The sequence below is a fragment of the Mediterraneibacter sp. 210702-DFI.3.120 genome, assembly GCF_020561005.1.
Classification (GTDB): Bacteria; Bacillota; Clostridia; order Lachnospirales; family Lachnospiraceae; genus Mediterraneibacter; species Mediterraneibacter faecis.
On the sequence record NZ_JAJCNG010000016.1, the window covers coordinates 1 to 57,671 of the forward strand.

At 41.0% G+C, this 57,671-nt stretch carries 53 protein-coding genes, 3 tRNA genes, 3 pseudogenes and 2 riboswitches (1 of these 61 running past the window's edge); of the genes and pseudogenes, 48 read left to right on the plus strand and 11 right to left on the minus strand.

What is annotated here, in order from left to right; all coding sequences use genetic code 11:
• The first annotated feature begins 234 nt into the window (after positions 1-234).
• From LI162_RS09565 to dapF, 13 genes are all read left to right on the plus strand, one after another.
• Positions 235-846 carry a 4'-phosphopantetheinyl transferase family protein gene (locus LI162_RS09565; protein WP_055167017.1) on the plus strand — a complete coding sequence of 204 codons (612 nt, stop codon included), beginning with the start codon at positions 235-237 and terminating at the stop codon, positions 844-846.
• Position 847: 1 nt separating this feature from the next.
• Positions 848-1,258 carry a peptide deformylase gene (locus tag LI162_RS09570; RefSeq protein ID WP_055146432.1) on the plus strand — a complete coding sequence of 137 codons (411 nt, stop codon included), beginning with the start codon at positions 848-850 and terminating at the stop codon, positions 1,256-1,258.
• A 31-nt stretch (positions 1,259-1,289) separates the two neighbouring features.
• Positions 1,290-1,619, plus strand: a complete 330-nt coding sequence (gene cutA, locus LI162_RS09575) for a divalent cation tolerance protein CutA (protein WP_054751841.1) — start codon at positions 1,290-1,292, stop codon at positions 1,617-1,619.
• Between the two features lie 116 nt (positions 1,620-1,735).
• Entirely contained in the window at positions 1,736-1,990 is a 255-nt protein-coding gene (locus LI162_RS09580) for a PRC-barrel domain-containing protein (protein WP_055146438.1), read from the plus strand.
• A gap of 52 nt (positions 1,991-2,042) precedes the next feature.
• On the plus strand, positions 2,043-2,492 hold the full coding sequence (nrdR, locus tag LI162_RS09585; protein WP_015529917.1) for a transcriptional regulator NrdR: 450 nt from the start codon (positions 2,043-2,045) through the stop codon (positions 2,490-2,492).
• 82 nt (positions 2,493-2,574) lie between these two features.
• Complete coding sequence (truA, locus tag LI162_RS09590) at positions 2,575-3,309, plus strand: tRNA pseudouridine(38-40) synthase TruA (protein ID WP_055146441.1); 735 nt, start codon at positions 2,575-2,577, stop codon at positions 3,307-3,309.
• Positions 3,310-3,398: 89 nt separating this feature from the next.
• A complete protein-coding gene (locus LI162_RS09595; RefSeq protein WP_054751846.1) occupies positions 3,399-4,151 on the plus strand; it encodes an exodeoxyribonuclease III in 753 nt (250 codons plus the stop codon).
• Positions 4,152-4,172: 21 nt separating this feature from the next.
• Positions 4,173-5,294: a CobW family GTP-binding protein gene (locus tag LI162_RS09600; protein ID WP_055146444.1), complete on the plus strand. Its 1,122-nt coding sequence runs from the start codon at positions 4,173-4,175 to the stop codon at positions 5,292-5,294.
• Positions 5,295-5,390: 96 nt separating this feature from the next.
• Entirely contained in the window at positions 5,391-6,338 is a 948-nt protein-coding gene (locus LI162_RS09605) for a TIGR03943 family putative permease subunit (protein WP_227156445.1), read from the plus strand.
• 36 nt (positions 6,339-6,374) lie between these two features.
• Positions 6,375-7,334, plus strand: coding sequence for a carbohydrate kinase family protein (locus LI162_RS09610; RefSeq protein WP_015529921.1), 960 nt, complete (start codon positions 6,375-6,377; stop codon positions 7,332-7,334).
• A 114-nt stretch (positions 7,335-7,448) separates the two neighbouring features.
• On the plus strand, positions 7,449-8,783 hold the full coding sequence (gene glnA / locus LI162_RS09615; protein WP_015529922.1) for a type I glutamate--ammonia ligase: 1,335 nt from the start codon (positions 7,449-7,451) through the stop codon (positions 8,781-8,783).
• 75 nt (positions 8,784-8,858) lie between these two features.
• Positions 8,859-9,407 carry an ANTAR domain-containing response regulator gene (locus LI162_RS09620; protein WP_226866225.1) on the plus strand — a complete coding sequence of 183 codons (549 nt, stop codon included), beginning with the start codon at positions 8,859-8,861 and terminating at the stop codon, positions 9,405-9,407.
• 90 nt (positions 9,408-9,497) lie between these two features.
• Positions 9,498-10,328 carry a diaminopimelate epimerase gene (gene dapF, locus LI162_RS09625; RefSeq protein WP_020436623.1) on the plus strand — a complete coding sequence of 277 codons (831 nt, stop codon included), beginning with the start codon at positions 9,498-9,500 and terminating at the stop codon, positions 10,326-10,328.
• A 144-nt stretch (positions 10,329-10,472) separates the two neighbouring features.
• On the opposite strand, the gene LI162_RS09630 is transcribed toward dapF, so the two are convergent.
• The 4 genes from LI162_RS09630 to LI162_RS09645 all read right to left on the minus strand — a co-directional run bounded on the left by LI162_RS09630 (position 10,473) and on the right by LI162_RS09645 (position 11,971).
• A tRNA-Pro gene (locus LI162_RS09630) sits at positions 10,473-10,546 on the minus strand.
• A gap of 34 nt (positions 10,547-10,580) precedes the next feature.
• Positions 10,581-10,652, minus strand: a tRNA-Gln gene (locus tag LI162_RS09635).
• A 237-nt stretch (positions 10,653-10,889) separates the two neighbouring features.
• A complete protein-coding gene (locus tag LI162_RS09640) occupies positions 10,890-11,195 on the minus strand; it encodes an AzlD domain-containing protein (protein WP_015529925.1) in 306 nt (101 codons plus the stop codon).
• 41 nt (positions 11,196-11,236) lie between these two features.
• A complete protein-coding gene (locus tag LI162_RS09645) occupies positions 11,237-11,971 on the minus strand; it encodes an AzlC family ABC transporter permease (RefSeq protein WP_117499001.1) in 735 nt (244 codons plus the stop codon).
• A 205-nt stretch (positions 11,972-12,176) separates the two neighbouring features.
• Positions 12,177-12,365, plus strand: a riboswitch (cobalamin riboswitch).
• Between the two features lie 163 nt (positions 12,366-12,528).
• Here LI162_RS09645 and LI162_RS09650 point away from each other — a divergent pair.
• The 11 genes and pseudogenes from LI162_RS09650 to LI162_RS09700 all read left to right on the plus strand — a co-directional run bounded on the left by LI162_RS09650 (position 12,529) and on the right by LI162_RS09700 (position 25,139).
• Positions 12,529-13,725 carry a sirohydrochlorin cobaltochelatase gene (locus LI162_RS09650; RefSeq protein WP_195937435.1) on the plus strand — a complete coding sequence of 399 codons (1,197 nt, stop codon included), beginning with the start codon at positions 12,529-12,531 and terminating at the stop codon, positions 13,723-13,725.
• A gap of 88 nt (positions 13,726-13,813) precedes the next feature.
• The gene (locus LI162_RS09655; protein ID WP_015529928.1) at positions 13,814-14,350 is read left to right on the plus strand and encodes a hypothetical protein; all 537 of its coding nucleotides are present in this window, start codon (positions 13,814-13,816) and stop codon (positions 14,348-14,350) included.
• A gap of 80 nt (positions 14,351-14,430) precedes the next feature.
• Positions 14,431-15,534: an ROK family transcriptional regulator gene (locus LI162_RS09660; RefSeq protein ID WP_227156381.1), complete on the plus strand. Its 1,104-nt coding sequence runs from the start codon at positions 14,431-14,433 to the stop codon at positions 15,532-15,534.
• Positions 15,535-15,758: 224 nt separating this feature from the next.
• Complete coding sequence (locus LI162_RS09665) at positions 15,759-16,787, plus strand: zinc-dependent alcohol dehydrogenase (protein WP_015529930.1); 1,029 nt, start codon at positions 15,759-15,761, stop codon at positions 16,785-16,787.
• Between the two features lie 57 nt (positions 16,788-16,844).
• Positions 16,845-18,209 carry an MFS transporter gene (locus tag LI162_RS09670; protein ID WP_227156383.1) on the plus strand — a complete coding sequence of 455 codons (1,365 nt, stop codon included), beginning with the start codon at positions 16,845-16,847 and terminating at the stop codon, positions 18,207-18,209.
• A gap of 598 nt (positions 18,210-18,807) precedes the next feature.
• Positions 18,808-20,166: a M20 family metallopeptidase gene (locus LI162_RS09675; RefSeq protein WP_181968182.1), complete on the plus strand. Its 1,359-nt coding sequence runs from the start codon at positions 18,808-18,810 to the stop codon at positions 20,164-20,166.
• Positions 20,167-20,169: 3 nt separating this feature from the next.
• On the plus strand, positions 20,170-21,351 hold the full coding sequence (locus tag LI162_RS09680) for a cation:proton antiporter (protein ID WP_055173159.1): 1,182 nt from the start codon (positions 20,170-20,172) through the stop codon (positions 21,349-21,351).
• 191 nt (positions 21,352-21,542) lie between these two features.
• A pseudogene (locus tag LI162_RS09685) lies at positions 21,543-22,610 on the plus strand (glycoside hydrolase family 3 N-terminal domain-containing protein); the annotation flags it as partial.
• Positions 22,610-23,092, plus strand: coding sequence for a GtrA family protein (locus tag LI162_RS09690; RefSeq protein ID WP_020436590.1), 483 nt, complete (start codon positions 22,610-22,612; stop codon positions 23,090-23,092). The pseudogene LI162_RS09685 and the gene LI162_RS09690, both read left to right, overlap by 1 nt.
• Before the next feature lie 158 nt (positions 23,093-23,250).
• On the plus strand, positions 23,251-24,396 hold the full coding sequence (locus tag LI162_RS09695; protein WP_020436589.1) for a YibE/F family protein: 1,146 nt from the start codon (positions 23,251-23,253) through the stop codon (positions 24,394-24,396).
• The gene (locus LI162_RS09700; RefSeq protein WP_020436588.1) at positions 24,390-25,139 is read left to right on the plus strand and encodes a YibE/F family protein; all 750 of its coding nucleotides are present in this window, start codon (positions 24,390-24,392) and stop codon (positions 25,137-25,139) included. Before LI162_RS09695 ends, LI162_RS09700 begins: the two co-directional genes overlap by 7 nt.
• Here the strand turns inward: LI162_RS09700 and LI162_RS09705 are convergent.
• Both LI162_RS09705 and LI162_RS09710 read right to left on the minus strand, forming a co-directional pair.
• Entirely contained in the window at positions 25,118-26,449 is a 1,332-nt protein-coding gene (locus tag LI162_RS09705; protein ID WP_227156385.1) for an MATE family efflux transporter, read from the minus strand. The two genes, LI162_RS09700 and LI162_RS09705, sit on opposite strands and share 22 nt — an antisense overlap.
• On the minus strand, positions 26,439-26,891 hold the full coding sequence (locus tag LI162_RS09710; protein ID WP_020436586.1) for a MarR family winged helix-turn-helix transcriptional regulator: 453 nt from the start codon (positions 26,889-26,891) through the stop codon (positions 26,439-26,441). Before LI162_RS09710 ends, LI162_RS09705 begins: the two co-directional genes overlap by 11 nt.
• Positions 26,892-27,150: 259 nt before the next feature.
• Between LI162_RS09710 and LI162_RS09715 the strand changes: the two genes are divergently transcribed.
• The 7 genes from LI162_RS09715 to LI162_RS09740 all read left to right on the plus strand — a co-directional run bounded on the left by LI162_RS09715 (position 27,151) and on the right by LI162_RS09740 (position 34,063).
• A complete protein-coding gene (locus LI162_RS09715; protein WP_227156387.1) occupies positions 27,151-28,143 on the plus strand; it encodes a Fic family protein in 993 nt (330 codons plus the stop codon).
• Between the two features lie 16 nt (positions 28,144-28,159).
• Complete coding sequence (locus LI162_RS15590; RefSeq protein ID WP_255616142.1) at positions 28,160-28,285, plus strand: hypothetical protein; 126 nt, start codon at positions 28,160-28,162, stop codon at positions 28,283-28,285.
• 71 nt (positions 28,286-28,356) lie between these two features.
• Positions 28,357-28,845 (plus strand): ureidoglycolate lyase, encoded by a 489-nt coding sequence (locus LI162_RS09720; protein WP_015529939.1) that lies wholly within the window; start codon positions 28,357-28,359, stop codon positions 28,843-28,845.
• A gap of 2 nt (positions 28,846-28,847) precedes the next feature.
• Positions 28,848-30,194, plus strand: coding sequence for an MATE family efflux transporter (locus LI162_RS09725; protein WP_227156389.1), 1,347 nt, complete (start codon positions 28,848-28,850; stop codon positions 30,192-30,194).
• A gap of 123 nt (positions 30,195-30,317) precedes the next feature.
• Positions 30,318-30,914, plus strand: a complete 597-nt coding sequence (locus LI162_RS09730) for a TetR/AcrR family transcriptional regulator (RefSeq protein WP_055173165.1) — start codon at positions 30,318-30,320, stop codon at positions 30,912-30,914.
• A 256-nt stretch (positions 30,915-31,170) separates the two neighbouring features.
• Positions 31,171-31,836, plus strand: a complete 666-nt coding sequence (locus LI162_RS09735; protein WP_227156391.1) for a hypothetical protein — start codon at positions 31,171-31,173, stop codon at positions 31,834-31,836.
• 136 nt (positions 31,837-31,972) lie between these two features.
• Entirely contained in the window at positions 31,973-34,063 is a 2,091-nt protein-coding gene (locus LI162_RS09740; protein ID WP_227156393.1) for an ATP-binding protein, read from the plus strand.
• A 66-nt stretch (positions 34,064-34,129) separates the two neighbouring features.
• On the opposite strand, the gene LI162_RS09745 is transcribed toward LI162_RS09740, so the two are convergent.
• A complete protein-coding gene (locus LI162_RS09745; protein ID WP_227156403.1) occupies positions 34,130-35,899 on the minus strand; it encodes a diguanylate cyclase domain-containing protein in 1,770 nt (589 codons plus the stop codon).
• A 258-nt stretch (positions 35,900-36,157) separates the two neighbouring features.
• Here LI162_RS09745 and LI162_RS09750 point away from each other — a divergent pair, with 258 nt between their 5' ends.
• The 4 genes and pseudogenes from LI162_RS09750 to LI162_RS09765 all read left to right on the plus strand — a co-directional run.
• Positions 36,158-36,934, plus strand: a complete 777-nt coding sequence (locus LI162_RS09750; protein WP_055146496.1) for a ZIP family metal transporter — start codon at positions 36,158-36,160, stop codon at positions 36,932-36,934.
• A gap of 199 nt (positions 36,935-37,133) precedes the next feature.
• Positions 37,134-37,460 (plus strand): annotated as a pseudogene (locus tag LI162_RS09755) (winged helix-turn-helix transcriptional regulator).
• An 80-nt stretch (positions 37,461-37,540) separates the two neighbouring features.
• A complete protein-coding gene (locus LI162_RS09760) occupies positions 37,541-38,227 on the plus strand; it encodes an MBL fold metallo-hydrolase (protein WP_055146502.1) in 687 nt (228 codons plus the stop codon).
• A pseudogene (locus LI162_RS09765) lies at positions 38,224-38,343 on the plus strand (VOC family protein); the annotation flags it as partial. The gene LI162_RS09760 and the pseudogene LI162_RS09765, both read left to right, overlap by 4 nt.
• Positions 38,344-38,474: 131 nt before the next feature.
• Here LI162_RS09765 and LI162_RS09770 read toward each other — a convergent pair.
• Positions 38,475-38,559, minus strand: a tRNA-Leu gene (locus tag LI162_RS09770).
• Between the two features lie 229 nt (positions 38,560-38,788).
• Between LI162_RS09770 and LI162_RS09775 the strand changes: the two genes are divergently transcribed.
• A complete protein-coding gene (locus LI162_RS09775; protein ID WP_227156405.1) occupies positions 38,789-39,850 on the plus strand; it encodes an FUSC family protein in 1,062 nt (353 codons plus the stop codon).
• Between the two features lie 64 nt (positions 39,851-39,914).
• Here LI162_RS09775 and LI162_RS09780 read toward each other — a convergent pair whose 3' ends face one another.
• Complete coding sequence (locus LI162_RS09780; protein ID WP_015529950.1) at positions 39,915-40,403, minus strand: DNA-deoxyinosine glycosylase; 489 nt, start codon at positions 40,401-40,403, stop codon at positions 39,915-39,917.
• 215 nt (positions 40,404-40,618) lie between these two features.
• On the opposite strand from LI162_RS09780, the gene LI162_RS09785 reads away from it, so the two are divergent.
• Positions 40,619-41,470 carry an FKBP-type peptidyl-prolyl cis-trans isomerase gene (locus LI162_RS09785; RefSeq protein ID WP_208913486.1) on the plus strand — a complete coding sequence of 284 codons (852 nt, stop codon included), beginning with the start codon at positions 40,619-40,621 and terminating at the stop codon, positions 41,468-41,470.
• Positions 41,471-41,605: 135 nt separating this feature from the next.
• On the opposite strand, the gene LI162_RS09790 is transcribed toward LI162_RS09785, so the two are convergent.
• Positions 41,606-42,292 (minus strand): ABC transporter ATP-binding protein, encoded by a 687-nt coding sequence (locus LI162_RS09790; RefSeq protein WP_227156407.1) that lies wholly within the window; start codon positions 42,290-42,292, stop codon positions 41,606-41,608.
• A 43-nt stretch (positions 42,293-42,335) separates the two neighbouring features.
• A complete protein-coding gene (locus LI162_RS09795; protein WP_227156409.1) occupies positions 42,336-43,364 on the minus strand; it encodes an N-acetylmuramoyl-L-alanine amidase family protein in 1,029 nt (342 codons plus the stop codon).
• Between the two features lie 265 nt (positions 43,365-43,629).
• Here LI162_RS09795 and LI162_RS09800 point away from each other — a divergent pair, with 265 nt between their 5' ends.
• The 11 genes from LI162_RS09800 to LI162_RS09850 form a co-directional block, all read left to right on the plus strand.
• Positions 43,630-44,238, plus strand: coding sequence for a chromate transporter (locus tag LI162_RS09800; protein WP_020437092.1), 609 nt, complete (start codon positions 43,630-43,632; stop codon positions 44,236-44,238).
• Positions 44,235-44,795 carry a chromate transporter gene (locus LI162_RS09805; protein ID WP_227156411.1) on the plus strand — a complete coding sequence of 187 codons (561 nt, stop codon included), beginning with the start codon at positions 44,235-44,237 and terminating at the stop codon, positions 44,793-44,795. The genes LI162_RS09800 and LI162_RS09805 overlap by 4 nt, the downstream gene beginning before the upstream one ends.
• 153 nt (positions 44,796-44,948) lie before the next feature.
• Positions 44,949-46,028 carry a 16S rRNA (cytosine(1402)-N(4))-methyltransferase RsmH gene (gene rsmH / locus LI162_RS09810; RefSeq protein WP_178742064.1) on the plus strand — a complete coding sequence of 360 codons (1,080 nt, stop codon included), beginning with the start codon at positions 44,949-44,951 and terminating at the stop codon, positions 46,026-46,028.
• A gap of 32 nt (positions 46,029-46,060) precedes the next feature.
• Positions 46,061-46,322, plus strand: a riboswitch (cobalamin riboswitch).
• A 148-nt stretch (positions 46,323-46,470) separates the two neighbouring features.
• A complete protein-coding gene (locus LI162_RS09815; RefSeq protein ID WP_227156419.1) occupies positions 46,471-49,323 on the plus strand; it encodes a hypothetical protein in 2,853 nt (950 codons plus the stop codon).
• 14 nt (positions 49,324-49,337) lie between these two features.
• Positions 49,338-50,552 carry an ABC transporter substrate-binding protein gene (locus LI162_RS09820; RefSeq protein ID WP_227156421.1) on the plus strand — a complete coding sequence of 405 codons (1,215 nt, stop codon included), beginning with the start codon at positions 49,338-49,340 and terminating at the stop codon, positions 50,550-50,552.
• A gap of 4 nt (positions 50,553-50,556) precedes the next feature.
• Positions 50,557-51,597 carry a FecCD family ABC transporter permease gene (locus LI162_RS09825; protein WP_015529958.1) on the plus strand — a complete coding sequence of 347 codons (1,041 nt, stop codon included), beginning with the start codon at positions 50,557-50,559 and terminating at the stop codon, positions 51,595-51,597.
• Between the two features lies 1 nt (position 51,598).
• Positions 51,599-52,690 (plus strand): ABC transporter ATP-binding protein, encoded by a 1,092-nt coding sequence (locus LI162_RS09830; protein WP_055158298.1) that lies wholly within the window; start codon positions 51,599-51,601, stop codon positions 52,688-52,690.
• Positions 52,691-52,858: 168 nt separating this feature from the next.
• On the plus strand, positions 52,859-54,235 hold the full coding sequence (locus LI162_RS09835) for a sodium-dependent transporter (RefSeq protein WP_020436749.1): 1,377 nt from the start codon (positions 52,859-52,861) through the stop codon (positions 54,233-54,235).
• Positions 54,236-54,424: 189 nt separating this feature from the next.
• Positions 54,425-56,107 carry a phospho-sugar mutase gene (locus LI162_RS09840; protein ID WP_227156447.1) on the plus strand — a complete coding sequence of 561 codons (1,683 nt, stop codon included), beginning with the start codon at positions 54,425-54,427 and terminating at the stop codon, positions 56,105-56,107.
• A 150-nt stretch (positions 56,108-56,257) separates the two neighbouring features.
• Positions 56,258-56,860: a bifunctional phosphoserine phosphatase/homoserine phosphotransferase ThrH gene (gene thrH, locus LI162_RS09845; RefSeq protein ID WP_015529962.1), complete on the plus strand. Its 603-nt coding sequence runs from the start codon at positions 56,258-56,260 to the stop codon at positions 56,858-56,860.
• A gap of 313 nt (positions 56,861-57,173) precedes the next feature.
• Positions 57,174-57,671: the 5' portion of an inositol monophosphatase family protein gene (locus LI162_RS09850; protein WP_020436750.1), read on the plus strand. The gene runs 273 nt beyond the window's last position; 498 of the gene's 771 nt are visible here — the first part of the coding sequence; it begins with the start codon at positions 57,174-57,176; its stop codon lies beyond the right edge, outside the window.

Consider the following 57,671-nt stretch of genomic DNA (forward strand, 5'->3'; position numbering starts at 1 on the left):
GATAGGTTTGGATGATGATGTTGGTTTTGACTGTATGTAGTTTTGAAGGTACATGGAATATAGACAGGAATGAGAAGCAGTGCGAAAGCGCTGTTTTTTTCTTGCAAAAAAATCAAGTTTCTTGACAAAGAAAAGATTTTGCTATATGTATATATCAGGTGAGGATTGTGTGTCTCACGGCAAAAATGCTGGTGGCATTCTCGAAAAAAGTATATAGAAAAGATGGGACAATAAATGACCAAGGGAAGAATCATAATAGCTGATATAGAAAAAATATCAAGTAATGAAGAGTGGATTCTCTCACAGATAGCACAAAGATATGTTGAAAAGTATCAGAAGCATAAGAGAGAAACGGATAAAAAACAGGAGCTGATAGCGGGATATCTTTTAAAAGAGTATTTAGGTGTAGAAAATGATGCTCAGCTTGTAATGAATAAAAATGGGAAGCCGATGCTTGTGGATGCGAGAAAACATTTTAACCTGTCACATAGCGGTAAATATGTAGTTCTAGCGATTGCTGATCAGGAAGTAGGCATTGATATTGAACGTGTGCGTCCGTATCATGAAGCTACAGCGAAGAAGATATTTTCGAATGAAATACAAAATGCAATCTCTGAACTTTGTGGGGAGGAAAAAGACCGGATATTTACTCAATTATGGACAGAACTAGAAGCGAAGCTGAAAGTAAAAGGCATTGGATTTAGCAAAGAATGGGAAAATGAAAAAGCAAAGGAATATTTTATTGAGACAAGATGTATAGATGAATATTATGTAAGCTTAGCGACAAAAGAAAAAATTTCTATAGAAACAGAATGGTTTGCAGGGAATGGAAAGGAAGTAAAATAGTATGATTAAGCCTATTATGAGAGACATATTTTTCTTAAATCAGAAATCAGAATTGGCAACAGAAGCGGATAAGCAGGTGGCAATAGATCTGCTGGATACACTGAAAGCAAATGAAGCAGGCTGTGTAGGAATGGCTGCGAATATGATCGGAGTAAAAAAGAGAATCATTGCAGTGAATATGGGGTTGTTTAATATTGCTATGTTTAATCCGAAAATCGTGAAACGCACAGGCGCTTATGAGACGGAAGAAGGTTGTCTGTCATTGGATGGAGTGCGAAGCTGCAGACGTTATCAGGAAATAGAAGTTGAATATCAGGATATGAATTTCAAAAAGAAAAGAGAAAAATACAGTGGATGGACGGCTCAGATCATTCAGCATGAAATAGATCATTGCGATGGGATTTTGATATAAATTTTGTTTGTGCATTGAGGAGGTGTGTCGCATGGATTTCAAGTATTGCAAATTAGAAATCTTTATTCCAGAAACACATATTTCGCAGCTACAGAAAGCATTGCAGTCAGTAGATGCCGGTCATATAGGAAATTATGATTCCTGTATGTCCTGCTCCAAGGTCACCAGTTACTGGAGACCATTAGATGGAACTTCTCCTTACATTGGAAATGTAGGAGAGATTAGTTGTGAGCCGGAAGTGAAAGTTGAAGTGACTGTATTTACAGAAAAAGTGGATGAAACAATTCAGGCAATTAAAGAGATACATCCATATGAGGAACCGGTAATCAATGCATTGCCGATTTATCGGACAAGCTTTTAAGGGAAAAAGAAGTCTTACGATCAGACAGAAAGGAGACTTCTTTTATTATACAACAGATTCTGATTTCATGCATAGAATAGTTAAGAGAAAATATCGGCAATCATGGAATAATGCCTATGAGATTTTGCGAATTGAAGGAAAAGGAAGTTGTGAATATCTGCAATGGCAAGTGCCTTGGAGGTGTAGTAGATCTGCAGATAAATGTATGCTCCGGTGCGATAGAAGCATTGATTGTTCCGGGACCGGCAAAGTTCTGTGGATTCTTTGGAACGGATAGCGAATATGTGATACCATTTGCATGTATAAAGAAGATTGGACCGGATATTATTCTTGTGGAAATTAAAGAAGAAAAGTTTTTGCAAAAATATTAGACATTGTGTATAATGAAGGCAATAAGATACGTGGAAAGGCGGAGTGGATTATATGAAGTGTCCATATTGTGGCAATCCAGATACAAGAGTGATTGATTCCAGACCAGCAGAGGATAATAGTTCTATCAGAAGAAGACGTTCCTGTGATGAATGTGGTAAGCGTTTTACAACTTATGAAAAGGTAGAGACAATTCCACTGATTGTAATTAAGAAAGATAATAACCGTGAACAGTATGAAAGAGCGAAGATAGAGAATGGAGTTCTGAATGCATGCTACAAGCGTCCGGTTCCGGCTGAAGAGATTCAAAAGACAATTGATGCGATTGAACTGTCAATTTTTAATCGTGAAGAGAAAGAAATCCCAAGCAGTGAGATTGGTGAAATTGTTATGGAGAATCTGAAGACATTGGATCCGGTTGCATATGTCAGATTTGCATCTGTCTACAGAGAGTTCAAAGATGCGAATACATTTATGGATGAATTGAAGAAATTTCTAAGATAATAAAAATCGGTTATACTCTGTTCGTGAGTATAACCGATTTCAATCTTTCGGAGAATGTTAGTATGTTACACGGGAGGCGAGAATGAGAACTTATAAATTAACAATTGCTTATGACGGAACTGCATATCAGGGATGGCAGAGACAGGCAAACACAGAGAACACTTTGCAGGGAACTCTGGAGCGAACAATTTCGTCAGTGGCAGGATATCCAGTGGAGATTGATGGTTCAGGACGAACAGATGCAGGTGTTCATGCGAATGGACAGACTGCAACAGTAGTTCTTTCTGGTCGGGTGGAGGATGGATTTTTTACAGAAAAGATAAATTCAAGATTACCTGAAGATATTCGGATTTTAGATGCAGAGCTTGTGAGGAATGGATTTCATGCGAGAAAAAGTGCAGTTGGAAAAAGATACATTTATCAGCTGGATTTGGCGGAGAAACCAGATGTATTCACAAGACGATATACATATCATTTTCCGCAGAGATTGGATTTAGATGCGATGAGAAAGGCAGCACAATTGTTGATTGGCACGTATGAGTTTGCCGGATATACAGATAAAAAGGATGAAAAGTCCACAAAAAGAACAATTTATGCTATAATGATTTGCGGACAAGGAAGCAAAGTCAATATTCAATATGAAGGAACAGGATTTCTTTACCATATGGTAAGGATTTTGACAGGAACTTTGCTGGAAGTTGGAACCGGAGCACGAAGCATAGAGAGTGTGAAGGAACCTTTGAAATCAAAAGATAGAAGTCAGGCTGGATTTTTAGCACCTGCAAGAGGGTTATTCCTTGATGAGGTGTATTATTGATTCGGTTATGGAAAGTTGCTGATTATTCACGGAAGAGTTGGCGAATGGACGGTGAACAGCAACACTCTTGAAAGGGAGGATGCAGCGTATTGAAATTAATATCATGGAATGTAAATGGTATTCGTGCCTGTGTACAGAAAGGATTTCTTGATTTCTTTCATGAGGCAGATGCGGATATCTTCTGTATTCAAGAGACGAAGATGCAGGAAGGACAGCTAAATCTGGAATTAGAAGGCTATTATCAGTATTGGAATTATGCTGTGAAGAAGGGATATTCCGGAACAGCTGTGTTTACAAAGAAAGAACCATTGTCGGTGAGTTATGGAATCGGTATTGAGGAGCATGACCAGGAAGGACGTGTGATTACGTGTGAATTTGAAGAGTTTTATTTCGTCACAGTATACACACCGAATTCTCAGAATGGGCTGGCAAGGTTAGATTACAGAATGAAGTGGGAGGATGACTTCCGTACTTATCTGAAGAAGTTAGAAGAGACAAAACCGGTGATTGTGACTGGAGATATGAATGTAGCGCACAAAGAGATTGATCTTAAGAATCCGAAGACCAACCGTAAGAATGCAGGTTTTACGGATGAGGAAAGACAGAAGTTTACTGAACTTCTGGATGCCGGATTTATTGATACATTCCGGTACTTTTATCCGGAGCAGACAGGAATCTATTCCTGGTGGTCTTATCGTTTCAGTGCCAGGGCGAAGAATGCAGGCTGGCGTATAGACTACTTCTGTGTCTCGGAAAGTTTAAAGGACAGACTGGACGATGCGAAGATACTTACAGATATTATGGGATCAGATCATTGCCCGGTTGAATTGGATTTGAAATAATAGAAAGAGGAGAAGAGAACAATGACAAAGATTGACATTATTTCAGGATTTCTTGGAGCAGGAAAGACAACTTTAATTAAGAAGCTTCTTTCTGACGCATACAAGGGAGAGCAGGTTGTATTGATCGAGAATGAATTTGGAGAGATCGGTATTGATGGTGGATTTTTGAAGGAAGCAGGAATTGAGATTCGTGAGATGAATTCAGGATGTATCTGTTGTTCACTGGTTGGAGATTTTGGAAAATCTCTTCATGAGGTCGTAGATACTTATCATCCGGATCGTATTCTGATTGAGCCATCAGGAGTTGGAAAGCTTTCTGATGTAATCAAGGCTGTACAGGATGTTCAGGGTGAGATTGATGCAGAGCTCAATAGCTTTACAACAGTTGTAGATGTAACAAAGTGCAAGATTTACCGTAAGAACTTTGGCGAATTTTTCAGCAATCAGATTGAATATGCAGGTGCAGTTATTTTAAGCCGTACAGATAAAGCGAAACCGGAGAAGATTCAGGAAAGCGTTGCACTGTTAAGAGAACTGAATGAAAAAGCTCCAATCATTACAACACCAATCGAGCAGCTTCCGGGTGAGAAGATTCTTGAGACAATGGAATCAAGCAAATCTCTGGAAGAGGAATTGCTTGCAGAAGTAGCTGAAGAGGCACATGAGCATGAACACGAGCATCATCACCATGACCATGAAGAGTGTGAACACGAGCATCACCACCATGATCATGAAGAACATGAACATGAGCATCACCACCACGATCATGAAGAACATGAGCATGAGCACCATCATCATGATGGAGAGTGCAGCTGCGGCTGTGGACACCATCATCACCACGATCATGAGGGTCATCATCATGCAGATGAGGTATTCACAAGCTGGGGTAAAGAGACAATTCATACTTATACAAAGGATGAGGTCAGTGCAATTCTGAAGACTCTTGAAGAGGACGGCTCTTACGGAAATGTACTTCGTGCAAAAGGAATGGTTGCAGGTGCAGATGGTGAGTGGATTTACTTTGATATGGTTCCGGAGGAACATGAAGTAAGAACAGGAGCACCGGAATACACAGGAAGAATCTGTGTGATCGGAGCAGAGCTTAACGAAGACAAGCTTGCAGAATTATTTAAGCTGAAATAAAAAGGATAAGCAAAGCAGTACCCCATAGGGGGCTACGTAACATTATGTAATAACAGATGTCTTCTGCGAAAGGGAGACGGAATGGAGATAGATATGATGAAAGAGCCAGATGTTATGGTTTATCTGATGACAGGTTTTCTTGATAGTGGAAAGACACAGTTTCTGAATTTTACATTGTCACAGGACTACTTCCAGATCGACGGCAAGACACTTCTGATTCTTTGTGAAGAGGGAGAAGAAGAGTATGATCCGAGAGAATTGCTGAAGTATGGTGTCGTTATTGAGACTGTAGAAGATAAAGAAGATCTGACAGAAGAATGGCTGGAAGAGATGAATAAGAAGCACAAGCCGGAACGTGTGGTTATCGAGTATAACGGTATGTGGCAGGTGAGTGAATTTGAGAAGATGAAGCTTCCGGCAGGATGGGCTATTGAGCAGAAGATCACAACGGTAGATGCAAGTACTTTTCAGATGTATCTGACAAACTTAAAACCACTGTTTGTAGAGATGGTAAAGGGCGCAGAGCTTGTTCTGTTCAACCGTTGCGAGGATAAGAAACCGTTGGCAGGATACCGCAGAAGTGTTAAGGTTGTAAGCCCTCAGGCAGAAGTAATCTTTGAGGATGAGAACGGTGAGGTAGACAATATCTTTGAAGACGAAGTACCATATGATCTCAAAGCACCTGTGATTGAGATTCCAAGAGAAGATTATGGTATCTGGTATATTGATATGCAGGAGCATCCGGAGCGCTATAAAGGAAAAGTTGTAGAATTTGTTGCAAAGGTTATGAAACCAAAATCATTTCCGTCTAAGGTATTCTATCCGGGGCGTATGGCAATGACTTGCTGCGCAGATGATACATCTTTCCTTGGATATGTTTGCAGAAGCGCTTATGCGCCGAAGCTGAATGCGGGAGACTGGGTAAAAATTCGTGCAAAAGTGCGTTATGCGAATCTGTCCGTATACGGCGGAGAAGGACCGGTGCTTGAGGCAGAGAATATTGAGCCAGCAGAACCAATTGAAGAGTTGGTATATTTTAATTAAGACAAGCAATAAGACAAGAAATAGGAGGAGAACTTCATGGCAAAGAAATATGATGTAATCGCATTAGGAGAACTTCTGATTGATTTTACAATGAATGGACAAAGCGAACAGGGAAACAATATGTTTGAGGCTTGCCCGGGAGGTGCACCGTGTAATGTGCTGGCACTTCTGAACAAGATGGGAAAGAAGACAGCATTTATAGGAAAAGTTGGAAAAGATCAGTTTGGAGCGTTATTAAGAGATACGATTACGGAAGCCGGAATCGATGCCTCCAATCTGATGGTTGACGAAAATGTGAATACAACACTCGCATTTGTACATACATTCCCAGATGGAGACAGAGAATTCTCATTTTACCGTAATCCGGGAGCGGATATGATGCTTACTGCAGATGAAGTGAATCCAGAAGTAGTAAAAGATACAAAAGTCTTTCATTTTGGAACACTTTCTATGACACATGAAGGTGTGCGTGAAGCGACAAAGAAAGCGGTAGAAACAGCAAAAGCAAATGGTTGCCTTGTATCCTTTGATCCAAATCTGAGACCGCCTCTGTGGAGCTCTCTTGATCTTGCAAAAGAGCAGATGGAGTATGGATTTGGAAAATGTGATATCCTGAAGATCTCTGATAATGAAATTCAGTTTGTATCCGGTAAGGAAGACTATGATGAGGGAATCGCATATCTGCAGGAGACATACAATATTCCGCTGATTCTTCTGACTATGGGAAAAGATGGAAGTAGAGCTTATTACAAAGGCATGCGCGTAGAGAGACCGGGATTTTCAGTGAAAGCAATTGAGACAACCGGTGCAGGAGATACTTTCTGTGGAAGTTCTTTGAATTATCTGGTTGATCATGATTTTGAGAATCTGACAGAGGAACAGTTAGGAGAGATGCTGACATTTGCGAATGCGGCAGCAGCACTTGTAACAACAAAGAAGGGTGCGATCAAAGCAATGCCTGTAAAAGAAGAAGTTCTTGAACTGATTCAGAAATAATTGACAAGAAAACAGTCAGTCGATATAATGTAACACAGAAACAAGGGCGTTTCCAACTTAGGTGGAGAACGCCCTTTTATCGTATCAGTTTATGATAAAGGAGGTCGAAAAATAATGCATAACTATACAAGAGATGATATTTTTCACATAGTAGAGGAAGAAGATGTCGCTTTCATCAGATTGCAGTTTACAGATATTTTTGGAACGATGAAAAATATGGCGGTAACAGTAGGACAGCTTGAAAAAGCATTGGATAACCGCTGTATGTTTGATGTTTCTTCCTTGGAAGGGGTTGCAGATGAGGAAGAATCAGATATGTATTTATATCCGGATTTGAGTACATTTGAAATCTTTCCATGGAGACCACAGCAGGGAAAAGTTGCAAGACTGATCTGTGATGTGTATAAAAAAGATGGAACACCGTATGAAGGCGATCCGCGTTATGTACTCAGAAAGGCTGTTGCGGAGGCGAAAGAGATGGGATATACGATGAATGTTGGCCCGGAATGCGAGTTCTTTCTTTTCCATACAGATGATGACGGTAGACCGACAACAGTAACTCACGAGCAGGGAGGATATTTTGATGTAGGGCCATTGGATCTTGGAGAAAATGCGAGAAGAGATATGATCTTAACATTAGAAGATATGGGGTTTGAGATTATTTCCTCACATCATGAGATTGCGCCGGCGCAACATGAAATCGACTTTCACTACGATGAGGCGATGATTACAGCAGATAATCTGATGACATTTAAGATGGTTGTCAAGACAATCGCAAAACGACACGGTCTGCACGCGACATTTATGCCAAAGCCGAAGAGTGAGACTTATGGGTCAGGAATGCACATTAATTTATCTTTATATAAAAACGATGGAACAAATGCACTTTATAACGCAGAGGATGAGAACGGACTCAGTCAGGAAGGATATTATTTTATTGGTGGCTTGATGAAACATATGAAGGCAATCACCTGTATTACAAATCCAACGATCAATTCTTATAAACGTTTTGTGCCGGGGTATGAAGCACCTGTATATATGGGATGGTCAGCTAAGACAAGAGGACCTTTGATCCGTGTGTCTATGGAGAAAGAAGACAATTCAAGACTGGAACTTCGCAGTCCGGATGCTACGGCGAATCCATATCTGGCACTTGCAGTACTTCTGAAAGCGGGACTGGATGGAATTAAGAATCAGATCATGCCTCCGAAGAATATTGATGAGAATATTCAGAAGATGACGCAGGAAAGAAGAGATGAACTTCAAGTGGAAGAACTGCCGAGAACGCTTGGGGCTGCTACAGCAGAGCTTGAGAAAGATGAACTGCTGATCAGCGTATTAGGGAAAGAGCTTGCCGAGAAGATCATAAAAGCAAATAAGAAAGAATATAAAGAATATTGTATGCAGGTGACAGACTGGGAGATCGATCATTATCTTTACAGGCTGTAGTTCAGGTATCCTGGCATTTGGCATTTAGAGAGAACGGATTGATAGAAGAGTAGTTAGCGGAAGAGGTGAGCAGATATGAGCAACATTATTGTCGTTTTCCCAAAGAGGGAAAATGCAGTAAATATCCGTAATAGTTTGGTTCGTGCGGGTATTGAAGTATCTGCGGTATGTTTGACAGGAGCTAAGGTTTTGCAGTATGCTGATAACTGGAACAATGGAATTGTCGTGTGTGGTTATCGGTTTCAAGATATGCAGTATACAGATTTACGAGAATCTCTTCCGGATACGTTTGACATGCTTTTGGTGGCTTCAGCAGATAAGTGGATGGATGGACTGCCGGATGGGGTTGTAGGACTTCCACTCCCAATCAAAGTTTATGATTTGGTAAATACCGTTGAAATGATTCAGCAGACACAGAGCAGGAAGAGAAGAAAGCGCAGAGAAACGATACGAAAGAGAGACGATTCTCAGAGAAAGATAATCGATCAGGCGAAAGCGCTTCTGATAGAACGAAATAACATGTCAGAAGAGGAAGCACATCGATATTTACAGAAGAGCAGTATGGAAAGTGGGACCAATATGCTCGAAACAGCACAGATGGTGCTGACAATTATGAATGAATAAGAGGATGCTGTTAACAGTAACGAATAAGAAGTGCTGTAAACAATAACAAATGAGAGGACTGTCAGTGATGACAGTGGAACGGAGAAGAGAATGAAATTTACAAAAATGCAGGGAATTGGAAATGATTATGTGTATGTAAACTGTTTTGAAGAGAAGGTAGAAGATCCATCAGCGTTGGCAATCCAGGTGAGTGACAGACATTTTGGAATAGGATCCGATGGATTGATCCTGATCTGTCCGTCGGAAGTGGCAGACTGTGAGATGGCCATGTATAATGCGGATGGCTCTAGAGGAGAAATGTGTGGAAATGGAGTTCGCTGTGTTGGAAAATATATGTATGATTACGGCCTGACTGACAAAACAGAGATTACAGTTGAGACTTTAGCAGGAATCAAAACACTTCAGCTTTTCGTAGAAAATGGAAAAGTTGCGAAGGTTCGAGTTGATATGGGAAGCCCAATCTTGACACCGGCAGAAATTCCGGTTGTGGCTGAGGGAGATAAAGCTGTAGATGAACCGATTCTTGTGGATGGAAAAGAATATCATATGACTTGCGTATCTATGGGAAATCCGCACGCAGTTGTTTATGTAGATGATGTTGATAATCTTCCAATTGAAGAAATCGGACCAAAATTCGAAAGCCATGAGAGATTTCCAAGACGTGTGAACACAGAGTTTGTAAAAGTACTGGATAGACATACTGTACAGATGCGTGTTTGGGAGAGAGGATCTGCGGAGACACTTGCCTGCGGAACAGGAGCATGTGCTGTAGCTGTTTCCTGTATCCTGAATGGATTGACAGAAGATGAAGTAACTGTAAAGCTTCTTGGCGGAGATTTGGAGATTCAGTGGGATCAGGAGAAGAACACAGTTTATATGACAGGACCGGCAACCGTTGTATTTGATGGGGAGCTGAAATAAAGATTTGATGAATAGATAATGATGGTGCGTTGACTGATTTTCATTTTTGTGAATTTGAGGTCAACGCATTTTGTTTATAATATTAATTTAATAACAAAGAGACTATAACAAAAAAGAGATTACAAATTGTAATCTCTTAAAACATCGGAGTGACAAGATTCGAACTTGCGACCTCTACGTCCCGAACGTAGCGCTCTACCAAACTGAGCCACACTCCGATAAAATAGGGAACTTGCCGAAGCAAATTCCCAGCTACGGAAAAGGGACTTGAACCCCTACTAACAGAGTCAGAGTCTGCTGTGCTGCCAATTACACCATTCCGCATTACTTGAGTTTTGTTTGTTGCTTGTTTCAAACAACATGGTTATTATATCAAAGCTACAGAAAAATGCAACCCCTTTTTTGATATTTTTGCGTTAGACTTTTTAAAGAAATTGTCTTAAATGTCAGAAAATTAAGATAATTCATTTCGCCAAACGAAAAAGGGTATCGACGGTAGCGAAAAAAGCATCAATGGCAGAAAAAAGGGCATCGACAGTTACTAAAATCTATAAGATCACTCTACAAGAAAAGCTCTGCAATAAATACAACTGCGCAGCAAAGAACTGCGACCGGCAGCAGTCCGGCACCACACCATGCGGCTACAACTCCAACAACGAGAGCGAGAACTCCGGAGATTGGAGACTGTGTGGCATGAAGGATCGCCGGGAATGTCATCACTGCTAGTGTGACATAAGGTACATAGTATAGAAAGGACTGAAGAAACTGGTTCTTCAAAGGTTTTCGAATCAAGGTCATCGGCAGTACGCGGATTAAATAAGAGATACCGCCCATGATAAGAATATAAATATAAATATTGTGTGTCATAATTTTTATTCCTTCTGAGTAACTGAACAGTTACGTTTTTATTATTGCTTAGTTGAAGCTGAAGTTTCATCTTCTGTCGGTATAGGGAAGAAGAATGCTGCTCCGGCTGAAAGTACAACGGTCAGTATAATTGTTCTGGTACCATCCGACAGAGTGGAGATCCAAGGCAGGCAAGTTGCTGCGAAGCTTGAGATAAATGCAAGAGCAACCAGTCCTGCAACGACTTTATTCTGCTTCGAAGGAGGAATGATGATAGCGATAAACATTCCAAAGAGGGCAACACTAAATGCACTGACCATACGCGGTGACATGATATTTCCGGCAATGACACCGAGCATAGTTCCAAAAGCCCAGCCCGGAAGCGGAGTTACCATCGCGCCATAGGTATAATAAGGGTTTAAAGTACCTGGTCTGCTGATCGCAATTCCAAAAAGTTCATCTGTGATATCATAACTCATCAGCAAACGGTGTCCTAACGAAAGGTCGGGACTCAAACGCTGACTCATGGCACAGCTCATCAGAAGATAACGTGCATTTGTGATCAATGTGACAATTGCGACCTCAATATAAGGAGAGTTTGCAGCAATTACAGTCAGTCCGGCATACTCTCCGGCGGATGCATTATTTAACAGACTCATAAGGAATCCCTGAAATGCATTCAGGCCGATATTTCTTGCGGCAATACCGATTGAAAAGGAGACCGCAAGATATCCAAGACCGATCGGAATTCCATCGCGAAAACCACGACGAAATGCCTGGCTATTAGATTCTTTCATAATAATAAACCACCTTAGTTACAAATTTTGTCTCTGAGGGATATTGTATCATTTTTGCTGAGGAAATCAAAGTCGGAAATGAGGTCAAATCTTCCAATTTATGACATTTCTTGACGCATTTGTGTAAGTGTGATAGAATGACCCCATTGTAACATATAATTTAATACAGATGCGTGAGGTGTCAGTCAGATGGATGATGGCGTCCTGATTATGAATGATTAGAGGAACGACGTGGGAAATCTGGACTGGTGAAAAGGGAAACAGGTGAGAATCCTGTACGAACTCGTCACCGTATTTCGTGAGCTTGTGTTTTGAGACCACTGGGAGACCGGGAAGGTGAAGCAGAAGCATTTGAACGATCAGCCGGGAGACCTGCCTTTCGCAGTACAGGAATGAAGAATTCATGCCACGAGGAATTGGCCGTACGAAAGGAAATGATTTAGACTGCAGTAATTATTTACAGATAGATTGTAAATGATCACCGGTTTTTCTTTGCGTACCCTCGTTTGACTCGAGGGTGTTTTCATTTCTGAGAATAAGAAATCAGGAGGATGACAATGAAAAAGAAAGTATTAATGGTTTTACTGGCAGCAACACTTAGTGTGTCCATGATTGCAGGATGTGGATCAAAGGGCGACAACAACACTGACACAACAAAGACAGAGTCTAAACAGGACAGTGATCAGGAAGCAGCAGATAAAGTTGCGAAGCTGATCGATGACATTTATGTTCAGGAAAGAACAGACAAGACAGATGAGCAGTGTACAGCAGCGAAAGAAGCATGGGATGCACTGACAGATGCACAGAAAGAACTTGTTGAGGGAGAGAATGCGGATCCGGATTATTTCGGAAGAGATACAGGAGATGCATCCAAGGATGATCCGCTCAATGCTGATGAGATCGGTGAAAATGAAATCCTTGTAGTAAGTTTTGGAACATCCTTCAATGACAGCCGTGCAACAGATATTGGTGGTATTGAGAAAGCAATCCAGGCAGCAAATCCGGACTGGTCTGTAAGAAGAGCATTTACAGCACAGATCATTATCAATCATGTACAGGCTCGTGATGGTGAGAAGATCGACAATGTGGATCAGGCATTGCAGAGAGCGGTTGACAATGGCGTAAAGAACCTCGTTGTACAGCCAACACATCTGATGCATGGTGCAGAGTATGATGAACTTACAGCAGCAGTAGAGGAATATAAAGATAAGTTTGAATCTGTTAAGATTGCAGAGCCACTTCTTGGAGAAGTAGGAGCTGATGCAACTGTTATCAATGCAGACAAGGCAGCAGTAGCAGAAGCAATCACAGCAGAGGCAGTGAAAGATGCAGGATTTGACAGTCTGGATGCGGTAAAAGAAGACGGAACAGCATTTGTATTCATGGGACATGGTACATCTCATACTGCAAAGGTTAGCTATTCTCAGATGCAGACACAGATGGAACAGCTTGGATATGATAATGTATTTATCGGAACTGTAGAAGGTGAACCGGAAGATACATCCTGCGAAGCAGTGATCGAGAAACTGAAAGAAGCAGGATATAAGAAAGTAATCCTTCGTCCGCTGATGGTTGTTGCAGGAGACCATGCGAACAACGATATGGCCGGAGATGACGACGATTCCTGGAAGAGCCAGTTTGAGGCATCAGGAGCATTTGACAGCATTGATACTCAGATTGCAGGTTTAGGAGAGATCCAGGCAATCCAGCAGCTGTATGTAGCACATACACAGGCTGCAATTGATGCAGAGTAATTTGTAAGAAGATATTGAGAAGGTCATGCTTATTCAGAGAAAAGGGAATTGCATGACCTTTTTTGAATCAATGAAAGGAAGGATTTAGATGAAAAAGAAGTTATTAATGGTATTAATTTCTGTTTCTATGATCGCATCTGTATTTACAGGATGTGGAAATAGCACAGAGGCTAAAGACAGTGGAAAAGCACAAACAGAACAGGCGGATACAAAAGAGGATTCTGCAGATAAGGCAGATGAGGAGCAGGCAGCACTAGAAGACGGAACATATACAGCAGAATTTCAGACGGACAGTTCTATGTTCCATGTGAATGAAGCAATGGATGGAAAAGGAACACTGACAGTAGAGGATGGGAAAATGACAATTCATATCAGTCTGGTGTCTAAAAATATTGTCAATCTGTTCGAAGGAACTGCCGAGGACGCACAGAAGGACGGCGCAGAATTGCTTCAGCCTACAACAGATACTATTAATTACAGCGATGGAACATCTGATGAGGTCTATGGATTCGACGTTCCGGTTCCGGCACTGGACAAAGAATTTGATCTTGCATTGATCGGAAAAAAGGGAACATGGTATGATCACAAGGTCAGTGTGACAAATCCGGTGAAAGTAGAAGAATAAAATGCATTTGTAACCTTTACAAACCGGCAAAGAAGGGATAAGATACTTTTATAAAACAATTTATAAAAGGAGCCTTGGATATGGCTGGAGCGGAAAAGAGAAATATTACAAAATCAAAAATAGTAAATTATATTATAAATCACGAAGCAACGTCTAAAGTGGAATTGTCGAAGGATCTCAATCTTAGTATGCCGACTGTATTGTCGAATGTGAATGAGCTCTTGGCTAATGGAATTGCGGTTGAAACCGGAGAATATGAATCTACAGGCGGGCGAAAAGCAAAACGAATCAGTATTAATCCAGCGTACCGTTATGCGGTTGGGATAAGGATCACTGCTAAGCATGCAGGATTTGTACTTGTGAATTTGAGCTATGAGATAGAGAAATATGAAAGGATCCGCTTAGAATTTTCAACAGAGGCTGCTTACTACTTACAATTGAGCGAAGCATTGGAAAGATTTCTTTCAGATGTAGAAAACAGAGAACGAATCTTGGGAATCGGAATTTCAATTCCGGGAATTGTTAATTCGAAAGAACGAATGCTGATCAAATCTCATGCACTCCAATTGGAGAATTATAGTTTAAGCTTTTTGGAACAGATCTTTTCACTTCCGGTTTATTTTGAAAATGATGCCAATGCGGCAATGATGGCAGAGGATTTAAATAACTATAGAAATGCATTGTATCTTTCATTGAATAACACACTCGGAGGAGCATTTTGTATTGACGGGAAATTGATTCCGGGAGCGAATCAGAAAGCCGGAGAATTTGGACATATGATCCTTGTTCCGGGTGGAAAGAAATGTTATTGCGGAAAACAAGGCTGTGCGGATGCTTACTGTGCGGCGAGCGTGCTGACAGATGATACCAAAGAGACACTGGAACAGTTTATGAAGAAGGTGGAAGAGCAGGACGGACAGGCTGTGAAGGTTTGGAAAGAGTATCTTAATAATCTGGCAATCCTTATTTCAAATCTGAGAATGGCATATGATATGGATATTATTCTTGGAGGAGAAGTAGGGGGATATCTTGCAGATCATATGATAACCTTAGGGAAAAAAGTAATGGAATATAATGGATTTGAGCATGATGCGAGATACCTGAAAGTTTGTTCATATAAGAGAGAAGCCTCGGCAGTTGGTGTGGCAAAATATTATTTACAGGCCTTTATTAAAACATTATAACGATCAGAGTGATGGAAAGTTAGAAAATCCAGAGAAGAAACATTTTTAATACATGTTTCTTCCCTGGACTTTTTTTGCGCAAAGTGCATAAAAATTATAGAGAAATCTTGTGCAATAGGCAGAACTGAACAATAACATATTGACAAAATACATTTCTTGAACAATAATGTAATTACTTTAATAAAACATTTAATAAAAGATATTCAATAAAGGAGGAAAACATTATGTTACAGCAGGTAATGACAAACCCGGGAGAAATTATTTTCAGAGAGGTACCGGTTCCGGAAGTGAAAGATGATCAGGTACTAGTTAAGATTATGAATATTGGAATCTGTGGATCTGATATTCACGTATATCATGGAAAACATCCATTTACAAAATACCCGGTGACTCAGGGACATGAGGTATCCGGTGAGATTGCCAAGGTCGGAAAAGATGTTACAGAATTTCATGAAGGACAGAAAGTTACGATCGAGCCACAGGTTTACTGCGGACAGTGTTATCCGTGCCGCCATGGAAAATATAACCTTTGTGAGGAACTTAAGGTTATGGGATTCCAGACAACAGGAACAGCTTCAGAATATTTTGCAGTAGATGCCTCTAAAGTAACACCGATTCCGGAAGATATGTCTTATGAAGAAGGTGCCATGATCGAGCCTCTGGCAGTTGCAGTGCATGGAGTGAAGCAGGTAGGAGATGTAAAGGGATTGAATATTGCAGTTCTTGGTGCAGGACCGATCGGTAACCTGGTTGCACAGGCAGCAAAAGGAATGGGTGCCGCAAAGGTAATGATCACAGATGTCAGCGACCTTCGTCTGGATAAAGCAAAAGAATGTGGTATTGATGTATGCGTTAATACTATGGAGAAGGACTTTGGCGAGGCAATGGTTGAAGCCTTTGGTCCTGACAAGGCAGATGTGATCTATGATTGCGCAGGAAATAATATCACAATGGGACAGGCAATTAAATACGCAAGAAAAGGAAGTATCATCGTTCTTGTTGCCGTATTTGCGGGAATGGCAACAGTAGACCTTGCAGTTGCAAATGATCACGAACTGGATATCAAGAGCACAATGATGTATCGTCATGATGATTATGTAGATGGTATAGAACTTGTAAATGAAGGAAAGGTTCATTTAAGACCATTGATTTCTAAGACATTTGCATTCAAAGATTATCTGAAAGCATATCAGTATATTGATGATAACCGCGAGACAACGATGAAAGTAATCATCAATGTGCAGGAGAAATAGGTGATCGAATCAAGAGAGGACAGAGTTTTATCAGAAACTCTGACTAGGAGGTAATTAATGGAAAACGAGAGTAATAATGGAAAAGTGCCTCTGATCAGCAAGATTGCATATGGTTTCGGAGATGTCGGATGTAACTTTAGCTGGATGTTTGTCAGTAACTTTTTAATGATTTTCTATACAGATGTATTTGGAATCAGTATGGCGGCAGTATCAGCATTAATGCTTTTTTCAAGATTCTGGGATGCGGTCAATGATCCGATCGTAGGTGGATTAACAGATAAAACAAACACAAGATGGGGAAGATACCGTCCATGGCTGTTGGTGGCAGCACCGATCACATCAGTGCTTTTGATCCTTTCTTTCTGGGCACACCCAGATTGGTCAAATACATCGAAAATAGTTTACATGGTAATTACATACTGTCTTCTCGTCTTAGGATACACCTGTGTAAACATTCCATATGGAACACTTTGCGGTGCTATGACACAGGATATTGATGAGCGTGCCAAGATCAATACATCTCGTTCCGTAGCAGCAATGATCGCAATCGGAATCATCAATATCGTAACAGTGCCACTGATCAGCAGGCTTGGAAGCAACAGTGTAAAGAACGGTTATCTGTTTGTTGCAATTATTTACGGATGCATCTTTGCTGCATGTCATTTCTTCTGTTTTGCAAAGACAAAAGAGCAGGTGACAATTCCGGAGAAAGAAAAAATCTCCATTAAAGTACAACTGAAGGCCGTTATGCAGAATAGACCATATCTGCTTGCATTAGTTGGACAGGTGCTGTTTGGTTTCACATTATATGGAAGAAATGCAGATATTTTATATTATTTCACTTATGTAGAAGGAGATGCTTCCTATTATACAACATATTCCATGTGTATTATTATTCCTTCAATTATCGGTGCAGCTTGCTTCCAGCCGGTATTCCGCAAGTTGAATAATAAAGGAAGAACAGCATCTGTTTTTGCATTACTTACAGGAATCGCTATGCTTGTAATGTTCTTCTTTAATGTAAAAGAATCTCCAATTGTATTCTATGCATTGGCAGGTATTACACAGTTCTTCTTTTCAGGATTTAACACTGCAATCTATGCAATCATTCCGGATTGTGTGGAATACGGTGAGTGGAAAACAGGACTTAGAAATGATGGATTCCAGTATGCATTTGTTTCTCTTGGAAATAAAATCGGAATGGCTATAGGTACTGCACTCCTTGCAGCTCTGCTTGGTAAATATGGATATGTGGCAAATCAGGTACAGAATCCGGAAGTAATTGCAGTTATGAAACATGCATTTTCAACAATTCCAGGAATTTTGTGGATTGTCACAGCAGTTGTTCTGTTCTTCTATCGTTTGAATAAAAAACGTTACAATGAAATCGTGGAAGATCTGAAAAATGGAAAAAGAGGTTAAGAAAATATAATAACAAAAACGTGGCCCGGTGCACTGCACCGGGCCATTATCTATATAAACTATTCGTAATTTTTGGTCGAAGTCCGGCAATCATAAAAGATCTGTCGCTAATACAATCACCGTCTTCTTTTCTATGTATGATACTTTTGTAATTCATTTGTATCAACTTGATGATGTTATTATACGGAAGAATTGTGAACACCTCGTGTCACGAAAGCTAAAGAAAAGTAAAATTTATTAAGAGTATATAATCTAAAACGGAAGAATTGTTTAATCCAGATTATAGACAAAATGTTGATAATTTCGTTAAGGGAAGACTGGAAATTTTTCACGATACATGATATGATGATGTAAGTGTCAAAAAGTATAAATTGCGTTTGTGCTCGCACAAATAAGCAATTTATACTTTTTGACACGCCGAACACCGAAAACGGAATAAAATGGTGTGAACACACCATTTTATGGGAGTTTGAGGTATTCGAGGATTGCGGGAATTGCATAGCAATGGAGCAATCCGGTTACATCAGAGAGTGGCAAAATTTACTTTTGACACTCGCATCATATGATAGAAAACAGTAAAAAAGGAAGGATGAAAATAATGGATATCAAAGAAAAGATTCATGCAACAACAGAAGAATTGTTAAGCAATATGGAAAGACTTGTAGCGATAGATTCACAGCTTGGAACACCGGCAGAAGGAATGCCATTTGGAGAGGGACCGGCAAAGGTTCTTCACGAAGCACTGCAGATTGCAGATGAACTCGGATTCAAGACAGTGAACCTGGATAACTACTGTGGATATGCAGAGATGGGAGAAGGCGAAGAGATCGTTGGTATCGCAGGACATCTGGATATTGTACCGGCGGGCGGTGACTGGACCTATGATCCATTCAAGCTGACAAGAGAAGGAGATTATGTTTACGGACGTGGAACAACAGATGATAAAGGACCTGTTATGGAAGCGCTTTATGCAATGAAGCTTCTTCGTGATTCAGGTGTGAAGCTCAACAAGAGAGTTCGTCTGATCATGGGATGTAATGAGGAAAATGGTTCCAGATGTATGGAGCATTATAATGAAGTGGCAGAAGAGTTATCTTGTGGATTCACACCGGATGCAAATTACCCATGTATTCACGGAGAGAAAGGTATGCTTGGCATGCTGGCAACTTCTAAGAATACAAAGATTATTTCTATCAATGGTGGATTTGTATTCAATGCCGTATGTGATGCATGTACAGCAGAGATTCCGGCAGAAGAAGGACTGAAAGACAGACTGGAAGCTGCTTTCGCAGAGACAAAACTTCAGGAATACAAAGTAACAGAGGAAGATGGAAAGATCACTATTTATGCAAAGGGAGTATCTGCACATGCAAGTACACCGGCATTTGGAGTTAATGCTGCAGGAGTTATCTTTGATTGTCTTGCAAAAGCCGGATTTGAAGATGATTTCGTAGAATTCTATAACTCACACATTGGTACAGCATGTGACGGATCAGGAATTGGACTGAAATGTGCAGATGAGTTTGGAGAGCTTACATTCTGTAACGGAATCGTTAAGAAAGAAGACGGTGTGATCTCCGCTACAATCGATATCAGATTCCCGGTAACATATTCTGTAGAAGATATGCTCAAGATGTGCGAAGGAAAGCTCGAAGACGAGAACGGACGCATTGAGATCCACACAACTACAAAACCATTGTTCTTCCCGAAAGAGTCTCCACTTGTAGAGGCACTGTACAAAGCTTATACAGATGTAACAGGAGATACAGAGAACAAACCGTTAGTAATCGGTGGTGGAACATATGCGAAGTCCTTAAAAAATATCATCGCATTCGGACCGGAGAAACCGGGCGTAGATTACCGCATCCACGGTGCCGACGAGTACACACTCGTATCTGAAGTTGAAGAAGCAGTACAGATTTACATGGAAGCAATTAAGAACTTGCTTGCAATTTAATAGATGTTACTAAGTATTGCTTTGATCTTGCTTGTAGGAATGTCTATGGGCTGGATCTGTAAGAAAATCAAACTGCCAAGCTTGCTTGGAATGATGATCACGGGGATGATACTCGGCCCATATGTACTGAATCTGTTGGATGACAGTATTCTTGGAATCTCAGCCGAGCTTCGAAAGATCGCGCTGATTATCATCCTTACAAGAGCCGGTCTTGGTCTGGATCTTTCAGGACTTAAAAAGATCGGAAGACCGGCTGTGATGATGTGTTTTGTTCCGGCAACGTTTGAGATTGTTGGAATTGTACTGTTGGCTCCGAAGCTGATGGGATTATCTATACTTGAAGCTGCAATCATGGGAGCTGTGCTTGCAGCAGTTTCACCGGCTGTTGTAGTACCGAGAATGGTGAAGCTGATGGAGGAAGGCTATGGCGTGAAACAGGGGATTCCGCAGCTGATTCTTGCGGGCGCATCTGTGGATGACGTCTATGTCATCGTGCTGTTTTCAACATTTACAGGAATGATGCAGGGACAAAGTACATCTATACTCAGTTTTATCAATATTCCGGTTTCTATTTTCCTTGGAATTGGGATTGGATTATTAATAGGGACATGTCTTGCGTATTACTTTAAGAAAGTGCATATAAGAGATACCTCGAAAGTGTTGATCATTTTGAGTATTTCTCTGTTGCTTGTTGTTATGGAAGACAGTTTGAATACGGCGATTACATTTTCAGCATTGATCGCGATCATGTTCATTGGGATCGGTTTGCAGAAGAAGAGAGAAGTTGTTGCGAAGAGGATTTCTGTGAAATATGGAAAGCTGTGGGTGGCAGCAGAAGTATTTCTGTTTGTGCTTGTAGGAGCAACAGTGAATGTCGGATATCTTGGAAAAATCGGTGTGAAAGCGTTAGTTGTTATCGTAGGTGCACTGGTGTTTCGTATGCTTGGTGTATCCGTCTGTCTTCTTGGAACAAGTCTCAAGAAGACAGAACGATTATTTGCCATGATGGCTTATACACCGAAAGCAACAGTTCAAGCCGCAATCGGTGGAATCCCTCTTGCGATGGGATTTGCATGCGGAGATACCGTTCTTACCGTGGCTGTTTTAGCGATTGTGTTGACAGCTCCGCTGGGCGCATTTGCGATCGATTTCTCGTATAAGAAATTATTGAAAAAATCAAAATAAAAAATGTTATTAAAACAGTTCATGTAGAAAAAACGACCATTTATGAAAGCAGACCTTAACGGTCTGCTTTTTGTGTTATGATAAGTTCAGTAAAAAAGACACTTGTGATATGGAAAATGCAAGAAAACTGATCACAGGTACTGCGAAGGGTAACAAAGTAACATAGTACACAATAAAAGGTAGGTTTCAAAATGAGTCTGAAATATGAAAAGTTGATCAGAAAAATGACACTGGCAGAGAAAGCAATTATGATGTCAGGAAAGAACACATGGGAGACAGTTGATTTAGAAAAATATGGGATTCCGTCTATGGTAATGTCCGATGGACCGCATGGGCTGAGAAGACAGGCAGGAGCAGGAGACCATTTGGGATTGAATGCCAGTCTTCCGGCAACTTGTTTTCCGACAGCAGCAGGAGTGGCAAACAGCTGGGACGAAGCACTTGGAGAAGAAATTGGAGAAGCACTTGCAGAGGAAGCAGTGACGATGGGTGTCAATGTGATCCTTGGACCGGGACTTAATATTAAGAGAAGTCCTCTGTGCGGAAGAAACTTCGAGTATTTTTCAGAGGATCCATATCATGCAGGAAAAATGGCGGCGGCATATGTTCGTGGAATCCAGAGCAAGGGTATTGCAGCTTGTCCAAAGCATTTTGCAGCAAACAGTCAGGAGCTGCGCCGCATGGCAAATGATTCCGTTGTGGATGAAAGAACGTTCCGTGAGATTTATACAACCGGATTCGAGATTGCAATTAAGGAAGGTAAATCAAAGTCCATCATGTCTTCCTATAATGAAGTAAATGGAGTCTATGCAAATGAAAACAGTCATATGCTGCAGGAAATCCTGGTAGATGAGTGGGGCTTTGATGGTTTTGTTGTATCTGACTGGGGCGGAAGTAATGATCATGCACTTGGTGTGAAGAACGGAAGCCATTTGGAAATGCCGGGAACAGGAAAATCAGGTATGTATGATATTATTCATGCAGTTGAGAATGGTGATCTTGATGAAGCGGTATTGGATCAGAGACTGGATGAGCTTTTAAATGTAATCTTCTCAACACATCAGGCAACAGAAGACGCAAAGGGAAAAACATTTGATGTGGAAGCGCATCATAACCTGACAAAACAGCCGGAAGCAATCCTTGATGTGATTGGATCAACAGATCTGGATGTTGTTGCATATGAGCAGGGATATATCCGTAACAGAAAACCGAATCAAAAGTTGACAAAGGCAGCAGTAGAACTTGCAAAGAAGGCGGATTGTTCGTAATCGTAAGTAATCTGATCACTGTACTTAAATATGTAATGTTGCTGTTTTTGCCACTGGCATTCGCAGGACTTCCGAATATTGATTTCGGTTTCCCGGGAATCGACATTACATTATTCGGTGAGACATTTAAGTGGAATATTATCGGATATGATGCGGCACATGGAGGTCTTCCGTATTTCTGTGCATACATGATCGCAATGCTCGTTGGTGAGTGTATCAACTTCCCAATCCAGAGAAGCTTTGTGTTCCGCAGCAAAGGAAAGATCTGGTATCAGGCGTTCTGGTATCTGATCGCATTCTGTATTGTTACATGTATTGTAAACTCAATCAATTGTATCTGGGTTGCAGTTGCCGGAATGTTTGTACCGGGATGGCTTTACAATATCGGAACAACCGTGCTGAACGGAGGAGTGTCGATGGTGGTATTCTTCTTCGTGAATAAGATTATTTTCCCGGAGGGAGAAGCAAAGTAGAATAGAGAAAAGAAGAACAGAAGAACAGAGCAGTGCGCGTTAGCGTGCTGTCCTGTTCTTTTAACATGAAAATCATTTTCAAATTCATCTTGACAATAAAATTTTTTGCGTTAAAATAAAAAAATGATTTTTGATAGATTCGAGATGGAAGTAAAGTAATGTTGGAATTTATAAAACAGAGCAAGAAAAGAAAGTTATATTGTATCCTTGGCATATTGTATCTGCTGTGTATTATCTTTGTTGCAAATGATGCATGGTTGTATAGCACACCCATTGCAAAACTGACAAAGGTCGAAACCAGTGTCTCAGGAGAAGAGACAGGAACCAGAGGGACGAAGGAGAAAAAATATAAGCAGAACATCCAGGGAGTAATCCTAAATGGGGAAAACAAGGGAAAGACAATAAGTTTTACGAATGAGTACACGTATACCGGAATGACGAAACAGCCATATCATAAGGGAGATAAGGTACTGCTCAATGGAACAAGCAAGAGAATGGGTTCTGGAATTCGTGGACTGAAACGAGATACAGAGCTTATGATACTTGTAGGATTCTTAATGTTTGTATTAATTACCATTGCAGGAAGACAGGGTGCGCTTACGATATTGACCGTTATTTTTAATGTTGCTGTTTTTGCAATTGGTTTTTGGAAAGCGGGAGATACATCAAATGTGCTGGAAATGTGCAGCGGGCTGGTGATTCTTTTTGCGGTTATTACATTGGTTGGATTAAACGGGATTCATAAAAAGACATGGGCAGCACTTTTTACAACATTGATTGTTCTTGTAATGATCATGGGAATCTTTGATGTTGTAATCCATCATGCAGAAGATCTTGATTATTCGACCATGGAGTATCTTGGAAGTATTGAAAATCCGGATGAAATTTTCCATGCAGAAATCCTGATCTCAGGACTGGGAGCAATCATGGATGTGGCGGTCGCCATCGCTGCATCCTTAAGCGAAATCGTTGAAAAGAAGCCGGAAGTGACATTTTTGGAATTATTTAAATCAGGAAGAGAAATTGGATATGACATTATGGGAACGATGATAAATGTGCTGTTGTTTGTCTTTGGCTGTGGACTGATCCCAATGTGTCTGATTCGAATGAATAATGATGTGAGTTTAATTACTATTATAAAATTGCACATTCCATGTGAATTGTGCAGATTTCTGGTGGAAAGTATAGGAATTGTTCTGGCAATACCGATTTCTATTTTGGTTACTTCTGTGATGATAAAGGTCCCAGGAATGTTTCATAGACAGAAGAAAGCAAGAAAGGTGCAGGGAGAAGGAAAATGCTGATAACACTTGGATTGATTTTACTGATTTTAATTATGGTCGTCGGTGGAGACAGAGGTGTCGTTTCGCTTATTGCTTTGTGTGGAAATCTGTTGATCTTAAGTCTTGCAATCTGGCTTATGGCATCAGGAGTTCCTGTTCTTCTCGTTACGGTTTGTGTCGGCGTTGTCATTTCCTGTATTACGTTGTTCTATCAAAATGGTAGAAATGGAAAGACATGGAGTGCATTTCTGGCAACTATGATCACAATGCTGTTGCTGTTTTTCTTCATATATATCGTTGTATGGAGAAGTGAGGCGGGAGGTCTTAACGAGATACAACAGGTTGGAGAAGATGTATTTTATTATAATATGAACCTGAATATCAGTATGAGAAATGTTGCTGTCTCTGTTATACTTCTCAGTACTCTTGGAGCTGTTCTTGATATGGCACTGACAGTTACCACATCTGTTTATGAAGTGAAAAGCCATAAAGAAGATATGACTTTTAAAGAACTGATTCACAGCGGAATGCAGATAGGAAAAGAAGTGACCGGAACAACGGTGAATACACTTCTGTTTGCATATTTAGGAGAATCACTTCTGCTTTTTTCCTATCTGCGGATGCAGGGATATTCGTTTGAACTACTGTTGAATTCTAAAATCATGTTTGAAAATTGCGCCTCAATGATCTTCGGAGCAATCGCCTGCGTGGTTGTAATGCCGGTGGCAGCGGTTGCAGGGGGCTATTTTTTCCGATTTAAATAAACATAAAATCCAACGTTTAACATAATTCCAACTGCTGTAGAAACCGGTGCAGCAAGACCGATCTTTGTCAGGCTGGCATTCGGCTGGATACTCATGATGTATGCCATTGGCAGACGGACCAGAAGTGTCTGGATGAGTCCCTGTGTCATAACCCAGAGCGTCTTATCATTTCCATTAAAATAACCGATCATGCTGAAGAGGACGGCTGTTAAAATCGTTTCCGGTGCGAATCCTTTCAAGTAAGCAAAGCCATTCTGAATAACGTCGGCATCCGTAGAGAAGAATCCGGACAGGACATCTCCCTTAAGAAATACAAGAGCGAAGACGAAACATCCGACAACCAGGCCGACTTCGATTCCGGTGAACATAGATTTCTTTGCACGCTTTGATTTTCCGGCACCGACATTCTGAGAGACGAAAGAAGCCATAGATTGCATGAGTGCGCTAGGTACCAGCATTGCAAAGTTTACGATTTTACAGGCAACGCCGTAACCAGAAGAAGCCTCCAGTCCGAGCCGGTTTACAAAAGCGCAGAGTGCGAGGAATGACATCTGTGTCAGGAATTCCTGGAGCGCAAGAGGGAGTCCAATAATGAGGAATTTCTTGCACTGTGGATTCAGGCAGAAGTCTTTTTTCATAATCTTAAACGGCAAATTCTTTTTGATAAGAAGAACTACTGCGAAGACAACACTGACTGCCTGGGCGAAAACAGTTGCAATTGCGGCACCGACTGCGTTCATGTGGAAACCTGCAACAAGTAGCAAGTCACCGAAAACATTTATGATGCATGCGACAAGTACAAAAAGCAGAGGAGACTTGCTGTCTCCGAGTCCACGGAAAATCGCAGAAAGCAGGTTGTAGGCGACGATGAAGAAGATTCCGCCACCGCAGATACGGATGTAAACAGTAGTCAATTCGACAGCTTCAGCAGGTGCCTGCATCAGGATTGCGATCGGGTGTGCAAAACAAACCATAACGATGAACAATCCAACTGAAATCGCTGTAAATACAATTGCAGCACCGCCAATGACGGAGCCAATCTGTTCCGGTTTCTTTTCGCCGAGATAACGCGCGATCAGAACCGTGATACCCATAGCAAACTGGACGACTACGAAAGTGACCAGATTCAGAACCTGACTTCCGGTAGAAACTGCAGAAAGTCCGGAGGTAGAACCAAATCTTCCAACGACCAGAAGGTCAACCGCTCCATACGCTGCCTGAAGGATTAGTGCGCCAAGCACAGGCATCATAAATGCTACCAGTTTCTTTAGAATGCTTCCTTGCGTAAAATCAGCAGTTTTATCTGTCATTTTGAATGCTCCTTTCACACATGATGTCGTAAAATTTCTGGATTGTTTGAACCATGCAGTCAGCGTCCGCATCGGAGATATCATCAAGATAAGGCGTCAGCTCATTAAAATAATTCTCATTATATTTTTCAGAGATTTCCGTCCCATGTTCTGTCAAAGACAAGTATGTGACACGTCCATCATCTGGGGAGGCTGTCTTTTGTACCAATCCTTTCTTCTCCATTTCTTTTATTGTCCTTGTGACACCCGGTCGCGGGATATTCAGAACGTCACTTAAATCAGAAACTCTTACATGGACTTTCTGTTTCTGAAGCTCCTGGATCATATCCATATAGCGGATGTGAGATGACATGATACCTTCCGGAAGCGGAGGGAGCATCTCACGAATTCGCTTTGCCTGATAACATGCATCGAGCATGCGTTTGATTTTTTCATTTGTCATAATAAAACTCCTATATAGTTACCAAGGTTAATTACCATAGATAATTATATGGAGGTTTGAGGAATTGTCAAGAGAAAATGTTGATTGTGATGATAATTTGAGGAAAATGTGGAGAGAAGTCTTGATATGTTCGCAAATTAATAAAAGACAAGAAAACGTATAAGATAACAAGCAAGTTATAGTAAAATAAATAAAAAACTAGTATAATATAGTAAGAAAACGTACAAGATAATAAGTAAGTTATACGAGGGGAAATGATATGAATACTTATGCACCACCATTCAAACTTACAAATACAATGCTGGATTTAGTCGCATCAATTTCTGAAAAAGTAGGAAGAATCACTACTGGAAAAAATCTGGAGTCAAAGCCACATTTGAGAAAAAATAACAGAGTTAAATCAATCTATTCTTCTTTGAAAATCGAGGCAAATTCATTGACGATCGGACAGGTAAGAGATGTCATAGATGGAAAGCTTGTGCTTGGAGAACAAAAGGAAATACAAGAAGTAAAGAACGCATACAAAGCATATGAGAAAATAAATGAGATTGATCCTTATGATATTGAAGAATTAAAGCACATACATGGGATTATGACGAAGTATCTGATAGATGAATCAGGATGTTTCAGACATGGCGAAGAGGGTGTTTTCAATGGAGAGGAATGCATCTTCATGGCACCGCCGGCAAGACTCGTCCCACATCTTATGGAAGAACTGTTTGATTGGATGGAACGAGAAAAAGAAGAAGTTCATCCATTGATCCTATCCTGCGTATTTCATTATGAATTCGTATTTATTCATCCATTCGCAGACGGGAATGGACGCATGGCAAGGTTGTGGCATACTTGCCTTTTAGCAAATTGGAAGCCATTCTTTCAATACATTCCAATAGAAAGTCAGATTGAAAGATTCCAGGAAGAATATTACAATGTGATCGCGCAATGCCATGTAAATGGTGATTCAAATCTATTTATCGAATTTATGTTGCGCCAGATTGATCAGATTTTAAAAGAAGTTCTGTTACAGTCGGAAGGACAAAGGGAAAATATATCAGAATATGTAAAACGATTATTAGATGTTATGGAATACGAAGTTCCGTACACCGCAGTTACTTTGATGGAGTTGTTGGGTCTAAAGTCAAAGGAATCATTTCGCAAGAATTATCTGAATCCGGCAATAGAACTTCAATTGATACAGATGACAGTTCCTGACAAGCCACGCAGCAGAAATCAGAGATATGTGAAAAGATAGATGTTGCTGGGCAAATATGAATGTGGATGCAGTAGCAGCACAGATTAAGAAACGGAACTACCCGGCGGCAATCAAAGAGTTTTGCGGTGAGATTTTGCTGGTTGGAATTAATTATGATATACTAGACGTGATGAGTTGGTAGTGAGAGTGGAGCAAGCTGATCTGCTTTCCATCAGCGATACGATTATATTAAAACAAAGGAGGACTTACTCGATGAGAGAAGTAAAAGCAGTAAAGATTAATGCAGCAGATTTTGCACCGTACGGAACATTTTGCAGTATGACAGAACCAGAGGGATATCCACTGGAGGGAGAGATTCATAAATTCTATCCGGACCGTATCTCAGGAACCTGTGTTGGAACAATGGCATTTTCACCGATTGAAGTTCGCAAGGACGAAAGAATTGTCAAGATGGCGGAATATCATACAACTACATGGGAAGGGATTGTTGCTCTTGATGACGACATGCTTATCCATGTTGCACCTGCTTCCGGCGGAACACCGGTTCCGGAACTTGCGAAGGCTTTCCTTGTACCAAAGGGATGCATGGTAAAGATCAATGCAGCGATCTGGCATCTGTGTCCACTTCCGGCGAATAATGAGGTACTTCATGCAATGATCGTACTTCCGGAATGTACTTATGCAAATGATTGTACGGTTGTTGAATTTGAAGAGAAAGATTGGTTTAAGATAATATTATAAAGATGAAACAGATTGATTTCGACCACGGAACAGTTACAGGAAATATTTTGGGAGCAGCGTTACCGATGCTTGTGGCTCAGATACTGAGTCTTTTGTACAACATTGTGGATCGGATTTATATTGCCAGGATCCCATCAGTAGGAACAACAGCGCTTGGAGCAGTGGGCTTGTGCTTTCCGATTATTGTGATCATCACTGCATTTAGCAATTTATTTGGAAGTGGCGGTGCCCCGTTATTTTCAATTAACCGAGGCAAAGGAAACATAAAAAAAGCAGAAGTGATCATGAATACATCATTTTCAATGCTGTGCATTTGTGGAGTGGCATTGATGGTGATCGGAATGCTGTTCGCAAGTTCGATTCTGGTGTTGTTCGGGGCGTCGGAAGAAGGGCTGTCTTACGCATATCCATACATGATGATTTATTTGATCGGAACAGTCCCATCTATGATTGCAACAGGGATGAACCCATTTATTAATGCGCAGGGATATGCAACTTCAGGAATGTTATCGGTTACAATTGGAGCCGTTGCTAATCTGATTCTGGATCCATTGTTTATATTTGGATTGAATTTAGGCATAAAAGGAGCGGCGATCGCAACAATCATTTCCCAGACTTTATCGGCAGCATATGTATTTTATTTCTTGAGAAAGAAAGCGGAATTGAAAGTGCGGGTGCTGTCAAAAGGAGAATGGAAAGCATGTAGAGATGATGCGAAGAATATTGTGAGCCTTGGAAGTGCAGGGTTTATCATGCAGCTGACCAATAGTCTGGTAACAATATGTTGTAACAGCGTCTTATCAGGAATTGGCGGTGATGTATATATCTCTGTTATGACGATCGTATCAAGTGTTCGTCAGATGGTGGAAACTCCGATCTATGCTATCAATGAAGGAACTTCTCCGATCTTGAGCTATAATTATGGAGCCCGGCGCCCAATGAAAGTGAAGAAAGCCATCCGCGTACTGACTTGCATGATATTGATCTATACAGCAATTACGTGGAGCGTGATTATTTTCGAACCGGAATTTCTAATCGGAATTTTCAGCACAGATAGAGAACTGCTTGCTGATTGCGTAGATGCACTGAAACTTTATTTCGCAGCATTTATATTTATGGATCTGCAATATGTTGGTCAGACCGTTTTCAAATCATTGAACAAGAAGAAGCAGGCAATTTTCTTTTCATTACTTAGAAAAGTATTTATCGTTGTGCCGCTTACATATTTGTTTCCGTATGCATTTCACATGGGAACGAAAGGGGTGTTCTTAGCAGAACCTATATCTAATGTGATTGGTGGAAGTTTGTGCTTTATTACAATGCTGGTAATGCTGAAAAGATCTGTTTGACATAAGAAAAAAGAAATAGGTTAAAACAGTCTTGACAAACCTACCTAAGTGGTGTATATTATCAAAATGAACATCGTTCATTATAAATTCACAATACAGAAATGAGATATCGGAGGTGAGATCGTGAATCATCTTGCTACTTCAAAAGAAGACATATTAGCTGCCAGCAGAGATCTGATAAAGGAGAATGGATGGGCTGCCGTAAGTATACGGGCTGTTGCGTCCCGATGTTCTGTATCAGCAGGTACTATTTATAATTATTATGAATCCAAGGCAGATTTGCTCAGTGATACAATAGAGAGTATTTGGCATGAAATCTTTTTTCACCCGGAAGATGAACAGGTCTTTCACGATGTCGAATCTTGTATTTCATGGATCTATGAACGATTAGAATACGGTAATCGTCAGTTTCCAGGGTTCTTCTCATTACATTCATTTGGTTTTATGAGAGATGAAAAAACAAGTGGAAAGAAAAGAATGATGAAGACATGGGGACATATTCTGAATGGGTTATGTGAGGTTTTAGGAAATGATCCGAAGGTCCGTGCAGATGTATTTGACCAGGAATTTACAGAGAAAAAATTTGCAGACATACTGTTTTCCCTGATTCTTGTGTCGATGATTCGTCAGGATTATGATCCATCATCAGTATTGATGCTTGTAAAGAAAACGTTGTATGTAACTGTTCAGAGCCAAGCAAAATTTCAAAAACAGGTATAAAATGCTTGCATTTTTAAAACTGTTTTTGAAATTTTATTTGGCGGATACGCCACACCGACGAAATGCGTAGCATTTTGGAGGTTGGCTCTGAACAGTCACCTATATATTAAATTCCCACAGTAGCTGTGGGAAATTTTTTGAACGAAAATGAACAATGTTCATGTACGCATAGTTATGTGTGATTGTAATTGTGCAGGTCTGTTTTATCAGAACAACATAATTCAATATAAATTTAAAAGAAAGAGGGATATTTATTATGCAGGCAATTGTAGAAACTTTATTTGACGCCGTGTATTTAATCTCGGTAATTACAATCGGAATCTTGATGATCCGTAAGAGCAAAGGAAACCGTCAGTTCACCATGTTTGGAATCATGGCAGTTCTTTTAGGAAGTGGAGATGCATTCCACCTGGTTCCACGTGCATTTGCACTTTGTACAACAGGTCTTGAGAATTTCACTGTACAGTTAGGATTAGGTAAATGGATCACATCCGTTACAATGACAATTTTTTATGTTATTCTTTACTATATTTGGCGTGAACGTTATCAGATCAAAGGACACAATGCAACTACAGCAGCGATCTATCTACTCGCAGGATTAAGAATTGTTCCGTGTATGATGCCACAGAATGAATGGCTCAGTGCAGAAGCACCGCTTTCCTGGGGCATTTACCGTAATATTCCGTTTGCACTGATGGGATTACTTATCATCGTTTTGTTTTACAAAAGTGCAAAAGAAAGCAATGATCAGTCTTTCCGCTGGATGTGGCTGACGATCGTCTTAAGCTTTGCTTTCTATATCCCGGTTGTACTGTGGGCTGATGTTGTTCCGATGATCGGAATGCTGATGATTCCGAAAACATGTGCATATGTATGGACAGTGCTGATCGGTTACAGGGCAATGAAAAAGGAAATAGCTTAAGGATAATGCGAAGGAAAGCAGCAGACAAAGAAAGAACTTGTTATCCGTTTACTGTAGAAAAAAATAGACATGAAAAAACATGACATGATATAATTAAAAACAACAGAAAACATTGAAGATGAAGAGGCAACAGTAAATGGAAAAGGGAAGTACCGGTTCTAAACAGACAAAAAGATACAGTTGGATCATTGGCTTGTTTATTTTTATAACAGCACTTCTTTTGGGCTGTATTATTGTAAAGAACATAGAGAAAGAAAAAAAGACAGCAGCTGCTTATACTGCACAAAGTACAGTAAAGCGGATCAATGCACAATTAGATCAGTATGTTGAACTTTCAGAATTTCTTGAAAACGTGATTCTTGCAGGATATGATCTGAATCAGACTACATTCTCAGAATTGGCAGAAATGCTTCCGAATGAAGCAGGTGTTGTAAAAGCATTCGAACTCGCACCGAATGGGGTTATTACTGATATTTTCCCAAAGCAGGGAAATGATCAGGCTTTTGGAATGAATATGCTGACAGAGCATGAACGCAGTGGAGACGCAAAGCGTGCCAAAGAAACAGGAAAATATACTCTTGGAGGTCCATATCAATTAAAACAGGGAGGAACAGGAGCTTTGCTGTTCCATCCGGTTTATCAGAATAATATTATAGGAAATGACACCTTTTGGGGGTTTGTGATCATAGTTATCGACTGGGATAAATTTATAGATGAAATTGGCATGGAACGGCTAAGTGAAGCGTCATATTGTTATGAGATATGGACGAATGATGAGAATACCGATGATCGGATTGTTCTGGCTCAAAATCAGGAACATATGCCTGAGAATAGCCTTACGGTAGAGTGTGAGATTCCTAATTACACATGGTATGTGGATATCGTACCAAAGGAGGGATGGATTTCAATTTATCAATGGATTGCTGTTATTGTATCAGCCCTCATAATTGCCATGATGGGTGCTACTATTTTTGATCAGATCTGCAGCAAAAAACGTCGAGAGAAGCAGTATGCAGCTGAATTGAAAAAATCGGCAGAACAGGCAAAAGAAGCAAGTGAGGCAAAAACACGATTTCTGTTTAATATGAGTCATGACATCCGAACCCCGATGAATGCAATTATTGGATTTTCAGATCTTCTAGGAAAGAATCTTAAGAACGAGGAAAAAGCAAGGGAGTATTTAGGAAAGATCAAGTCCTCGGGCAATTTTCTGATGACGATTATTGATCAGGTGCTGGAAAAGGCTCGCATTGAAAGTGGAACAGCTGTGTTAAAAATGCAGGCAGAGAATTTGAGCGAAATGTTTTATTCTGTAAATACAGTATTTGAATCTGATATCCAATCGAAGGAAATTCAATATTCGATAGATACAAATATACAGCATAAATATGCAGTCTGTGATAAGACAAAACTTCAGGAAATATATTTAAATATAGTGAGTAATGCAATCAAATATACTCCAAACGGTCAGGCGATTCATGTAAATATTACGGAAACAGCATCAGATGATAAAAAAGCATGGTATGTATTCATCTGTGAAGATACCGGAATAGGGATGAAGCAGGAATACCTTCCACATATTTTTGATGAATTTTCAAGAGAACATACAGCGACAGAGAATAAAGTGGTCGGTACTGGTCTTGGACTTTCTATTGTGAAATCTTTTGTTGAACTGATGGGCGGAAAGATTTATGTAGAAAGCGAACAGGGGAAAGGAACAAAATTCACAGTGGAAATTCCACTGGAGATTGCATCAGAAGAGGATGTATACAAAAAGAAAGAGTCGGAACAGTCTGTTATATCTGATAAGAGTATTGGAAAGCGAATTCTTCTTGCGGAAGATAATGAATTAAATGCTGAAATTGCGATAGAACTGTTGAAAGAAGAGGGGATTTTGACTGACTGGGCAAAAGATGGTCAGGAATGCTGTGATATGCTGGGACAAGCAGAGGATGGATATTATGCGTTGATTCTCATGGATATTCAGATGCCGAGGTTAAATGGATATGAAGCGACTGCAAAGATACGGCAGATGGAAAACCGGAAAAAAGCCGCCATACCGATTATTGCCATGACTGCGAATGCTTTTGCGGAAGATATACAGATGGCAAAAAATGCAGGAATGAACGGTCATATTGCAAAACCATTGGATGGGGAAAAAATGATCACTGTGTTAAAACAGTGTCTGGCAGATAACAGTGACGTCAAAATACAGGAAGATTTATAAAAAGGCATTCTTGAAAGAAATAACAGATGGTGTGGGATTTTGATATGATCCCACACCATCTGTTATTTATTCAGAGAACTTATCACTGTAACGGATATGCATATCAGCCCAGTCCATAAACAACACATAAAATACTCTTCCATATTGCTGGTTTTCTACAATTCTTCCATGGTCAAGTACAGAAAGGTAAGTTCCATCAGCTTTTTGAAGATGAAAATAAATATAGTCATTTTCATTGCCGCTGTCGATTTGCTGCCAGATACTTGCCTCAATCTGCTGTTGCTCATCTTCCCGGATAAGGTTTCGAAAGCTCTTCTTTGTAAGCTTAAACAGCTCATCTATATCTTTATATCCGGCCATCTGGAGAAACTCATGGTTTGCATAAAAGAGTTCGTCATTTCCCTTATCCGCTCTGTAGATAATAAACGCACCAGGAAGATGTTCAGAGATATCCTTGAGTGCAAATCCAAGTTGTTTGCGGACACCGGATTGAAGTCCTTCCTTGTAAGCCATACATCCATTCTTTCCATGTAGTTTTACTTCATAAAGTGCGGCATCTGCACAGCGCATGAGCTGCGCACGGTTTGATGCAGCGGTAGGGTATTCAGCATATCCAAGAGAAATATAAAATGGGTAGTCATTTCCCTTGTATGAGAATATCTTTGGAAGCATAGTGAATTGTTGTAACTGTTCTTTCGCATCATCATATGTGCGATTAGGGAGAAGAATACAGAATTCGTCACCGCCGTTTCGCCCCAATAATGCATCCGATGGAAAAGATTTTTTCATACTGTCAGCAAGATTCTTTAAAGCTCTGTCACCGTAAACATGTCCATAGATATCATTAATAAACTTAAAATCATCTATATCGAAGAGTGCAACTACATAATGAGCGTTCGGATTTTTAGCAATCATTTCTTCTACTAATTCATCAAATCCGTAACGATTATAAATATTGGTAAGTGAATCCATATGTGCCAGTTTCTGGAATTTGTTTTTATTTTCTTTTGATGTTAGCCAGACCCAGATAAGAACTGACAGAACAAATACGATAGAAGTAAAAAATCCGATAACTATAGCTATAAGTTTCGCATTTCTCCACCCACTTACAGGCATTACTTCAAATATCCAGTTCTCTTCACCTATTGTAAAATCATAAGAAACCGGATTTGTTAAAGTTCCATCTGACTGATAAACAACTTCATATGTGTCATTCCAGGGAGAGGATGTTTTCGAAAGCTTATATTTATAACCAAAATCCGAAAGTGCGTTGATTGAGTCTGAAAAAATATCAGGAACACGCAAAATAACAATCGTAAATCCCCAGAAATATTCCTGTCCATTTTCATCCTTTAAGTAGACCGGATTGCGAACTGCAATTCCATAGCCTCCTTGCTTTAATTCAAAGGGACCTTGTGTGATCAAAGTATGGTTATTCCTCGCATAACAGGAAATTTCTCCACGATCTTTATCATGGAGCAGATCAATCTTGCCCGCTTCATTTCCTTCAGCAGGATAAATATCTGTCACAACACCATTTGGGGCGAGCTGTATACTTTCTATAGAGTCGGACATAATATTTTTGGAAATGGTATCAAAATAATTGATCTCTCCATTTTCACTGATCAAGATTTGTTGTAACGTATCAGTGATCTCAATCCCATTAGTAATCTCATTCTTTATACGTTCACCGTAAGTTGTTGCATTTAATTGTGCGGTCGTGCGTTTCTGTTCTTTTTCAATGGCATCTGTTTTGTATACAATCAAACCAACAAGGCACATGCCCAGTAGAAAAACGATAAGAGGCACAAGCGTTTTCTTCTTCAAGTAATTCACCTCTGTTTAAGCATCGTATATTTTCGCAATGCCATATTATAGCACAGAAATCGAAAGATTGAGTGAAAACTGTGAAAAAAACAGGAAAATTGGATGGGGAAGTGATCAGGCAGAAAAGTTGCTTCTTGCTACACAATTCCTTAAGTGATATACTGAACTAGAGAAAAAATAATCCGTGTGGAATTACAGTTTCGGTTTTACACGGATTTTTAGAAAATGAGTGGTTAGTTAAAACTAACCAAGAAAGGAGATGCGTAAATGGAAATTTTTCTTGGGATACTGATTCCGTTCATTGGAACAACGCTCGGTGCAGCATGCGTGCTTTTTATGAAAAAAACACTTAGAAAACAGGTGCAGCGTGCACTTGCAGGATTTGCAGCAGGGGTAATGGTTGCGGCATCCATCTGGAGTCTTTTGATTCCGGCTATTGAACAATCCGAAAATATGGGAGCTTTATCATTTTTTCCGGCGGTAGTCGGTTTTTGGATTGGCGTGTTGTTTTTGCTTGCGCTGGATCATTTGATTCCACACCTTCATGTAGGAAGTGAACAGTCAGAAGGACCTAAAAGTAAGCTTGGGCGTACAACGATGATGGTACTGGCGGTTACACTGCATAATATTCCTGAGGGGATGGCAGTTGGTGTAATGTATGCAGGTCTTCTTGCAGGAAATACAAAGATTACAGCAGCGAGTGCGCTTGCTTTATCACTTGGAATTGCAATTCAGAATTTCCCAGAAGGAGCAATTATATCTCTGCCGCTTAGAGCCGAAGGAGAAAGTAAGGGGAAGGCATTTCTAGGAGGTGTGCTTTCAGGTGTGGTTGAACCAGTTGGAGCAGTACTTACAATCATTGCTGCGCAGCTGATAATCCCGGCATTACCATATTTACTGAGCTTTGCAGCAGGAGCAATGCTTTATGTTGTGGTTGAAGAACTGATTCCGGAAATGTCGCAAGGGGAGCACTCTAATATCGGTACAGTTTTCTTTGCGGTTGGGTTCAGTTTGATGATGGTTCTGGATGTGGCGTTGGGGTGATAGAGAATCTTAAAAGATTTATTTGACATAAGAAAAAAAGAAATGCTAGTCTAATAAATAGAAAGGTGCTACCGGGCGGTTATTTTTGCGTCTTGGAATCATGCTTTCAACGCACGTAACCAAGACTATAAAAAGTCGCACACAGTGAGATCACTATTTAAAATGTATGTGTTATTATAAAATTGGAGGTGAATGTGAAATGAAGACAAAAGATGAACTTCCTGTTTGTCCGGTAGCAACGGCCGTGTCCCTTATAGGTGGAAAATGAGAACTTTTGATCATACGTAATTTAAAAGAACGTCCCTGGCGTTTTAATGAACTGCAGAGAGATATTGAAGGCATTTCACAGAAGGTACTGACAGATAGTCTCAGGCAAATGATTGATGACGGGCTTGTTTATCGGCACGATTATCAGGAGATTCCGCCAAAAGTAGAATATGGATTAACGGAACTTGGAAAAGAAATGCTGCCAATTATAGATGCACTGGCCGATTTTGGGAATTATTATAAATCAATCATAGATTGATTCTTTATTAGGAATTTAAACAACATAGAAATCAGAATTTTTTTATGAAGTTTCCAATATTAATTTATACAGGAGATATTATGAAAATTACTTACATTAACCACAGTGGATTTTTACTTGAAACCAAAGATTGCTACTATATTTTTGATTATTATAAGGGTGAATTACCGCACCTTGATAAGGAAAAAGAAGTAATCGTTTTTTGTAGTCACTTCCATAAGGATCATTTTAACCCTCAAATTTTTGAGATTCTTGATGATATGGGGATGACTTATCAGGCAGTCCTGGCGAATGATATACGAAAAAGAAATCATTTGACAGATATGAAGATTACATATGTTTATCATGATCAGACTTATAATCTGGATAATGATACCAAAGTTGATACATTGCTGTCTAACGATAGTGGTGTAGCATTTATTGTCAAAACAAAGGAAGGTACCATTTATCATGCCGGCGACTTAAATGACTGGTATTGGGATGGTGAACCGAAAGCTGACAACCAGAGACTTACTTCAGCATATCGTGCAGAAATCAGGAAAATTAAGGGTATGCATTTTGATGCTGCATTTGTTCCTTTAGATCCGAGGCAGGGAGATCACTATGCCGACGGAATTCTGTATTTCCTTAAAAATGTAGATTGCAATGTCATTTTTCCAATGCATTACTGGAATGATGCCAATGTAATTAAGCGGTTTATTACTGAATATCCGCAATATAAGTCACGTATTAAAGACACAGAATGTACAAAAGGAGAAGAATTATGAAGTTTAAGATGATTCACGAGAACTACAATGTATCAGACCTGGAGCGATCTATTAAATTTTACAACGAGGCCCTTGATCTGCACGAAGTGAGAAGAAAGACTACGGATGATTTTATCAAAGATCCAGATGGATACTGGCTTGAGATTCTGCCATAAAGCTAGTTGAGAAAACGAAAAATGTGCTAATTTCAGATAACAAAAAAATAAGAGAAATCCTTGAATCAAGGATTTCTCTCACATTCTATCAATGCGGAAGAGGAGACTTGAACTCCCACAGGATAAAACTCCCACTAGAACCTGAATCTAGCGCGTCTGCCATTCCGCCACTTCCGCTCGACACAAACTATCTTATCATAGAGCCTGCGTTTTGTAAAGTCTAAAAATTAAATTCTATATATTGTTCGAATAATTTAAATTTATCAGAAAACTTTAATAAAGTTTTTATTGACTCCGAGATGGATTTGTATTATAGTTTCTCGTTGATATTTTGCAACTGTTCAGAGGTTGGCTCTGAACAGTTACGATCTTTTGAAGAAAAAATAACAGTGGGAGGAAGAGATATATGACATTTTATCAGGAATTACAGCTCAGTTCAGTTGCATCTAAGCAGCTGATCAAAGCGACAGAAGACAAGAAGGAAAGGTATCGCCACATTCTTATTTATAATTTTAAAGTCTATCTTGTAATGGCATTTTGTGTGGCGGTAGTTTCTTTATACAGTCATTTCACAGGGAATAACAACAGTGTAGTAGGCGTTACAGTGCTTCTTGCGGTGCTTGTTCTTCGGCAGGCAGATTTTGGGATTCGTACAACGCACGGATTGGCCTCCATCGTCGGAATCTTTGGAATATTGATTGCAGGACCGAAGCTTTCGAATATGGTGTCACCGGTTCCAGCATTCTTTATTAATATAGTATGTATTTTGCTTCTTATGATTCTGGGATGTCACAATGTGATCATGTACAATCATTCTACATTTGTTCTTGGATATCTTCTTCTTCAAGGATATGATGTGACTGGACAGGAGTACTTGTATCGCGTGGCTGGCCTTTTGGTTGGAATGGTATTGTGTATGGCAATCTTCTATAAGAATCAGAAGAACAGACCGTATAGAAGATCATTTCTTGATTTGTTTCGTGAGTTCAATATTAACTCCGCAAGAAACAGATGGTACATTCGTCTTTCATTAGTTGTTTCCAGTGCAATGTTATTTATGTCATTGCTTGGACTTCCGAGAGCAATGTGGGCGGGGATCGCAAGTATGTCTGTTTGTCTTCCATTCCCGGATGACTGTAAAGAACGAGCAGGAAAGAGAGCTGCATTTAATATAGTAGGATGTCTGTTATTTGTTATCCTGTATTTGGTGCTTCCGGAGTCAATGTATCCATACATCGGAATGATCGGAGGAATTGGAGTCGGATATTCTGCAGGGTATGCATGGCAGACAGCATTTAATACATTTGGTGCATTGTCGATCGCGTCCGGTTTGTTCGGAATGCCGTATGCGGTAGCGCTTCGTATTGGGGCAAATGTATTTGGCGCGGCATACACGATGGCATGCAATAAGATTCTGCCGAGACTGGCAGCAGTGTTTGAGCAGAGAAGAGAACAGGTTAGTGAATAATCTAAGTTGTTTGAAATAGTAATTTATTCGAATGAAAATGGAGTGAGAACTGAGGCAATATAATTTACCTCAGTATCTCACTCCATTTTTCGTACAAACGATCCAGTGACCAGGCGGCATTGGCCGGGCTGGTGGAAGGAAGCACAAGGATGTCTCTTTCGGTCAGCGGCTGCTGATATTTCTTATAAAGAGCTCCGGCTTTATTTCCGTTTGCATAGATTTGTCGAATCTGACAATGATCTAAGATTTGTTTCAAATCAGTTGGTGTCACATTCTTGATACTGCTGTCACTGGATCCTTTGATATCACAGCTTTGAATAACATCCCAGATGGCGATATGGTGGCGGAGCAACATGGCCGTTTTCTCTTCAACTGTCTGCGGAGTTTCCTCCTCACAAAGTTTTGCCAACAATTTCCAGAATCGATTTTGTTTATGTCCGTAGTAGAAATTATTTTCCCGTGATTTTACAGAAGGAAGAGTTCCAAGAATCAGAATCTCGGAGTCTTCATTATATATTGGTTCAAAGGAATGGGTAATGTGTTCATATTCCATGGTTGTACTCACTTTCTGATGGTTTGGAGTAAGTTTTATAACAAGTATAGTGTCTTGAGGAGATTGTGTCAATGATACTGTTTGCGTTGCTGGTCGCACACCGTGTGAACAGTAACTGCTACAAAGCGCAACGTCGCATTTACACAAAGGTTGCTTTTACCTGCGTAATGGATTATACTAGTCTGACAGGGAATTTTGAAACGGAGGATTTTACAATGAAAATTGCAGTAACTTATGACAACGGAAATATTTTCCAGCATTTTGGAAAGACAGAGACTTTCAAAGTGTACGAAGTGGAAGATAATAAGGTGGTTTCCAGTGAAGTGATCGGTTCTAATGGGGAAGGACACGGAGCACTGGCAGGACTGCTTGCAGGACAGAATGTAGATGTTCTGATCTGTGGAGGAATCGGCGGAGGTGCACAGACTGCACTTGCAGAGGCTGGTGTTGAATTATGTTCAGGAGCACAGGGAGATGCAGATCAGGCAGTAGAGGCATACCTGAAAGGTGAGCTTGTATCCAGAGGAGCTACATGTGATCATCATCATCATGAGGAAGGACATTCCTGTGGAGATCATGAAGAGGGACATTCTTGTGGAAGCAGCTGCGGTGGCGGATGCGGATCACACACTACAATGGAAGGAAAGAATGTTGGAAAGAAATGCCGTACACATTACAAAGGAACATTCAATGACGGAACTCAGTTTGATTCTTCTTATGATCGTGGAGAGCCGCTTGAGTTCGTATGTGGTGCAGGACAGATGATCAAAGGATTTGATGCAGCAGTAGCTGATATGGAAGTTGGTCAGGTAGTGGACATCCATCTGATGCCGGAAGAAGCTTATGGAATGCCGAATCCGGAAGCTATCTTTACGGTAGAGATTGCAGAGCTTCCGGGAGCGGAAGACCTTGAAGTGGGACAGCAGGTTTACCTGTCCAATCAGTATGGACAGCCATTTCCGGTAAAGGTAACAGCTAAGGAAGAGACAACAATCACTTTCGATGCAAACCATGAGATGGCAGGAAAAGAACTGAACTTCAAGATTGAGCTTGTATCAGTAGAATAAAAGGTGAATAGAAGTAATTAGAGATTCTACTAAGAAATATCTAATAAGAAACATAAAGAGAGGGCAGTGCTTCAACGATTGAGAAATCGTAAAGTACTGCCCTCTCTCTGTAATTGCAGGTAAAGATTTAAATTGCTACGGATTTACACTATCACTTACAATCTTTCCATCTATAATGCGGACAACACGATCAACCTGATTAGCAATTTCATCATCATGTGTAATGATAATAACTGTTCTTCCAGACTTATGAAGGTCTTTGAGGATATTCATGATCTCGATAGTTGATTTACTGTCCAGGTTACCGGTCGGTTCATCGGCAAGGATGATCGGCGGCTGTGCGGCAATTGCTCTGGCTACAGCGACACGTTGCTGCTGTCCACCGGAAAGCTGGTTCGGTCTGTGATCCATACGATTTTCCAGTCCAACTTTCGATAGAGCTTCCCCGGCAATCTCTTTTCTTTGCTGCTTTCCAAGTCCGCGATAGATCAGTGGGAGTTCTACATTTCCAAGTGCATCCAAGTTTGGAATCAAATTAAATCCCTGAAAGATGAAGCCGATCTTGTGATTGCGGATATCAGACAGTTCATTGTCTGAGAGATTGGCAACATCTTTTCCGTCCAGAAAATATTCCCCGGAATCAGGTGTGTCAAGACAGCCGAGCATATTCATAAATGTAGATTTACCAGAACCGGAATGTCCGACAATGGCAATAAATTCCCCCTGGTTGATCTCAAGAGAAACATCATCCAGTGCGCGGACTTCATTTTCTCCAGGATTGTAGATCTTGTACATATTTTTAACACGAATGAGTGGCTCCATAATAACCTCCTTAAAAAATAAAATAAATAACTCAATAAGAACTCTAATTTCCAAAATAAGCATTGAGTCCAAGAACCAGACCATCAGCCAGACTGTTTAGTGTGAAATCACTGTGGTCAGAGCTTGCATTTCCAAGTTCCATATCAACAGACGGAATTGTACTATAAGAAGTCTGTGTCAGATCAATATTCATAGAACCATTTTGGTAAATGGTCATTCCTTCTGTACGAAGTCCTTCTACAAGAGAGACCCCAAGTGCATCATGTTCCTGCCAGTGGGAAGCGACAGGTTCCATACTTTTCAGACCATCCGGCACAGAAATGTAGAAACAGCCTTTGTCATATCTCAATCCATCTCCATCCCAGTGGAGTGAGATGTGACAGTCAGCTACATTGTTACAGAGTACGGTGCGGGCAACGTTATCAAGCTGGACATCGTCGCCAGTTCTCACCATAAGGACATCATATCCTTGAGCAAGCAGCTTATCTTTCAGAATCTGAGCCATCTGAAGTGTAACAGTGCTTTCAGCAGTTCCATCGTTAAATGTCATTCCCCCGGAAACTGCAGTCGCATAAGTTGCACCCTGAGCAGTGCTTCCGCCGGTTGTCTTTGGAGAACCATCCGGGTGACACTGTGTCTTTACAGAAGCACCACCGGAAGTTCCATGTCCGGCATTCACGCCAACGACGATATCCTTGCGGTCAGAATCTGCAAGATAAATAGTAGCTGTTCCAGAATTGATTGCAGAAAAGTCTGCGTATTGCCAGGAAGGGTCAAAGCTGATCTCCTGTCCATTGCTGTAAAGAGCCGCTGCGCCGGTCAGCAGTTCCTGCTGAGTTACGGATTCAGATTCAGAAGCAGATGGGGTGGCGGCATCAGCAGAAGAAGTTTCATCTACAGTTTCATTTTCAGAATCTGATGAGATAGAAAAATCATCCGCTGTCTTGGGTGGTGCCTTAGTACCCTGCGCCTGCGCCGTGTCCGTACTGGATTTGTGCTGTATGCTACCGCATCCGGTCAGGCAACAACACAGGAGAACGGCACAAGAGAATCGAAAAAAAGGGTTTTTCAATTTCAATCTCCTTTATGATAAATATTACTGTTCTCATTGTATCATAATCATTTTCCAAATAGGGAAAATTCAGATAAAATTAAGGTTTCAAAAAGGAAAATATAATGTAAAAAATTCAAGGCGATTGCATAATCATTTTGATTGCGATAGACTACAAGAGAAAGAATATCATAGTTAGGGAATTTTGCCTGCCAATAGCATATAGTGTGGCGGGAGTTCTAGTGCTATGTAATTCGCATAATCATAATATACGAGGACAATATATATGGAAGAACAACAAGAAAAAACGCAAGGGAAAAAACAAGATAAGAAATTGTGGAAGATTTTCTGGTCAACCTTTTATTTAAGCGCGTTCACATTTGGTGGAGGTTATGTGATCGTCAGCCTGATGAAGAAAAAGTTCGTAGATGAATATCATTGGATTGAGGAAGAAGAAATGTTGGATCTTGTGGCGATCGCGCAGTCGGCGCCGGGAGCAATCGCAGTGAACGGAGCAATCGTGATCGGATATAAACTGGCTGGAATTGCGGGGATTCTGACAGCAATTGCCGGGACAGTAATCCCACCATTTCTTATTATATCGATACTTTCTGCCGGTTATCAGGCATTTCGAAGTAACCAGATCATCAGCTTAATGCTTGAAGGAATGCAGGCCGGAGTGGGCGCCGTGATCGCATCTGTGACATATGACATGGGTGCCGGAATCGTGAAGAAGAAAGATGCTTTGTCATACGTACTTATGGTCGGGGCATTTATAGCTTCCTGCATATTTGAGGTAAATGTAGTCTATGTGATTCTGATCTGTGGAATTGTCGGAGTACTCCGCGCATTAATTGAGAAAAAGATCACGAAGAAAGGAAGTGAAGAGAAATGATTTATTTGAAATTGTTTTTAAGCTTTCTTCAGATTGGAATGTTCAGCTTTGGCGGCGGTTATGCGGCGATGCCTCTGATCCAAGAACAGGTTGTGACACAGCATGGTTGGCTTACGATGACAGAATTCACAGATTTGATCACGATTTCCCAGATGACACCTGGGCCGATTGCAATCAATGCGGCAACATTTGTCGGCAGCAAAATTGCAGGAGTGTTAGGATCTGTTGTGGCGACTTGTGGGTGCATTCTGCCGTCTTGTATTATCGTAACTTTGATCGCATGGTTTTATTTAAGATATAAGAAAATGAAAATGTTCCAGAGCGTGCTGGAATCCCTAAGACCGGCAGTTGTTGCACTGATCGCATCCGCAGGAATCGCAATTCTGCACACTGCATTCTGGACAGATGGAATTGTGCAGTTTGCGGCGATAAAATGGTCTATGGTGGTGATCTTTGGAATCTGTCTGTTATTGCTTCGTAAGACAAAACTGAATCCGGTGATTGTGATGATGCTTGCGGGAGTGATGAACGTGGCAGTAAGATATGCAGCCGGATAAAATAGTGAATCCATGCAGGTTCCGGTAAAGAAATGTGAATAGGTGAAAAATATGAAGACTTATGTGGAAAACATTTCAAAGTTCATGGTATATTGTGAATAACCTTCATGGTATACTGTACATACGTTGTAAAGATAAGAACAGGAGAGCAAAATGAGCGAACAGAACAATCAGAACACACAGGAATCACAGACACCGCACAAGCGTCGTGTGAGATATAAAGGAAAATACCCGAAGAAATTCGAGGAGAAATATAAAGAGTTACAGCCGGAGAAATACAAGGATACAATCGCGCATGTAATCCAGAAAGGAAATACTCCTGCCGGAATGCACATTTCCATCATGGTAAATGAGATCCTTGATTTTCTGAAAATCCAGCCGGGTGAGACAGGATTTGACGCGACACTCGGATACGGTGGACATACGAAAGCAATGCTGGAATGTCTGAAAGGTGAGGGGCACATCTATGCAACAGATGTTGACCCGGAAGAGTCTGCAAAGACAAGAAAACGTCTGGCAGATCAGGGATTCGGAGAAGACATTTTAAGTATCCGTCTACAGAATTTCTGCACGATCGATGAGATTGCAAAAGAAGTTGGAGGATTTGATTTTATCCTTGCGGACCTTGGAGTTTCCTCTATGCAGATCGACAATCCGAAGAGAGGATTTTCCTTCAAAGTTGACGGACCGCTGGATCTGCGACTGAACCAGGAGAAGGGAATCAGCGCAGCAGAGCGCCTTGATAACATTTCCGAGGAAGAGCTTGCCGGAATGCTTTACGAGAATTCAGATGAGCCATACTGCGAAGAGCTGGCGAAAGCGATCACAACAGAGATCCGCAAGGGCAATCGCATTGATACAACAACAAAGCTTAGAAATGTCATCGAGAAGACTTTAGATTTCCTTCCAAATAATAAAGAAAAGAAGGACATTATCAAAAAGACTTGCCAGAGAACATTCCAGGCACTTCGTATTGATGTCAATAATGAGTTCGAAGTGCTGTATGAATTCATGGAGAAACTCCCGGGAGCACTAAAACCGGGCGGAAGAGTAGCAATTCTTACATTCCATTCCGGAGAGGACAAGCTTGTAAAAAAAGCACTCAAAGCAGGATACAAAGAAGGAATTTATTCCGAATATGCAAGGGACGTTGTACGTCCGTCAGCGCAGGAATGTGCACAGAACGGAAGGGCAAGATCTACGAAGATGCGCTGGGCTGTGAAGGCGGAATAGTTGACTTCAATATAATGAAATGTTATAGTTAGTCAGAAATAATAGCGTTCGGTGCTGTTTGATCAGAGAATATATTTTCATATCCTGATCGAAACAGGTAAAAGGGAAACAGGTGCAAGACCTGTACGAACTCGTCACTGTGAGCAGAGATGCGGTCTTCTTAGAAATTAGATTTCAGAAGACCGCTCCTATACAGACAAGTGTGGAGAGTCCGCACATCCACTGGGAGACCGGGAAGGTGTTCTGTATAGAAGATCTGTAAGTCAGGAAACCTGCCGGTCGCTGGTGCGGGGAATATACGAATTCCAGATCACGAGTAATTGATTGTACCGAAAGAATCATTTATTACTGTTCACACTATGTGCGACCAGCAAAACATCTCGTTAGGATAATTCTATCCATTTTCCGTGTTATATTTACAACCTAAGAGGAGACAGAAAAAATGAGAAATAAGAGCAGATGGCTTGCACTTATGCTGACAGGTTCTATGATGATTTCACCATTGTCTTATACAAGAACATATGCGGCAGAAAATGAGCAGCAGTATGAGACAAATTTACAGGAAACTGTTGAGGTGGAAGAAGCTGATACAGATAAGAAACAAGATGAGAGTCAGATAGAAGACGCAGGAAATGTTAAAGAAGATCAGACAGAGGAATCTGATAAAGTTGATAATTCTTCGGATAAATCAGATGATCAGAATTCAATCGAAGCAGAAACAAAACCAAATTTAGAGAATAACTCAGAAAATAATTCAGAAAACAACTTAGAAAATAACTCAGAAGAGAAAGATACAGAAACCACTGGGAAAAATCCAGGCACAACTGTCTCAGATCAGGTTGCGGACGAAAAAACTGATAACAAGGATACACAGATAAAAGATGAGACAGGCAAGTCAGAACCTTCTACGGATTCTAACGATTCTACGAATACTCCGGAACCGGAACTTCCGCCACTGCAGGAGGCTCCTTCTGTAACAGGAGAATCTGTGAAAGTAGTAAAAGAAGACGCTGAAGAGTTCAAGATGTTCAAGGTCAGTGAATCAACAGTTGTTGAAAAGGATGGCGAACTTGATATTACGATCAAGACAAACAACACAGGATTTGATGCGCTATATCTTGGTTCAAAAGATGACTTGTTGAAAGCATCTATTATAGAAGGAACAAAGGATGAAGAAGGTGCATGGACATTTCATTTCAATGTTCCGAAAGAAAAAGCAGGCCAGACAATTCCAGTATCTTTGAGAAAGTCAAAAGATCAGACCTGGTATGACAAACAGTACTTATGGATGTACATTCCGAATCCGGGAGAAACTTCAACACCGGATCCGGCACCAACTCCAACACCGACACCGGAAGCAACAGTAGCAAACGGAATCTACAGTATGGATGTAACTTCCAGTTCTTCCATGTTTAAAGTAGTGGATTGTATCCTGACAGCAAAAGACGGAAAAATGAGTGCCGTGCTTACATTAAGCGGAACCGGTTACGGCTATCTGTATATGGGAACAAAGGAAGAGGCTGCAAGCGCAGATCAGTCATCCTGGATTCCATATCAGGTGAATGAAGAAGGAAAATATACTTATACTGTTCCGGTAGAAGCGTTGGATAAGGAAATCGCAGTAGCAGCCTATTCCATTAAAAAAGGAATCTGGTATGACAGAATGCTGACTTTCCAGTCAGAGACAATGAAGAAGATTGCCGATCTTAATTCTACAGATTCTGAGAATAAAGGTGATTCCGGAAACAACGGAAACACAGGAAATTCCGGAACTACTGGTGGTTCCAACAATACAGGTAATACAGGAACAAACAATTCTGCTTTCCCAGGCGGTTCTGTACCTGGAACTAATTCAGGAAAAATAGATGGAAATGACGGAAAAGCAGATAATGTATCAAAATACGAATCCGATACAAGTGGCTCTACTTCTCATGTAGACAGTGCCACAGCACTGAAAGACGGTGTATATACTCCGGATCGTTTTACCTGGTCCGGTGGAACAGGTAAGGTTCAGATTACTTGTAATAAAGTGACGATCCAGAATGGACAGGCTTATGCAACACTCGTGTTCAGCAGTGATCATTATCAGTATGTGAAAGCGAACGGAAATAAGTATTACACAACAAAGGGCGGCGGATCAGCGACAGTTGTTATCCCGGTTGCATTGAATCAGAATAATAAGATTATTGGAATGACAGATAAAATGTCTGTTGCACATGAGATAGAATATACGATTTTCATTTATCTTGCAGCGGCGAATGGAGGAACATCTGCAAACGGAACAGATATTTCAACAAGCAGTAACCAGAAGCTGGATGAAAAAGCACCTGAAATCATAGGTTTGGAATATCAGTCAGAGACAAAGCTTGACTATGCAGAATATTTCAAGATTTATCATTATGATCAGGGGATTGTACTTCTTGAAATCGATATGACGAAGGACACAGCAAGAGACCCGGAAAAAGCAGAGGAAACAAAGTCTGAAAATGAGAAGTCCGCAGAAGATAAAGAGAAGTCTTCCAAGAAGAAAGTAGCTTCTGTTACGATCAATAGATCAGAAGATTCTAAGAACTCAGATGCAGAAAGCAAAGTAGATGCTTCTGTCGAGGAATCCGCAGCTTCGGATAACAACGGCACAAGCGAACAGGAACTGGCAGCAGAGCTTTACAAGGGAAATGTTGTGAAATATCTGATCGTTCCGGAGGATGTGGAAGTTCCGGTTGGTCTTGAGCAGGATATGATCATTGTGAAAAAACCGACAGATCATACTTATGCAGAGTCTGATGAGATTCTGAATATGATGAAAGATCTAGATCTTCTTGATAATATTGCGGCAGTTGGAATGAAGAGCAAAGACTGTACAGTATCCGAGATTGCTGATAAGATGAAAGCAAAAGACGGAGAGAAGAATGCTGAAGTTGCATATGCAGGAACAGCGGATAAACTGAAGTTAAAGAACTTTGTGAAGAGTGAAGTGAATCTTGCTTTGTTCTCCGGCGATATTCTTCCAAGAGAAGATTCTGAGGAAAATGCAGCGAAAGATACTGACAAAAAAGCAGATAAAGACAGTAAAGATACGAAAGAGACTCTGACAGTAGAAGAGCAGACAGAACAGTTTGAAAATCTGACAGAGAAGCTTGCGACACTTGGAATTCCGGTACTCGTTGATCGTTCTTCTGAGGAAAAGACAGAACTTGGAAAGCAGGAGTGGATCAAGGTTTACGGTGTTCTCTACGGATGTGAAGAGCTGACGAACGAGAAGTTTGATGCGGCAGTAGCAGCGGCAGAGAAATAGGAGAGAAAAATAGAATGAAGATAAGAAGATGCAGAATCACAGCGTTCATGCTTTCAGTTGCACTTCTGCTCGGAGGCTGCGGTTCTACCGCAGCCTCCGGTGGAAACAGCGGTAATAATTCAGCAGGTACAGATGTGACAAAGGATAAGACCAAAGATGCAGCTGACAAGACAAAAAAAGCACCGGAGATCGAAGGGCTTACCTATGAATCTACAATGGATCTGACTTACGCGACAGAATTCGATGTATACTATTATAAGGACGGATATAAGTTAATCGATGTCCATGAAGATAAGCAATATCTGATTGTTCCGAAAGGAAAAGAAGAACCGGAAAATCTGGCGGATGATATTGTTGTGATCCAGCAGCCGACAGAGAACATTTATATGGCGGCGACAGCATCCATGTCTCTGTTTGATGCAATCGGCGGAATTGACAAGGTGAAATTCTCCGGACTTGAGGCCTCTGGCTGGTATGTAGAGAGTGCAAAGGAAGCAATGGAATCCGGAGCGATGACATTTGCGGGAAAATACAGCGAACCGGATTATGAAACTCTCGTTGACGGAGACTGTGATCTGGCAATCGAATCAACGATGATCCTTCATACACCGAAGGTACAGGAAATGATCGAAGATCTTGGGATTCCGGTATTTGTAGACTACTCCAGTTATGAGTCACATCCGCTTGGAAGAACCGAGTGGATCAAGCTTTATGGGGCGCTTTTGAATAAAGAGGAAGAAGCGGATACATTTTTTGACCAGCAGGCTCATGTAATCGAGGAACTGAAAGGCTTTGAGAACACGGAAAAGACGGTTGCTTATTTCTATGTGAGTACAGATGGTTCAATCGTTGTGAGAAAATCTGACGATTATATTCCGTCAATGATCGAAATCGCAGGTGGAAGATATGCGTTCAAAGATCTGAAGAATCCGGACAGCAACGCACCATCTGTTAAACTGACGATGGAGGAATTCTATGCGACTGCTGTAGATGCAGATTATCTGATCTACAACGGGACGATCGACGGACAGATAAATAGTATCAGTGAGTTGGAAGCAAAGAATGAATTGTTCTCTGAATTCAAGGCGGTGAAAGACGGAAATGTCTGGTATACCGGAAAGAACTTATATCAGGCAACAGATACAGTCGGAGAGCTGATCAAAGATATGCATCTGATGCTGACAGACGGTGATGCATCTCAGATGACATTTCTTGAAAAGATGGAGTAGAAGAATGGAGCAGACAAGTTTTCATCAGGAAAATTTCAGACGGCGTACAAGATACACAGCGGTATTTCTGATTCTTGCAGCAGTATTTTGTGTTGTGACAGTGCTAAATATCAATACCGGAAATGTTCATATTCCGGTACCTAAGATTCTGCGCATTCTCTTTCTGAAAGAAGGAGCGGCGACAGAGTACAATATTATATGGAAGATCCGTCTTCCGAGAATTCTGATGGCAGCGCTCCTTGGTGGTGCATTGTCTCTTTCAGGTTTTTTGCTGCAGACATTTTTTTCCAATCCTATTGCCGGACCTTTCGTTCTCGGAATTTCTTCCGGAGCGAAAATGGTCGTGGCACTTACAATGATCGTGTATTTGAAATATATCGGAAGATTTTCTTCGTATACACTGATTCTTGCAGCATTTATCGGGTCGCTGATCTCGACGGGATTTATCCTTCTGATGTCGAAAAAAGTGCAGCATATGGCGTCTCTTCTTGTCGGGGGGATCATGATCGGATATATCTGTTCGGCTATCACGGATTTTGTTGTGACATTTGCGGATGATTCTGATATTGTGAATCTGCACGGGTGGTCACAGGGAAGTTTTTCCGGAATGAGCTGGAGCAATATTCGTGTGGCAGCAGTGGTTGTCGGACTTGCGGTGCTGTTTACATTTTTCCTGTCCAAACCAATCAGTGCATATCAATTGGGAGAAGCATATGCGCAGAGTATGGGAGTCAACATCAAGACATTTCGCGTGATTTTGATCTTGCTTTCCAGTATTCTGTCAGCGTGTGTGACAGCATTTGCGGGACCGATTTCCTTCGTGGGAATCGCAGTTCCGTTTCTTGCAAGGAAGGCATTTGGAACATCAAAACCGATCGTGGTTATACCGGGAACGTTCTTTATGGGAGCTGTGTTCTGTATGATTTGTGACTTGATCGCACGAATGGCACTGGCACCGGTGGAATTGAATATCAGTACGGTGACTTCTATTCTGGGTGCACCGATCGTTATCTATATGATGATACCGAAGGGAGGAAGAAAATAAGATGGCAGATTATTATTTTCAAATGAAAGACCTGTCGGTAGGTTATAATGGAAACTCCCTGATCCGTGATATTAATATCGGGATCAACAAGGGGGAGATCGTGACTTTGATCGGGCCGAATGGTTCAGGAAAGTCAACGATTTTGAAAAGTATTACAAGACAGCTGAAAGTCGTTGGAGGGAATGTATTTTTTGACGATACTTCTCTTCTGAAACTGCCGTACAAAGAGCTTGCGTCTAAGATGGCGGTCGTGTTGACGGATCGGATCAAGACAGAGTTGATGACTTGTCATGATATTGTGGCGACTGGACGTTATCCTTACACAGGACGACTTGGGATTCTGACGCAGGAAGATGAATGTCTGGTGGAAGAGGCGATGCAGGCGGTGCATGCGCAGGAGCTCGGCAACCGTGATTTTAATGCGATTAGTGATGGACAGAAGCAGCGCGTTCTGCTGGCGAGAGCAATCTGTCAGGACCCGGATGTGATCGTTTTAGATGAGCCGACTTCGTTTCTGGATGTAAAATATAAGTTGGAGCTGTTGTCTATCCTTGAGCGGATGGCAAGGCAGAAGAAGATTACGGTGATTATGTCTCTTCATGAAATCGATCTGGCACAGAAGATTTCAGATAAGATCATCTGTGTCAAAGGCGAGACGATTTCACATTACGGAAGTCCGGAAGAAGTATTTACAGAAGAAATCATTCGCGAATTGTATGGAATCAATAATGGATATTTTGACCCGCTTTTTGGAAGCATTGAACTTCCTGCGCCGGAGGGTGAGCCGGAAGTGTTCGTGATCTCTTCCGGCGGAACTGGAATCCCGGTTTATCGAAGACTTCAGAAGGAGCACATCCCGTTTGCGGCAGGTGTTTTATATGAAAATGATATGGATTACCGGCTGGCAAGATTACTTGCGGCAGAAGTGATCACGGAAGAACCGTTTGAGGAGATTCGGGAAGAAACGCTTCAGAAAGCATTTGAGACAATAGGGAAATGTAAGCGTGTGATCAATGCCGGAGTGAAGATCGGAACATGGAATATAGGGATTGAGAGATTGCTTGAAAGAGCAGAAATAGAAGGGAAATTATAAAAACGTATAAAAATGAGCCGAGATAGCATTTTAAATGTGTTTTAAAAAGCGCTGTCAACGCTCTTTTTTGTTGCTATTCATGATTGTGAATGGTAGAATAGAACAGTATAGGCTATAAAAAAGATGGGAAAATAGCAGTACAGACTGTTATGTGATGGGAGGCAATTTATGAGTAACAATGGACAATCAGCAAAGAGAGCAAGCTTCTCGGGTAAAATCGGATATGTGCTTGCTGTTGCAGGCTCAGCAGTCGGCCTGGGAAATATCTGGAGATTCCCGTATCTGGCTGCGAAATATGGAGGGGGAATCTTCCTTCTCGTTTATCTGATTCTGACCGTATCTTTTGGATATGTTCTGATCATGTCAGAGACAGCACTTGGAAGAATGACAAGAAAAAGTCCGGTTGGAGCTTTTCAGACATTTGGTAAGACAAAATCATTTAAGATCGGCGGATGGCTCAATGCAATAATCCCTATGCTGATCGTGCCGTATTATAGTTCGATCGGTGGCTGGGTTATCAAGTACCTTGCAGAGTATTTGAAAGGAAATGTGCAGACTGTTGCACAGGACGGATATTTTACAGAATTTATTTCAGATTCTTTTCAGGTAGAAGCATGGTTCATCGTGTTTTCTATTCTTGTATTCTGCGTTATCCTGGCAGGAGTTGAGAATGGTGTAGAGCGAGTATCTAAGATTATGATGCCAATCCTTGTTATCCTTGCGGTTATCGTAGCAATTTATTCTGTAACAAGACCGGGAGCAATTGAAGGTGTGAAGTATTTCCTGATTCCGAATCCAAAGCACTTCTCAGCAATGACGGTTGTTGCGGCAATGGGACAGATGTTCTACTCCCTGTCAATCGCGATGGGAATTTTGTATACATATGGTTCTTATATTGGTAAAGACGTTGATCTTGAGAAGAGTACAACACAGGTTGAGATTTTCGATACAGCAATCGCAATGCTCGCAGGACTTATGATCATTCCGGCTGTATTTGCATTCTCTGGTGGAAACCCGGACAATCTGCAGGCAGGACCATCTCTGATGTTCATCACACTTCCGAAGGTATTCGCAAGTATGGGCGTTGGAAGGCTGGCTGGTATCCTGTTCTTCATATTGGTACTTCTTGCAGCAGTGACAAGTGCAATCTCACTTCTGGAGACAAGCGTATCTACATTCCAGGATGAACTTCACTGGAGCAGACCGAAATGCTGTATCCTTATGGTTGCTGTTATGCTTATAATCGGAACCTTATCTTCTATGGGATATGGAGTATTGAGCTTTATTCAGATTTTCGGAATGGCATGTCTGGACTTCTTTGACTTCCTGACAAATTCAGTGATGATGCCACTTGCAGCACTTGCAACATGCTTCTTGATCGTTCGTACCGTTGGATTTGACAAGATTGCAAGGGAGATTGAGCAGTCATCTGCATTTAAGAGAAAGAAATTATACATGTTCTTTATGAAATATCTGGCACCGATCTGCCTGATTATTATATTATTAAGTTCTATTGCAAATGTATTGGGAATTATTTCTATGTAATGGAAAATGCTTGTTAAAATAGACAAGTAATCTTGCTGTAAATCTACCTGCATGGTATAATATGACTAGACTTGTAAAGTTTAGAAACAGTTCAGCCATACAACGAAGTGGTCATAAACTGACAGTCTTACGTTGTATGGCTGAATTGCAATAATTTTACATTTTAAGTAAATGATAGGAGTGATTAAGATGTATCAGGAAGAGTATAAGCGCTGGATGGCAGCAGACCTGGAAGACGCAGATCTGATGCCGGAGTTAACTAAAATCGAGGGAAATGATGACGAGATCAAGGAGCGTTTCGCAGTTGCTCTGAAGTTTGGAACAGCCGGACTTCGTGGTGTACTTGGAGCAGGAACGAATAGAATGAATATCTATGTTGTTCGTCAGGCTACACAGGGACTCGCTAACTGGGTAAAGACACAGGGCGGTACACAGACAGTAGCAATCAGTTACGACAGCCGTCTCAAGAGTGATGTGTTTGCGAAGACAGCAGCAGGAGTTCTTGCAGCGAACGGAATTAAAGTAAGAATCTACGATGCTCTGATGCCGGTGCCGGCACTTTCCTTTGCAACACGCTATTATAACTGTAACGCAGGTGTTATGGTAACAGCATCCCACAACCCGGCGAAGTATAACGGATATAAGGCATACGGACCGGATGGATGCCAGATGACAGATGATGCAGCAGCAATCGTATACGAAGAGATCCAGAAGACAGATGTACTTACAGGTGCGAAGTATATGTCTTTCGCTCAGGGAGTTGAAGAAGGTCTGATCCGTTTCGTAGGAGATGACTGTAAGGATGCACTGTATGAGGCAATCGAGTCCCGTCAGGTTCGTCCGGGTCTGTGTAAGAGTGCAGGACTGAAGCTTGTATACAGCCCACTGAATGGATCTGGATTAGTACCGGTAACACGTGTACTTAAAGACATCGGAATCACAGATGTAACAATCGTACCGGAGCAGGAGTATCCGAATGGATATTTCACAACATGCAGCTACCCGAACCCAGAGATCTTTGCAGCACTTGAGCTGGGACTGAATCTTGCGAAAGAGACAGGCGCAGACCTCATGCTTGCAACAGACCCAGATGCAGACCGTGTAGGAATCGCTATGAAGTGCCCGGACGGATCTTACGAGCTCGTTTCAGGAAATGAAGTCGGAGTTCTTCTTCTTGACTACATTGCAGCAGGACGTATCGAGAAAGGCACAATGCCTGAGAAACCGGTAGCAGTGAAATCTCTCGTATCTACACCACTTGCAGATGCAGTTGCAGAGCATTACGGAGTAGAGCTTCGTAACGTACTGACAGGATTCAAATGGATCGGAGATCAGATTGCGAACCTCGAGGCAGCAGGAGAAGTTGACCGTTTTATCTTCGGATTTGAAGAGAGCTACGGATACCTTGCAGGACCTTATGTACGTGATAAAGATGCAATCATCGGATCTATGCTGATCTGTGAGATGGCCGCTTACTACAGAAGTATCGGAAGCTCACTGAAACAGAGACTGGAAGAAATCTACGCACAGTATGGACGTTATCTCAACAAGATTGATAGCTTTGAATTCCCGGGACTGAGCGGAATGGATAAGATGTCAGGAATTATGGAAAATCTTCGTAAGAATTCTCTGGAAGAGATCGCAGGATATAAAGTAGCCAGCGTGATCGATTACGAGAAGACAGAAGAAACAGGACTTCCGAAGGCTAACGTACTTGTTTACAAGCTGGAGAACAACGAGACAGTAATCGTTCGTCCATCCGGAACAGAGCCGAAGATCAAGATCTACTACACAACACTTGGTAAAGATCTTGCAGAGGCAGAAGCTGAGAAAGAGAAGCTTGCAGGAGCACTGAAACCTATTATGGAGTAATAGAAGATGGGAAAGGGGATCAGATATCTGGTCTCCTTTTTCACTGTCGTAAAAAATAAGTAGTAAATATGTAGCATATATGTTAAAATCAATACATTACAGTAAAGTAATAAAGTGATTAGAGAATGAAACAGATGGAGGAATATTACGATGTATATAACATGTCTTGATGTAGAGGGAGTACTTGTACCGGAGATCTGGATTGCATTCGCAGAGGCGAGTGGAATTCCGGAACTCAAGAAGACAACAAGAGACGAACCTGACTATGATAAACTGATGAATTGGAGACTTGGAATTCTGAAAGAGCATGGTCTCGGACTGAAAGAGATCCAGGAGACAATCGCAAAGATCGATCCGCTTCCGGGAGCGAGAGAGTTCTTAGATGAGCTCCGCACATTCAGCCAGGTAATCCTGATCAGTGATACATTTACACAGTTTGCCACACCGCTGATGGAGAAACTCGGATGGCCGACACTGTTCTGCAACAGTCTGGAAGTAGCTGAGGACGGCGAGATCACAGGATTCAAGATGCGCGTAGAGCAGTCTAAACTGAGTACTGTGAAAGCACTGCAGTCTATCGGATTCGACACGATCGCAAGCGGAGATTCCTACAATGACCTTGGCATGATCCAGGCAAGTAAGGCAGGATTCTTGTTCCGCAGCACAGAGCAGATCAAAGCAGATCATCCGGAACTTCCGGCATATGAGACTTATGATGAGCTTCTGACAGCAATTAAAGACGCGATGAAATAGAGGATGAAAATACGAAAAAGCATCTGCACAGCCTGAATTGGCCGGTTGCAGATGTTTTTTTATATGTTAGGAAAGTTCTTTCCTAACATATAAAAAACGCTCCGCTTAGGATGCGCACTGCGGCGTACAAGGTAGGCGTCGCAAGCGACCGCCGCAGGCGCAAGAATGTGCCGAGCACATTCTTTGTTCTATATAGATTAATGTAGAAAATCATGATAAGATAGAAAGACAAAGAAGTATTAGCAGAATCAGCAGTATAGAAAAATGGAATCTGTAAGATTGGATGAATAAACAGGAAAGGACTACAACCAACATGTTATACGATGAAATCATGAAGATAGTGACACTGGCAGGGGAACTGATGCTTCAGGCACAGGACGAGGAACTGACAGTTTTTGATAAAGAAGGAACTGCAAATTTTGTGACAAAGCATGACAAGGAGATTCAGTTTTATCTGATCCAGAATCTGCGTCAGCTTATACCGGAAGCGACATTTCTTGCAGAGGAAGACGGGATGCAGCAGGAACTTGGAGATGGCTATTGTTTCATTATAGATCCGATTGACGGAACGACGAACTTTATCTTTGATTACAAGCACAGTTGTATCTCAGTCGGTCTGACAAAGTTTGGAAGAATGCTGTTTGGCTGTGTTTACAACCCTTACACAAGAGAAATGTATTCCGCTGTGAAAGGCGAAGGGGCGAAGCTGAACGGAAAAGAGATTCACTGTTCGGATAAAGGACTTGCAGATAATCTGGTTGCATTCGGAACTGCACGGTATCAGACAGAAGATACAGACAGAATCTTTGAC

Bases quoted from the DNA above. Each gene is read 5' to 3' on its own strand.
- LI162_RS09695 (WP_020436589.1), top strand. From the start codon at position 23,251: ATGTTGGAATTTATAAAACAGAGCAAGAAAAGAAAGTTATATTGTATC.
- dapF (WP_020436623.1), top strand. From the start codon at position 9,498: ATGAAATTTACAAAAATGCAGGGAATTGGAAATGATTATGTGTATGTA.
- LI162_RS09790 (WP_227156407.1), bottom strand. From the start codon at position 42,292: ATGGAGCCACTCATTCGTGTTAAAAATATGTACAAGATCTACAATCCT.
- LI162_RS09840 (WP_227156447.1), top strand. From the start codon at position 54,425: ATGTATCAGGAAGAGTATAAGCGCTGGATGGCAGCAGACCTGGAAGAC.
- LI162_RS09715 (WP_227156387.1), top strand. From the start codon at position 27,151: ATGAATACTTATGCACCACCATTCAAACTTACAAATACAATGCTGGAT.
- LI162_RS15590 (WP_255616142.1), top strand. From the start codon at position 28,160: ATGAATGTGGATGCAGTAGCAGCACAGATTAAGAAACGGAACTACCCG.
- LI162_RS09650 (WP_195937435.1), top strand. From the start codon at position 12,529: ATGAAAAAGAAAGTATTAATGGTTTTACTGGCAGCAACACTTAGTGTG.
- rsmH (WP_178742064.1), top strand. From the start codon at position 44,949: ATGAGCGAACAGAACAATCAGAACACACAGGAATCACAGACACCGCAC.
- LI162_RS09800 (WP_020437092.1), top strand. From the start codon at position 43,630: ATGGAAGAACAACAAGAAAAAACGCAAGGGAAAAAACAAGATAAGAAA.
- LI162_RS09570 (WP_055146432.1), top strand. From the start codon at position 848: ATGATTAAGCCTATTATGAGAGACATATTTTTCTTAAATCAGAAATCA.
- LI162_RS09620 (WP_226866225.1), top strand. From the start codon at position 8,859: ATGAGCAACATTATTGTCGTTTTCCCAAAGAGGGAAAATGCAGTAAAT.
- LI162_RS09760 (WP_055146502.1), top strand. From the start codon at position 37,541: ATGAAAATTACTTACATTAACCACAGTGGATTTTTACTTGAAACCAAA.
- LI162_RS09785 (WP_208913486.1), top strand. From the start codon at position 40,619: ATGAAAATTGCAGTAACTTATGACAACGGAAATATTTTCCAGCATTTT.
- LI162_RS09605 (WP_227156445.1), top strand. From the start codon at position 5,391: ATGAAAGAGCCAGATGTTATGGTTTATCTGATGACAGGTTTTCTTGAT.
- LI162_RS09735 (WP_227156391.1), top strand. From the start codon at position 31,171: ATGCAGGCAATTGTAGAAACTTTATTTGACGCCGTGTATTTAATCTCG.
- LI162_RS09670 (WP_227156383.1), top strand. From the start codon at position 16,845: ATGGAAAACGAGAGTAATAATGGAAAAGTGCCTCTGATCAGCAAGATT.
- LI162_RS09610 (WP_015529921.1), top strand. From the start codon at position 6,375: ATGGCAAAGAAATATGATGTAATCGCATTAGGAGAACTTCTGATTGAT.
- LI162_RS09680 (WP_055173159.1), top strand. From the start codon at position 20,170: ATGTTACTAAGTATTGCTTTGATCTTGCTTGTAGGAATGTCTATGGGC.
- LI162_RS09705 (WP_227156385.1), bottom strand. From the start codon at position 26,449: ATGACAGATAAAACTGCTGATTTTACGCAAGGAAGCATTCTAAAGAAA.
- LI162_RS09815 (WP_227156419.1), top strand. From the start codon at position 46,471: ATGAGAAATAAGAGCAGATGGCTTGCACTTATGCTGACAGGTTCTATG.
- LI162_RS09775 (WP_227156405.1), top strand. From the start codon at position 38,789: ATGACATTTTATCAGGAATTACAGCTCAGTTCAGTTGCATCTAAGCAG.
- thrH (WP_015529962.1), top strand. From the start codon at position 56,258: ATGTATATAACATGTCTTGATGTAGAGGGAGTACTTGTACCGGAGATC.
- glnA (WP_015529922.1), top strand. From the start codon at position 7,449: ATGCATAACTATACAAGAGATGATATTTTTCACATAGTAGAGGAAGAA.
- LI162_RS09665 (WP_015529930.1), top strand. From the start codon at position 15,759: ATGTTACAGCAGGTAATGACAAACCCGGGAGAAATTATTTTCAGAGAG.
- LI162_RS09565 (WP_055167017.1), top strand. From the start codon at position 235: ATGACCAAGGGAAGAATCATAATAGCTGATATAGAAAAAATATCAAGT.
- LI162_RS09825 (WP_015529958.1), top strand. From the start codon at position 50,557: ATGGAGCAGACAAGTTTTCATCAGGAAAATTTCAGACGGCGTACAAGA.
- LI162_RS09750 (WP_055146496.1), top strand. From the start codon at position 36,158: ATGGAAATTTTTCTTGGGATACTGATTCCGTTCATTGGAACAACGCTC.
- LI162_RS09830 (WP_055158298.1), top strand. From the start codon at position 51,599: ATGGCAGATTATTATTTTCAAATGAAAGACCTGTCGGTAGGTTATAAT.
- LI162_RS09780 (WP_015529950.1), bottom strand. From the start codon at position 40,403: ATGGAATATGAACACATTACCCATTCCTTTGAACCAATATATAATGAA.
- LI162_RS09655 (WP_015529928.1), top strand. From the start codon at position 13,814: ATGAAAAAGAAGTTATTAATGGTATTAATTTCTGTTTCTATGATCGCA.
- LI162_RS09710 (WP_020436586.1), bottom strand. From the start codon at position 26,891: ATGACAAATGAAAAAATCAAACGCATGCTCGATGCATGTTATCAGGCA.
- LI162_RS09700 (WP_020436588.1), top strand. From the start codon at position 24,390: ATGCTGATAACACTTGGATTGATTTTACTGATTTTAATTATGGTCGTC.
- LI162_RS09720 (WP_015529939.1), top strand. From the start codon at position 28,357: ATGAGAGAAGTAAAAGCAGTAAAGATTAATGCAGCAGATTTTGCACCG.
- LI162_RS09645 (WP_117499001.1), bottom strand. From the start codon at position 11,971: ATGAAAGAATCTAATAGCCAGGCATTTCGTCGTGGTTTTCGCGATGGA.
- LI162_RS09660 (WP_227156381.1), top strand. From the start codon at position 14,431: ATGGCTGGAGCGGAAAAGAGAAATATTACAAAATCAAAAATAGTAAAT.
- LI162_RS09820 (WP_227156421.1), top strand. From the start codon at position 49,338: ATGAAGATAAGAAGATGCAGAATCACAGCGTTCATGCTTTCAGTTGCA.
- LI162_RS09805 (WP_227156411.1), top strand. From the start codon at position 44,235: ATGATTTATTTGAAATTGTTTTTAAGCTTTCTTCAGATTGGAATGTTC.
- LI162_RS09835 (WP_020436749.1), top strand. From the start codon at position 52,859: ATGAGTAACAATGGACAATCAGCAAAGAGAGCAAGCTTCTCGGGTAAA.
- nrdR (WP_015529917.1), top strand. From the start codon at position 2,043: ATGAAGTGTCCATATTGTGGCAATCCAGATACAAGAGTGATTGATTCC.
- LI162_RS09580 (WP_055146438.1), top strand. From the start codon at position 1,736: ATGAGATTTTGCGAATTGAAGGAAAAGGAAGTTGTGAATATCTGCAAT.
- cutA (WP_054751841.1), top strand. From the start codon at position 1,290: ATGGATTTCAAGTATTGCAAATTAGAAATCTTTATTCCAGAAACACAT.
- truA (WP_055146441.1), top strand. From the start codon at position 2,575: ATGAGAACTTATAAATTAACAATTGCTTATGACGGAACTGCATATCAG.
- LI162_RS09675 (WP_181968182.1), top strand. From the start codon at position 18,808: ATGGATATCAAAGAAAAGATTCATGCAACAACAGAAGAATTGTTAAGC.
- LI162_RS09725 (WP_227156389.1), top strand. From the start codon at position 28,848: ATGAAACAGATTGATTTCGACCACGGAACAGTTACAGGAAATATTTTG.
- LI162_RS09740 (WP_227156393.1), top strand. From the start codon at position 31,973: ATGGAAAAGGGAAGTACCGGTTCTAAACAGACAAAAAGATACAGTTGG.
- LI162_RS09640 (WP_015529925.1), bottom strand. From the start codon at position 11,195: ATGACACACAATATTTATATTTATATTCTTATCATGGGCGGTATCTCT.
- LI162_RS09600 (WP_055146444.1), top strand. From the start codon at position 4,173: ATGACAAAGATTGACATTATTTCAGGATTTCTTGGAGCAGGAAAGACA.